A 57,671-nucleotide genomic window follows, 5' to 3' on the forward strand; every position below is an offset into this window, starting at 1 on the left:
GTGGAACATGATTTTGAACCAAAGTATATAACGATCCGAGGAAAGGGCGAGCTGCTGGCAGGACTGAGAAAGTCATCCAAAAAGGCAGACAAAGTATACCTGGCAACTGACCCGGACCGTGAAGGAGAGGCGATCTCCTGGCATCTCTCTAAGGCGTTGAACCTTCAAGACGACAAGATGCGCCGGATTACATTTAACGAGATTACAAAAACAGCAGTAAAAGCTTCTATAAAAGAGGCGAGAGATATTGATATGAATCTGGTGGATGCCCAGCAGACCAGAAGGATTCTGGACCGTATGGTAGGCTATAACATCAGTCCAGTCCTTTGGGCAAAAGTCAAGAGAGGCTTAAGTGCAGGCCGTGTACAGTCTGTCGCCCTTCGCATCATCGGTGACAGGGAAGAAGAAATTAACGCTTTTATACCGGAGGAATACTGGTCTCTGGAAGCTTCCTTCAAAGTCAAAGGTGAGAAAAAGCCCCTGGTGGCCAAATTTTACGGCAGTGAAAAGAAAAAGATGGAGATCCATTCCCAGGAGGAGCTGGATAAGATCTTAAAAGCTCTGGAAGGGGCAAAATACCAGGTGGCCGAAGTGAAAAAGGGAGAGCGCACCAAGAAAGCACCTCTGCCGTTTACCACCAGTACTCTTCAGCAGGAGGCTTCAAAGGCGCTCAATTTTTCTACTCAGAAAACGATGCGGCTGGCCCAGCAGCTATACGAGGGAATTGATATAAAAGGTAACGGCACCGTAGGTATTATTACTTATCTGCGTACAGATTCGACCCGTATCTCTGAGGAGGCCGATCAGCTGGCAAGAGAGTATATCACAGAGCAGTATGGGGAAACGTATGCAGCCAACAAGGAAGAGAACAGCAATAAGGGAAAAAAGATTCAGGATGCCCACGAGGCAATCCGCCCCACAGATATTACCAGAACGCCAGCTGCTATGAAAGAGTCTCTGTCCAGGGATCAATTCCGGCTGTATCAGTTAATCTGGAAACGATTTACTGCCAGCAGAATGCAGCCGGCCAAATACGAGACAACGTCTGTAAAAATAAAAGGGGGAGACTACTACTTTACAGTAGCCGCCTCAAAACTTAAATTTGACGGTTTTATGGCAGTCTATGTGCAGAGCGATGAGGAGAAGCCGGAAAATAATCTGATGATGAAAAGTCTGGATGAGAACACGGAGCTTTCTCTTGAGAACTTTGACGGACAGCAGCATTTTACGCAGCCCCCTGCCCATTATACGGAGGCTTCTCTGGTTAAGACGCTGGAAGAACTTGGAATCGGGCGTCCCAGTACTTATGCCCCCACGATAACCACAATTATAGCCCGCCGCTATGTGGCAAAAGAGAATAAAAATCTTTATATTACAGAACTGGGAGAAGTAGTGAATAATATCATGAAACAGGCTTTCCCCAGCATTGTGGATGTGAATTTTACCGCTACTTTTGAAGAACTCCTGGATAAAGTGGAAGACGGCAGTGTATACTGGAAAACCGTAATCCGCAATTTTTATCCTGATTTGGACGAGGCAGTAAAGGCAGCGGAACAGGAATTAGAACAGGTAAAAATAGAAGACGAGGTGACGGATGTTATCTGTGAAGAATGCGGCCGCAACATGGTAATTAAGTACGGTCCTCACGGAAGATTCCTGGCGTGTCCGGGCTTTCCCGACTGCCGGAATACAAAACCGTACCTGGAGAAGATTGGAGTATCCTGCCCCAAGTGCGGGAAGGATATTGTTCTCAAAAAGACGAAAAAAGGTCGTAAGTATTATGGCTGTGAAGATAACCCGGAGTGCGATTTTATGTCCTGGCAGAAGCCGTCCAAAGAGAAATGTCCCAACTGTGGGGGCTATATGCTGGAAAAAGGAAACAAACTTTTGTGTGCAGATGAGCACTGCGGCTATGTAACGGAGAAGCCAAAAGAGGAAAAGGAATAGATGGCTAAGCTGCTGTAATGGGTTTAAAATACCATACAGCAGCTGATTTTTGGATAAAATTCCTTTTTTGATTTGCATGATTATCCATAAATTTTGTGTTATTGGCTTCACCAGCTTTTGAAACTGAGGAATTATCAGAAAAAAAGTTAAAAAAGTATAAATCCGTTAGCGACGACATTGATTTGCCGCCAATTGTATGATAGAATAAAGCAAATGGGAGAATTTTATTTTATTACTCATATTTAGGACAAAAGAAAGGAGGTTCAGCATGAGCGTACAACTATTGGATAAGACGAGAAAGATAAACAAATTGCTGCACAACAATAATTCCTCAAAGGTTTTATTTAACGACATCTGTGAAGTTATGGTAGAAACACTGGAGTCGAATATTCTGGTACTCAGTAAAAAAGGTAAGGTGCTGGGCGTAGGACTGTGCGAAGGAGTAGAAGAGATTACAGAGCTGATTGAAGACGAGGTGGGAGGCTTTATCGATACTCTCCTGAATGAGAGATTTCTGGGAGTGCTTTCTACGAAAGAAAATGTAAATCTTCAGACTCTGGGATTTGAGGGGGAGCATGTAAAACAATACATGGCTATCATTAACCCAATTGACATTGCCGGGGAACGCTTGGGGACTGTTTTTATGTACAGAAGCGGTAAGCAGTACGATATTGAAGATATAATTGTGAGTGAATACAGCACCACTGTGGTAGGACTTGAGATGATGCGTTCCGTACATGAAGAGAATGCTGAGGAAAATCGTAAGATACAGGTTGTCAAATCTGCTTTCAGCACGTTGTCATTCTCAGAACTAGAAGCTATTATTCATATTTTTGATGAGCTGGACGGAGATGAGGGAATTCTGGTTGCCAGCAAGATTGCGGACAGGGTAGGCATCACACGGTCTGTAATTGTAAATGCGCTCAGGAAGTTTGAGAGCGCGGGCGTTATCGAATCCAGATCCTCAGGAATGAAGGGAACCTATATCAAGGTGCTCAACGAAGTTATATTCGATGAGCTGGAAGAAATTAAAAAACGGAAAATAGTTAAAAAATAATGCTTGTTTTGAACTATAAAAGGAGCTGTTAGGTATCTGCAGTTCCTTTTTTATGTTATTTTGCTGCTGCCTTTGCCGCGGAAAATAAAAAATGTTTAATTTCTTCTTAAATGGCATAGGATAAAGATGGAATTATAAAATAAATATAAAATCAGGTAAAAATTAAGAAAGTGAGAAAATAAGAGAAAACAAGAGATAAAAAGAGATAACAAGAGAATGGATGCTATAGAATCTCTTTCAGAAACTTGCAGATTTTTTCAAGATTAACTAATATATGACTAACGGTTAGCACTCGATGTAAATGAGTGCTAATAAAAGCAGAAAATATTTTAAGGAGGCAATAGATTATGAAATTAGTACCATTGGGAGACAGAGTCGTTTTAAAACAGTTAGAAGCTGAAGAAAAGACAAAATCAGGAATCGTATTACCGGGTCAGGCACAGGAAAAACCCCAGCAGGCTGAGGTTGTTGCAGTAGGACCGGGCGGAGTTGTTGACGGCAAAGAAGTAAAGATGGAAGTTAAAGTGGGAGATCAGGTAATCTATTCCAAATACGCCGGTACAGAAGTAAAATTAGATGATGAAGAATTTATCATTGTAAAACAGAACGATATCTTAGCAGTAGTAGAATAAATCATAGAATTCAGGAGGAATGACAGATATGGCAAAAGAGATTAAATACGGAGCAGAAGCAAGAGAGGCACTGCAGAATGGTGCCGATAAATTAGCGAATACAGTACGCGTGACATTAGGACCAAAAGGAAGAAACGTAGTTCTGGACAAATCCTTTGGCGCACCTCTTATCACCAACGATGGTGTCACCATTGCAAAGGAAATTGAGCTGGAAGACGGATTTGAAAACATGGGCGCTCAGCTAATCAAGGAAGTAGCTTCCAAGACAAATGATGTGGCTGGTGATGGTACTACAACAGCTACTGTACTTGCTCAGGCCATGATTCATGAAGGAATCAAGAACCTTGCAGCTGGTGCAAATCCAATTATCCTGAGAAAGGGTATGAAAAAAGCAACAGATGTGGCAGTAGAGGCAATTGCTTCCATGAGCAGAAAAGTAGAAGGAAAAGATCAGATCGCAAGAGTTGCAGCAATTTCTGCCGGCGATGATGAAGTGGGAGAATTAGTTGCAGACGCTATGGAAAAAGTATCCGGCGACGGTGTTATAACCATTGAAGAGTCTAAGACAATGAAGACAGAGCTGGATTTAGTAGAGGGTATGCAGTTTGACCGCGGATACATTTCCGCTTACATGGCAACTGACATGGACAAAATGGTAGCTAATCTGGATGATCCATATATCTTAATCACTGATAAGAAGATCTCTAACATTCAGGAACTGCTTCCTCTGTTAGAGCAGATTGTAAAAACAGGCGCCAAACTGTTAATTATTGCTGAAGACGTAGAGGGCGAAGCTCTTACTACACTCATTGTAAATAAATTAAGAGGAACCTTTAATGTTGCAGCTGTTAAGGCTCCGGGCTACGGTGACAGAAGAAAGGCCATGTTAGAAGATATTGCTATCTTAACAGGCGGTCAGGTAATCTCCGATGAATTGGGTCTGGACTTAAAAGAAGTTACCATGGATCAGCTGGGACGTGCAAAATCTGTTAAGGTTGAGAAGGAAAATACAGTTATTGTTGACGGTGCAGGCGATAAAGCAGCCATTGATGCTAGAATCAGCCAGATTAAGGGACAGATTACAGAGACAACATCCGAGTTTGACAAAGAAAAATTACAGGAAAGACTTGCTAAACTGGCAGGCGGCGTAGCTGTTATCCGTGTTGGTGCCGCTACTGAAACTGAGATGAAAGAGGCTAAGCTTCGTATGGAAGATGCTCTTGCAGCAACACGTGCAGCAGCAGAGGAAGGTGTAATCGCAGGAGGCGGATCCGCTTACATCCATGCTTCCAAGAAGGTTGAAGAGCTGGCAGAGACATTAAGCGGCGATGAGAAGACAGGTGCGGTAGTTGTATTAAAAGCTCTGGAATCTCCTCTGTACCACATTGCAGCCAATGCTGGTCTGGAAGGCTCTGTCATTGTCAATAAAGTAAAAGAATCTGAGACAGGCGTTGGATTTAATGCTCTGAAAGAAGAGTATGTAGATATGATTAAAGAAGGAATTCTGGATCCTGCAAAAGTAACAAGAAGTGCATTGCAGAATGCTACCAGTGTGGCATCAACGCTGTTAACAACAGAATCTGTTGTATCTAATATTAAGGAAGATACTCCGGTAGCTCCAGCAGCTCCTGGAATGATGTAAGCTTCACAGAATTTTAAGACTTTCTAAGGGCTGGCGTCGTAGACGTCAGCCCTGCTTTGTGCTAGAATGAAGACAGTTTCTAAGAATGTACAAGGAGAGAAACCATGAGTGATTTGTATTCAGAATTTTTGGTAAAAAAGCAGAGTACCGGCAAAGATATGGCAGTCAAAATTGGAATGCTGGCCCTCACCGTTGTAGCGGTATTTGCAGGAGTCATGATACACCCTCTTTTATTTATTGCGGCTATTGGGCTGGGAGCTGCGGATTACTTTGTATTCCTTAATCTGGATCTGGAATATGAGTATCTTTATGTGAATGGCGAACTTGATATCGACAGAATCGCAGCAAAGACCAAGAGAAAGAAAGTGAAAAGCCTGGATACGGGTAAGATGGAGATCCTGGCGCCGGTAAAGTCCCATAGAATGGATTATTATAATAATAACAGCAGATTAAAAGTACTGGATTATTCGTCGCAGGATCCATCCCACAAAATTTACGCCATGATTATTCCCGATGGTCAGGAATTGTGTAAGGTTTTGTTGGAATTCGACGAAAAGATGCTCAGCAACATACAAAAATCAAATCCCAGAAAAGTTTTTACGGATTGACACCTTTGTCGAATTTTGTTACACTAGGGAACAAAACCAAAATAAATAGAAACGAAAGGGAGAGAGTAAATGGGTACAATAATTGGTGAAGGCATTACTTTTGACGACGTACTTCTAGTTCCGGCATACTCAAAGGTAACTCCGAATCAGGTAGATTTAAGCACTTATCTGACCAAAAAAGTTAAATTAAACATTCCTATGATGAGCGCAGGAATGGATACTGTAACAGAACATCGCATGGCAATTGCTATGGCAAGACAGGGCGGTATAGGAATTATTCATAAGAACATGTCTGTGGAGCAGCAGGCAGAGGAAGTAGACAAGGTAAAACGTTCTGAAAACGGTGTTATTACAGACCCATTTTTCTTATCACCAGAGCATACATTGGAAGATGCCAACAACTTAATGGCCAAATTCCGTATCTCCGGTGTTCCTATCACAGAGGGAAGAAAACTGGTAGGTATTATTACCAACCGTGATCTTAAGTTCGAAGAGGACTTTTCTAAAAAAATCAAGGAATCTATGACATCTGAAGGCCTGATAACAGCAAAAGAGGGAATCACACTGGAGGAGGCGAAGCGAATCCTGGCAAAAGCCAGAAAGGAGAAGCTTCCTATTGTAGATGATGATTTCAATCTGAAAGGGCTTATAACCATCAAAGATATTGAAAAACAGATTAAATATCCGCTGTCTGCAAAGGACGCCCAGGGAAGACTGCTGTGCGGAGCTGCTGTGGGAATTACTAAGAATGTGATGGAGCGGGTGGACGCCCTTGTGAAGGTGCGGGTAGATGTCATTGTCATAGATTCTGCTCATGGCCATTCGGAGAATATACTATCCACACTTCGCATGATTAAAGACGCATATCCTGAGCTTCAGGTTATCGCGGGAAACGTAGCCACAGCGGAGGCAACCAGAGACCTGATAGCAGCAGGTGCGGATGCTGTAAAGGTAGGAATCGGTCCGGGATCTATCTGTACCACAAGAGTGGTGGCAGGGATTGGTGTTCCTCAGATTACAGCAGTTATGGACTGTTATGGAGAGGCAAAGAAGACCGGAACTCCGGTAATCGCTGACGGAGGAATCAAGTACTCCGGAGATATGACTAAAGCCATTGCAGCAGGGGCTAATGTGTGCATGATGGGAAGTATCTTTGCCGGGTGTGATGAAAGTCCAGGTACCTTTGAATTATACCAGGGCAGAAAGTATAAAGTTTATCGAGGGATGGGCTCCATAGGAGCCATGGAAAATGGAAGCAAAGATCGCTATTTCCAGACAGACGCGAAGAAACTGGTACCGGAAGGTGTGGAAGGCCGTGTGGCATACAAGGGACATGTGGAAGACACGGTATTCCAGCTGATTGGAGGAATTCGTTCTGGTATGGGCTACTGCGGTGCACCGGACATTGAAACTTTAAAGGAAACAGGAAAATTCATTAAGATTTCCGCCGCTTCACTGAAAGAATCTCATCCGCATGATATTCATATAACAAAAGAAGCACCGAACTACAGTGTAGACGAGTAAAATAAGAGGAGGAGGCAAAGGGGTGCCTCCTCCCTCTTTTTGGCAGAGGATAAGCATATGGTAAGGGGTAAAAGACGAAGGAAAAGACGCCGCAGTGCCGGGTATCGGAAGAGGCAGCTGGAGGTAAGACGTAATATAATACTATTTGGAATTGTTCTATTGGGAGTGATTCTGCTCTGTCTTACAATAAAGACAGTAAAGAATAAAAGAGAGGAAGCCAGGACGGCTGCTATGGATGACAAAAAGGTATCTTTTGTGGGAGCACCGCCTCTGGACGTGCAGCTGCTGGATGTGAATCCGTATTCAAGGCCAGGGACGGCGCTGGAGCGGATTAAGGGGATTGTAATACACTATACAGCCAATCCAGGGACCTCTGCGCAGAATAACAGAGACTACTTTGAAGGGCTGAAAGACAGCCAGGAGACAAAAGCCAGCAGTCATTTTGTCATTGGCCTGGACGGAGAAGTGGTGCAGTGCATACCCAGCAATGAGATATCCTATGCGTCCAATGAGCGCAACAGCGATACCCTCTCTATAGAGTGCTGTCATCCGGACGAGAGCGGCCATTTCAATGACGCCACCTATCAGTCACTGGTGGAACTCACGGGATGGCTCTGTGAACGGTTTTCTCTGAAGTCAGACGATGTCATCCGACATTATGATGTTACCGGGAAGATATGTCCCAAGTATTATGTTGAGCACGAAGACGCATGGAAGCAATTCAAGAAAGATGTGGACAAGCAGATAAAGATAGTAGAAAAAGAGCAGAAAGAAGCAGGGGAATAGGAGGCAGAAAATGAATCTATTCAAACATTCGCTCACCATTCAAAAACCTCAGACTATGGTGAAGATTACGGGTCAGATAAGGGAAGACATTAAAAACAGCGGCATCCGATCAGGGATAGTTGCAGTGTACTGTCCTCATACAACCGCAGGAATAACAATAAATGAAAATGCAGATCCGGATGTAGTAACAGATGTGATCTATGGCTATGAAAAAGTATTTCCCACAAATGACAGGGTTTACCGCCACTGCGAGGGGAATTCTCATGCCCATATGAAATCCTCTGCAATGGGGGCGTCAGCCACCTTGATTCTCGAAGAAGGAAAAATAATTCTGGGGATCTGGCAGGATGTTTACTTTTGTGAATTCGACGGACCCAGGAATCGGAACTATTATGTGAAGATTATAGAAGGGTAAGCAATTGGGGACAGGTCATGTTGAATTTGGGACACCCAGGATCTATTTGGGGACGTGTTCTTTGTAGAAAGAACACGTCCCCCTTTTTTACTTTTTATTCCAGATTCAGCCTCTTGGACAATATATAGTGGATTCCAAAATAAAATCCTACAGTGAGCAGTAAGTCGAATATTATAGAAAATCCCATATACACTGGTGACATCCCAACGGTGGATGTGGTTGTTATTAATGCATTGTTTGAATTGACGGAGTAAGGACTCCATCCCAGAGTGAGCATCATGATGACTCCTACAATCTGCAGTACCAGATAGATTCCTGCCAGGGAACCGATGGCTCCCAGGATCTTATGGGTCTTGCAGAGACTTCCCAGACAAATGGCAAAGTATACCATAAAAATGCTAAAGAAAACACTGATGAGCATGGTTAATAGCATATAGATGGTACTAAAGAACTCAGAGGTTCCAAAGGCTGTCAGCATTGCTTTCCAGAATTCCTGGAAGAATTCAGGCAGGTATTGCATGGTATAAGAGTTGATAAAAATGATTGCCAGAGAGGCGCATATGATTATCATGTCAATCAACCCCCAGATGATAAATACAAAGCAGCGGGACCATATATGCTGGGCGGGGGTTACTGGCAGCGTGTGCATTAGGTAGCCTTCATTGGAAAACATGCCTTTCTGGAAGTCCCTGGCCAGAAATATATAAGTCATAACTGCGATACAGAAGATTCCCAGTACATACAGCAGAATATAGACTGCAGTCACAAGACTAGTGGCTGGGGATGCGGTATTGAAGTTGCCTTCCCCGTTTAATGCCATTGAGAAAATAATTCTTCCTATTACAGAGAATGCAAGCAGTGCCCCATGAATTAGTATCAGCAGCTTGGATACCTGTTTTAAATTATGTTTAAACAATTTTCCTAACATCTGAATACCTCCCGGAATAAACCATCTACAGATTTGCCCCTCTCATACCGGATTTCGTCTACAGAGGAAATTAGCTTAATCTGACCGTACTGAATAAATATGACATCGTCCAGTACGTTCTCTACATCTGAAATCAAATGGGTGGAGATGATGATGGTGGCATCTTCTGCATAGTTATTAATAATTGTAGAAAGGATGTAATCTCTGGCAGCAGGATCTACGCCCGCGATAGGTTCATCCAGGCAGTAGAGCTTAGCCCTGCGGCTCATGACCAGGATGAGCTGTACTTTTTCTTTGGTGCCTTTGGACATAGTTCTGAGGCGATCGCTGGGATTAATATTCAGCTTCTCCAGCATATCATAGGCGCGGCTCCGATCAAAGTCTTCATAAAAATCCACAAAAAAGCTGATGGCATCATTCACACTCATCCAGTCTCCAAGATATGTGCGTTCCGGAAGGTAGGAAACAATTTTTTTTGTATCTACACCCGGGGCCATACCATCGATTAGGACTTCCCCGTTGGTGGGGACTAAAAGACCGTTAATCAGCTTAATCAGCGTGGTCTTTCCGCTTCCGTTTGGGCCAAGCAGCCCGATGATTTTTCCTTTATCCAAGGATAGGTTAATATTGGCAAGTGCTGTCTTAGTACCATAAGACTTGGTAAGATTCTTGCACTCTAATATCTGGCTCATTCTTTCTCCTCCTTGTCAATTTTCTCCAGCTGCGTAATCAGATCAATAATCTCCTGCTTTTTAAATCCCAGCTGCGCCATCTTATCCAGAAATTCTTTGATATGAGCTGACGCAATTTCTTCTTTCATTTTTTGAATCATAATAATGTCCTCCGTGATATATCGTCCGCTGGTTCTCTGGGCAAATACCAGACCGGTTCTCTCAAGTTCTGTCAAAGCTTTCTGCATGGTATTAGGATTGACGGCAGCTTCTGATGCCAAATCCCTCACTGACGGGAGCCTGTCTCCCGGAGCATAATTCCCGGATATAATATCTTGTTGTATCTTTTCGATAATCTGAGCATATATCGGGCGTTCGGAACTAAGATTCCAAGCCATTAATGAACACCTCCTGTACTATTGTATTAATGATTTAATACAATCATAATCGATTTTTTCTTTCTTGTCAAGGATAATGACAAAGAAAATGGTTTATAGTATACTGAAAGAAGAAAATTAACGGAGGAATCATCATGGCAGAAAGCAAGAATGTATGGAAGAGAGAGGAAGTAAAGGAAGAAGACCGTTGGGCCATAGAAGATTTATATCCCTGCAGGGAAGCTTGGGAAAAGGATGCAGAGATACTCAGACATAAGATAGATAAGCTGGAGCAGTATCAGGGAACACTTGGAGAGAGCAGCCGTGTTCTTTCCGGTATGCTGGAAGAATACAGCAGTACGAGCCAACTCTTTGAAAGGCTGTATGTATACGCCAATCAGAGGCTTCATGAGAATACTGCCGACAGTACCAGCCAGAAGCTCACCGGGGAAGCCCAGGTTCTTATGACCCTGCTGAACAGTAAAACCGCATATATTGTACCGGAGATATTAAACATACCCCAGGAGAAGCTGAATATATTTATAGAGGAGGATGAGGGACTGAAACCGTTCAGAATCTTCCTGACTCAAATCATCCGTCAGAAGGAGCATACGCTCACAAAAGAGATGGAAGAACTCATGGCTAAAATAGACGAGCTTGCCCAGGGCCCGGGAAATATTTTCAGTATGTTTAATAATGCGGACATTACCTTTCCCCCAATTACCAATGAGGAAGGAAATGAAGTTCCCCTGACTCACGGCCGCTATGCCGGATACCTGGAGAGCAGCAGCCGGCAGGTGCGCAGGGATGCGTTCATGAGCTTGTATCATACCTACAGGCAGTTTGAAAACACACTGGCTGCCACGTTTGATTCCAATGTACGGCATGCAGTATTCGAAGCAAGAGAAAGAAAGTATGGGTCATCTCTGGAAGCCGCTCTGGACGGCAGCAAAATTCCCACGGAAGTGTATGATAATCTCATTCAGACGGTGCACGGCCATATGGATTTGATGTACCGGTATCTAAAGCTGCGGAAGAGGGCGTTGGGAGTGGAAGAGCTTCATATGTATGACGTATATGTATCTCTGGTAGATGATGTAGATATGAAGATACCCTTTGACAAAGCAAAAGAGATAGTTCTGGATGGTCTGGCCCCTCTGGGGGAGGAATATGCCGGCCGGCTGAGAGAGGGCTTTGAGAACCGTTGGATCGATGTATATGAGAATCAGGGAAAAAGAACAGGTGCGTATTCCTGGGGGGCTTATGGGGTGCATCCTTATGTGCTGCTGAATTATCAGGAGAATTTGAACCAGGTATTTACCCTTGCCCATGAGATGGGGCACGCCCTGCATTCCAGCTATTCGGATGAGAAGCAGCCATATCTCTATGCCGGTTACAAAATATTTGTAGCGGAAGTGGCCTCTACCTGCAACGAAGCGCTGCTCATACACCATTTGTTGGAACAAACAAGTGATAAAAAGGAAAAAGCATATCTCATCAATTATTTCCTGAATCAGTTTAAAGGCACCCTGTACCGTCAGACAATGTTTGCCGAGTTTGAGAAGAAGGCGCATAAAGAAGTAGAAAATGGGGGTACCCTGAATGCCGCATGGCTGAATGAAACCTACTATAATCTGAACAGAGAGTATTTCGGAGATGGGGTAGTGCTGGATGAGGAGATTGCCCTGGAGTGGGCCAGAATTCCCCATTTTTATACTCCCTTCTACGTTTACCAGTATGCCACCGGGTTTTCTGCAGCCATCGCTATCAGCAGCAAGATTCTGAAAAAGGAGCCGGGAATCGTTGAGAAATATAAAGAATTTCTGAGTGGAGGCAGTTCTATGGACTGTATAGACCTTTTGAAATTATGCGGGGTGGATATGACAAAACCGGAGCCGGTGAAGGACGCACTGAAGGTATTCCGGGAATATTTGGAGGAATTAGAGCAGCTGCTATAGATAAAAACAGAGTTTGAGCATATTGCATAGAAACATTAATAAAATAATAATAAATTTGGCATTGCATTTGAGGAAAAGTATGTTACAATATTGTTACAGAATGATTAAAAAGGTGAGAGTATGAACTTGTATGAGGCAATATTCGTCAGGAAATCCATCCGGAATTACGAGATGGAACCCATCAGTCCTCAGCTTTTAAAGGAAATATGCGACTATCATAAAGAAATAGAGGGGCTGAACGCGGGAATCCAGACAGAAATTACAGTAATAGATAATACCAAGAAGCATCAGATATCACTGAATCCTTTTGGGGTAAAAGCACCTTATTATATGGCGATTTATACGGAAGAAAAGGATAAAGCGCTGATGAACGCAGGCTATATTATGGAGCAGATGAGTCTGTTTATCTGCTCTAAGGGACTAGGCAGCTGTTTTGTGGGCAGCGCGAAGCCCAAGCCTGGTATGGGAAAACTGGGTGACAAGAAATTTGTCATTATGCTGGCATTTGGCAAATGCAAAGGCAGCCCCTACCGGAAGGCGGCAGAGGCCAAGCGTATGGATCTGAAGGAGCTCAGCGTTTACAAAGAAGTGCCCCGTCAGTGGATGAACCAGCTTCTGGAAGGTGCACGCCTTGCTCCCTCAAGCATGAATAGTCAGCCCTGGCGGTTTGTGGTCTATGACAGCAGGATTCACATCTTTGCAAAAAAGCATAATATGAACCATCTGGGAAAATGGGAAGAATTTAATTTTGGTGTCATGTTTTCTCACCTGATGCTGGTTGCGGAAGAACTGTGGCTGGAGGTGGACCTTATCCGCCTGGAGGATATCAGCCATAAAAACTTTCCCAATAACCAGTATATGTTAAGCGCTATTTTAAAGCCATAAAAGCCCTTGAGAACGAAAAGTTCTTACGGGCTTTTTGCGTGCTATAAAACTGTAGATTTGGCTTTTTTAAAATCCTCACGGGCATTTTGGAGTAGTTCTGGGTTTTCCAGAAGCTCTGCAGCGGCGGACGATATGATACGTGAGGCAGTGAGCATTCCTTTGTGTGCAATGGAAGCCTTGCCCTGGGCAGTTACGGTCCAGTGGTGCAGGGGAGACCCGTTGGCATAACAGTTAACCATAAAGCTTCCGCTGGGGACTTCCCAGCTTACATTTCCTGCATCAGTAGAGATGCCGCTCTTTCGGTCCAGAGTCAAATCCGGATAGGGATCTATGGAAAGCTTGGCATGGGGAAGACTTCCTTCCAGCTGAAAAGCTCTGGCATAGCGGATTTCCTCCTCGGTATAGCAGATCGGCGTGCTGGCTTTCAGGTGCTTTATCAGAAGCTGATCCAGTGTGGAGTTCGGGAGAAAGCTGCGGTATACAGCGTTTTGTTTGATGGTTACCTGCGTACCGGTCATCAGCGCAGCACCCTGTGCAATATTGTCTACTCTATCTTTCAGCTCTCCGGTGTCTCTGTCCCTTGGTGCGCGGATCGCATAAAAAACCTGTGCTTCGGCAGGGATAATATTGGGTGCGGTTCCTCCGGTGTTTAGATAGGCGTAGTGAACTCTGGCATCTGGTATCATATGCTCCCTGAGGTAATTAACGCCGATGTTCATAAGTTCACAGGCATCTAGTGCACTACGCCCAAGATGAGGCGCCAGCGAAGCGTGGGCACTTTTGCCGTGAAAGGTGTAGGTCACCCGTACATTGGCAAGAGAATTGTTAAAAAGTCCGCTTTTATAATGGGGATGCCAGGACAGCATAATGTCTGCCTCATCAAAAAAATGCTCTTCAATCATGAGGGCCTTGCCTGCTCCATTTTCTTCCCCGGGACAGCCATAATAAACCACAGAACCGCATATTCCGGTATCCTCTATATAATGCCTGACGGCCAAAGCGGCAGCCATTCCCGCTGTCCCCAGAAGATTATGCCCGCATCCGTGGCCGCTGCCCTGAGGAATCAGGGGCTGCTGAACGGGACAGTCTGCCTTCTGGCTAAGCCCGGGAAGCGCGTCATATTCTCCCAGTATCCCGATAACAGGCCCGGAGGTGCCGTATCTTGCGCGAAAGGCGGTGGGAAGAGAACTGCTGGGGAAGCAAACCTCAAATCCAAGGCGTTTCATAACGTCGGCCTGAAGTTTGCTGGATTTGTGTTCTTCGAATCTGGTTTCTGCGTACTCCCATATGGTATTGCTTGTATGTATAAAAAGATCTTTGGACTGCTCCAGATAGAATGCTATTCTTGTCATATCCATGATAGTACCTCCAAGATTATCTGTTTTTCTCATTATAATAAACAAGTAAAATATTTACTATAGGGACAGGAAAAAAATCGAAAAAAATCATTGACAATTCTTTCTAGTTATAGTATATTAACTATTGTCGTTGATGACATGCGCGAGTGGCTCAGTTGGTGGAGCGCGACCTTGCCAAGGTCGAGGCCGCGGGTTCGAGTCCCGTCTCGCGCTTTTTTTATTTTCGGAATTTTGCAGAGTGCAAAGTTCCTTTTTTATTTTTACCTCTGCAAAGGAAGCTGGAAGCATTACACAAGGGAGTCTATACCAGTACAGAGACTGTGCTTGCGTAATTCTGTTTTTTTACGTATACTGGACATATGGAAATTGAAGATTACAGGAGGTACCAAAGATGGTAAGAAAAGCGACAATCGCCACAAAAGAGAATGCAAGGGGAGGAGATGGAAGTGTTACCTTTCATCACATTGTATCGGAGGATGAACTGCTGGGACACGGGAAGCTGCTGGCAAAAGTAGTTATCCATCCCCACAGCTCTATCGGAATGCATCAGCATATAGGAGAAACCGAACCCTATTACATACTTAGCGGAAAAGGTATTTTTACAGACAATGACGGCAGCAGAACAGAGGTGGTTCCGGGGGATGTCTGTGTGATCGAAGTGGGACAGAGCCACAGCCTGGAAAACCCCAATGATGAGCCTTTAGAAATCATCGCTATGGTATACTATGACAAGACAAAATAGGACATAAAACCCCCAAATTCTACTTGAGAAATTCCATCATTAATGATACACTACAGGTATGATTAAAGTTTAACAATAATTTATGTGAAGGTGGAGGAATTTTTAATGAAAAAACTAACGGTGAAAAAAGGGTCAACCTGTATGGCATGTCTGGAGTGTGTGAGAGCCTGCTCCAATGCGTTCTACAAAGAGTTTGATCCCGGCAAATCCTGCATCGAAATCGTAGAGAAGAAAGGTGCACCGAAGCCTATGGTATGTCCACAGTGCGGCAAATGCGCTGAAGTCTGCGAAGCAGGAGCTATCACACAGAATGCGAAAGGGGTATATACAGTGAATAAAAAACTCTGTACAGGCTGCGGCAAATGTGCGGAAGTCTGTCCATTCGGCGTGATGGTAAAAGCAGAGGATTCACCTGCAGCATCCAAATGTATTGCCTGCGGTATCTGTGCAAAGGCTTGTCCTATGGATGTTCTGGAAGTAGTAGAGAAATAAATGCGGCATATTACAAGAGCTTCTTTCCCTGTGGAGAGAGGCTCTTTTTAGGAAAAGGAAAAAGTGCCGGCCATTCCACGGTTGACAGTGCTTCCGGTGTCCATTATAATAAAGTTGTATAAAAGGAAAACGGATAAATGTATACTTATATAAGTTCGTAATTGGACGGACGTTTCTACCAACTACCGTAATAGTTGACTATAAGTTCCCGTGTGAGAGCGGGAACTTTTGTGCGTTTTGGAAGGAGGAAGAAACATGCAGGAGTTATTGATTTTGCGGGGCAACATTTGTTACAGCACGGGAAAAAAGCAGCTGGAGACGGCAGACAGGGGGTATCTGGTAAGCAGGCAGGGAACCATAGAGGGGGTATATTCCAGTCTACCCGCCGAATACGAGGATGCAGAGATCACAGACTGTGGAAACTGTCTGATTATCCCCGGCCTTACGGACCTCCATGTTCACGCGCCCCAGTATGCCTTCCGGGGTCTGGGGATGGATCTGGAGCTTTTGGATTGGCTGAACACACACACCTTTCCGGAGGAGGCCAAATACCGGGATCTGGAATATGCCAGGAAGGCTTATGAAATGTTTGTCCGGGATCTGAAGAATGGGGCCACCACCAGAGCGGTGGTATTCGGAACCATACATGAAGAGGCGACGGAGCTGCTTATGGATCTTTTGGAGGAGTCCGGGCTTATCACCATGGTGGGAAAGGTAAATATGGACCGGAATTCACCGGATGAGCTCCGGGAGAAAAGTGCCGGAGAATCCCTGCAGAGCACGAGGCAGTGGCTTGAAAAGATCAGGGATAAATACGAGAGAACACGTCCTATACTTACCCCCCGGTTCATTCCCAGCTGTACAGATGAGCTGATGAGCGGACTGAAGGAGATTCAAAGGGAATACGGCCTTCCCGTACAGTCTCATTTATCGGAGAATCAGGGAGAAGTGGAATGGGTCAGAGAGCTCTGTCCGTGGTCAGACTTCTATGGAGATGCCTACGATCATTTTGGGCTGTTCGGAGGGGAATATCCTGCGGTAATGGCCCACTGTGTACATTCCGGAGAGGAAGAGATACGGCGGATGAAACAGCGTGGTGTCTACATTGCACACTGTCCCCAGTCTAATACAAACCTGTCTTCCGGTGTGGCGCCGGTAAGAACCTATCTGGAGCGGGATATGAATGTTGGGCTGGGAAGCGATGTGGCAGGTGGATTTGCTACCTCTATTCTGTGGGCAATGGCAGATGCCATACAGACTTCAAAGCTTCGCTGGAGGCTTTCTGACAGTTCCTTAAAGCCGCTTTCTTTTGAGGAAGCATTTTACCTGGGGACGAAGGGGGGGGGATCCTTCTTCGGAAAAGTGGGGAGCTTTGAGCCCGGCTATGAGATGGATGCAGTGGTTTTGGATGATTCCCAATGTCCTTATCCCCAGGAACTGACAGTTAAAGAGAGAATGGAACGCCTGATATACCTGGCAGATGACAGCCAGATAGCAGGCAAATATGTGGCAGGGAAAAAGATAAAATAATTGTGGTCTCCTTTGGCTGTGTGCAAAGGGGCTGCAGGAATCGATGGAGGGAGCACATATGCTGGAGAGGCAGATTAGAGTTGCAAAAGGATTGGAAGACGCCGATTTGGTGCTGAAACATGGAAAGATTGTAAATGTGTTTACAGAGGATATTCAGGAAGGGGATGTAGCTGTCTGTGAAGGAATGATCGTTGGAATCGGCTCGTACAGAGGCCGCAAGGAGGTAGACTGCACCGGTAAATATATTGCCCCCGGCTTTATGGACGGACACATCCATCTGGAAAGCTCTATGATGCAGCCTGCAGAATTCGCCAGAACGGTACTTCCCCACGGCACAACAGCAGTTTTTACAGACCCACATGAGATTGCCAATGTATGCGGCACACAGGGGATCGATTATATGATGAGGGCCACAGAAGGGCTTCCCCTGGAGGTATATTTTGTCCTTCCCTCCTGTGTGCCGGCCGCTTTGCTGGATGAAAGCGGTGCCTGCCTTGAGGCGGAGGAGCTGAAACCCTACTACCAGTCAAAGAGGGTGGTGGGCCTGGCAGAAGTCATGAACTATGTCGGCACTGTCGCCGGGGATATGAATGTGTTAAAAAAGATTCAGGAGGCTGTTTCCCAGGGAAAGGTAGTTGACGGGCATGCGCCTGGGCTGGGAGGCAAAGAACTCTGTGCATATCTCACGGCGGGAGTAATGTCTGACCACGAATGTGCAACCGCAGAGGAGGGACTGGAGAGAATCCGTCAGGGACAGTGGATGATGATTCGGGAGGGGACGGCCGCAAAGAATCTGGAGGCTCTTATGCCCCTCTTTGAACGCCCTTACTGTGAGCACGCCATGCTGGTTACAGATGACAAACATCCGGGAGATTTGGAAAAACTGGGCCACATTGACTATATCATACGCAAAGCGGTCTCTCTCGGGGCAGATCCGTGCATAGCGGTAAAGATGGCAACTTATAATACGGCCCGCTATTTTGGCCTGAAGCATCTGGGGGCGGTAGCGCCTTCTTATCAGGCAGATCTGGTGGTGCTCAGTGACCTGAAACAGGTTCAGGTGGAACAAGTGTATAAAAAAGGGCTTCTGGCCGCTGACCGGCATAACGGCTGCGCTGTTCAGGAACCTGTGGTGAACAGTAAGCTGAAGGAAAGTGTTACCCACACCTTCCGTATGAAGCGGTTTACCGTGGAGGACTTTTATCTCCCGGTATCCCGGGACCGGCAGCCGGAGAAGATGCGCGTGATAGAACTGCACCCGGGTCAGATTCTCACAGGTGAGTATATCACAGAGTATTCTTCTGCCAGCAACGGCATTGATGTGCAGCAGGATATCATCAAACTGGCTGTTATGGAACGCCACCTCTGTACCGGGCATATAGGACTGGGCTATGTAAAGAATTACGGCCTGAAAAAAGGGGCTATTGCATCCTCTGTGGCACATGACTCCCACAACCTGATTGTGGCAGGAGCCAGTGAGCAGGATATGTACACCGCGGCAGAGGCGGTAAGAAAGATGCAGGGAGGATGGGCAATTGCCCTGGACGGAAAGGTTTTGGAGGTACTTCCCCTGCCGATTGCCGGTATTATGAGTGACCGGCCGCTCAGAGAGGTAGAGGGGCAGATCCTGAAAATGAAACAGATAGCCAGAGAGCTGGGTGTACCGGAGGGAATTGATCCATTTATGACACTGGCCTTTATCAGTCTGCCGGTTATCCCCCGTCTGAAGCTGACTACCTTCGGACTTGTGGATACGGATTCCCAGGAAATTGTGGACGCAGTCTTTTAAAAAGGACCCGGAGCGCTTCTCCGGGTCCTTTCTATGTGTTTTATTACGTCACTAGGTTGTTTTTGTATTGGAAACAGAACTATAAAGTGCTGACAATTCTCAGCAGGAAGAGAATGCCGATTACATACATAATGGGATGGATATCTTTTGCTTTTTTTGTAAAAAGCTTAACTATAATCCAGGTCAGAATACCGAACATAATGCCATTGGCAATGGAATAGGTCAAAGGCATCATCAGAAATGCCAGGTAGCCCCCCAGCGCATCTGCCATATCTACAGAGAAGTCCATCTTAAGTACAGCGGAAGCCATATTCAGTCCTACGATAATAAGGGCCGGAGCTGTGGCAAAGGACGGGATGGCAAGGAAAATAGGTGACAGGAACAGCGCTACCAGGAAGAGAATTCCGGTGGTCAGTGCTGTAAGGCCTGTCTTGCCTCCCTCTGCAACACCGGCGCTGGATTCTACGAAGCTTGTGATGGTAGAGGTACCCAGCACTGCGCCTGCGGTGGTACCGATGGCATCTGCCATAAGAACACGGCCCACACGGGGTAACTTGCCGTCTTTGTCCAGTAGATTGCCCTGATCGGCAATACCGATAACGGTACCTACTGTGTCAAATAAATCTACAAATAAGAAAGAGAAAACAATGACAATAAATTCAAATATATGTCCGCCTACCCAGCTGAAATCAAATTGGAAAAAGGTAGGGGCAATGGACGGAGGAATAAAGCTGGAGGCTGACAGGGAAGGAATCAGAGAGTAAACTCCGTTTTCCGGATCCACTGCATACCAGCCGATTCCCTGTGCGATCATACCCAGAACCCAGGTTCCAAGGATTCCCCAGAGGATAGATCCCTTTACCTTGTAATGGTTCATTACCGCAATGGCAATCACGCCGATGACACATAAGGTTACACCGGGGGAAGCAAAGCTTCCCAGGCCTACCAGTGTGGAATCATTGCTGATAGTCACCCCGGCACCCTGAAGGCCAATAAAGGCAATGAAGAGCCCGATGCCTGCTGTGATCCCAAGTTTCAGGTTTTTAGGAATAGAATTCACAATGGTTTCTCTGAATTTGAAGAAGGATAACAGGATAAAGATAATACCTTCTACAAAGACAGCGGCCAGAGCTATTTTCCAGGGATCCTGAATGTCCTTTAAGTCAACGAGACAAACGCTGAAGGCAAAGTAGGCATTCAGTCCCATGCCTGCGGATAAGGCGATGGGATAGTTTGCCCAGAATGCCATGATGAAGGTGGCCAGGGCGGAGGCCAGAGCGGTTGCCGTAAATACTGCGCCGCTGTCCATCCCTGAAGCACTTAGCAGATCAGGATTGACAGCCAGGATGTAGGCCATCGTCAGGAATGTCGTAATTCCGGCCATGATTTCGGTTCTGACATCCGTATTGTGTTCTTTGAGTTTAAATAATTTCTCCATACAATATCTCCTTTTCCCCTTGAATTTAGTGACAATAAAACACATTTGTACTATACTGTAATCATACCGTCGTGTCAATTGTTTGTCAATCGTTTCGGAAATATTGGGCAAAATGTATAATCAATAAATAAAAAAGGTGAGGAAGTGGTAATAATGATAGAAAATAAACTTATGATACCATCGAATTACGACCAATTAGATCTGGATGTAAGGTCTGTAGAGCCAGAGGGGGAGATACGCGGCATTGTTCAGATCTCCCATGGAATGTCGGAATATAAAGAGCGGTATCTCCCGCTGATGAGATATCTGGCTTCCCATGGCTACGCCTGTGTAATTCATGATCACAGAGGGCATGGCAAAAGTATTCGCAGCCAGGAGGACCTGGGTTATTTCTATGGAGGGGGATCCGGTGCCCTGGTGGAGGATCTCTTTCAGGTGACCTGTCTGGCGAAGGAGCAGTGGCCCGGTGTGCCGGTGATTCTTGTGGGGCACAGTATGGGATCCCTGATAGCCAGAAACTATATAAAGAAATATGATGACCAGTTACAGACGCTGATCTTAACGGGCTCCCCCAGCAAGAATCCGGCGGTAAAGCTGGGGATTCTTATCGCTTGGACAGAGGGAAAGCTTTTTGGGCGCAGACACAGAAGCAAACTGCTGGAGGCTCTTTCCTTTGGAAGCTATATGGCCAGGTTTCCCGGTGAAAAAAGCCGTTTTGGGTGGACATGCTCAGACCCTGAGGTTGTGGAGGAATATGACAGGTCCAGGCTCTGCGGATTCACGTTTTCCTGCGATGCATATCTGGGGCTGCTGAAACTGATGGAGGAGACGTACAATCAGAAGAACTGGAAATGCTATAATCCGCAGCTTCCCATCCTTTTTCTGGGAGGGACAGAGGATCCCTGCATCGGAAGCGGCAGGAAATTTTATCATGCTATCCGCTGTCTGTACAGCGTTGGCTACCATAACATCACCCAAAAACGTTATCCGGGTATGCGGCACGAAATATTAAACGAGAAAGGGAAAGAAAAGGTCTATCAAAATATCCTGACGTTCATAGAAAAGAACAGGGAAGTATGCTATACTTTTAACCGTGCGCAAAAGGGAAAAACCGATGTATAAAGGAAACTAATCCATGAGAGAACTGATTCGATATCTAAAAGATTATAAAAAAGAGAGTATTTTGGGCCCCCTGTTTAAGATGCTGGAGGCCTGCTTTGAGCTGATTGTGCCCCTTGTTATGGCTGCTATCATTGATACGGGTATCAGAAACCATGACAGGCCCTATATCTGGCACATGGGGCTTCTTCTTGTATTCTTTGGTGGCCTGGGACTGGTCTGTTCCCTGACTGCCCAATATTTTGCGGCAAAAGCAGCTATGGGATTCGGCACAGCGCTGAGAAGGGACTTATTCGCACATATAAACAATATGTCATACACTGAACTGGATATCCTGGGAACCCCGACCCTGGTAACCCGGATGACCAGTGACATCAACCAGACCCAGGCAGGGGTGAATCTGGTGCTCCGGCTGTTTCTGAGGTCCCCCTTTATTGTTGTGGGGGCAGTACTTATGGCATTCACTATAAGTGTAAAGATGACGGTGATATTTTTGATTGCTGTGCCCGTAATTTCTCTGATTATCTATTTTATAGTAAAAAGTACGATCCCCATCTACAAGAGTGCCCAGGCGGCACTGGACAGAGTTTCCCTGCTTACCAGAGAAAACCATATAGGATCCAGAGTCGTGCGTGCATTTTCGAAACAGCAGGAAGAAATCAGCCGTTTTGAGGAAACCACAGGAGCACTTACCAGGATACAGCTGCATGCGGGAAGAATCTCCGCGCTGCTCAACCCGGCCACCTATGTAGTGGTGAATCTGGCAATAATGGCAATTCTCTGGTCCGGAGGCTATGTGGTAGACAGCGGGGAGATTACCCAGGGCGAGCTGATTGCCCTTATAAACTACATGTCTCAGATTCTTCTGGCACTGATTGCCCTGGCCAATCTGATTATCACATTTACAAAAGCAACAGCGTCAGCCATACGGATCAATGAAGTCTTTCATACGCAGCCGTCTATGCATGAGGGAGAAAAGACAGGAAGCGGGGGAGAGGGGGAGGTGCCGGCCGTGGAATTCAGACAGGTATCCTTTTCATATGCAAATGCCAAGGAGAATGCACTGGAGGAGATATCTTTTTCGGCCGCTCAGGGTGAGACCATCGGAATTATCGGAGGAACCGGAGCTGGCAAATCAACATTGGTTCATCTGATTCCCAGGTTTTATGATACCTCCAAAGGAGAGGTGCTTTTTAGAGGCCGGCCCATACAGGAATACCGATTGGAGTATATACGCAGCCGGATTGGCATAGTGCCTCAGAAGGCAGTACTTTTTCAGGGGACACTACGTGACAACATGAAATGGGGAAAAGAAGAGGCCTCAGACAGTGAAATCCGTGAATCCCTGGACATTGCCCAGGCAACAGCTTTTGTGGAAGGGAAAAAAGAGGGACTGGACCTTAAGATTCACCAGGGGGGCAGGAATCTTTCGGGCGGCCAGCGCCAGCGCTTGACGATAGCCAGAGCCCTTGTGGGGAAGCCAGATATCCTGATTCTGGATGACAGTGCCTCAGCTCTTGACTTTGCTACGGACGCGGCGCTGAGAAAAGCCATAAAAGAGAAGACAAAAGGAATGACCGTTTTTATTGTATCCCAAAGGGCTTCCTCTATCAAGCATGCGGATAAGATACTGGTATTGGATGACGGCAGAATGGCAGGTATGGGAACCCACCGGGAGCTTTTGGAGAACTGCCGGGTATACGAAGAAATCTGTACCTCCCAGTTATCCAGAGAGGAGGTGCAGAGGAGATGAAACAGAAGGATACACTGAAAAGAGTACTGGATTTTATACGGCCTTACAGGGGATACGTAGCTGTGATACTTGTATTTTCCCTTATAAGTGTGACATTCACCCTGTATGCGCCTATCTTAATCGGAGAAGGGGTAGACCTTATTCTGGGAAAAGGTCAGGTTCTCTTTGACGGAGTACTGAAAATTATTGCAAAACTGGGGATAATAGTAGCTGTTACGGCAGTGGCCCAGTGGTTTATGAATCTGGCAACAAACCATGTTACCTTTTGTGTGGTGCGGGACATCCGCAGAAAGGCATTTGCACACCTGGAAGAGGTCCCGGTTAAATATATTGACAGCAATCAGCCCGGGGAGATTATGAGCCGGATTGTGACAGATGTGGATCAGTTTTCAGACGGGCTTCTCATGGGATTTACCCAGCTGTTTACCGGGGTAGTCACAATTGTGGGTACACTGGGATTTATGCTCTCCATTCATGTCAAAATTACACTTATTGTAGTCCTGATCACCCCTGTGTCTCTTTTTGTTGCCAGCTTTATAGCCAAGCGCACATTTTCCATGTTTAAGCTTCAGTCAGAAACCAGAGGGGATATGACATCTCTGGTGGAGGAACTGGTGGGAAATCAAAAGCTGGTACAGGCCTTTTGTTATGAGAAGAAAGCAGAAGAAAGGTTTCAGGAGGTTAACGAGAAGCTGCGTGTGTGTGGGATCCGTGCGCTGTTCTTCTCTTCGATCACAAATCCGGCAACTCGGTTTGTAAATGGTCTGGTATATACAGGAGTTGGTATTTTCGGGGCCTTTACTGTATTAAACGGCGGAATTACCGTAGGACAGCTTTCCAGCTTTTTGAATTATGCCAACCAGTATACGAAGCCATTTAATGAAATATCAGGGGTAGTGACAGAACTGCAGAATGCACTTGCCTGTGCACGGCGCATTTTTGACTTTATGGATACCCCTTCTGTAGAGCCGGATTCGGAGGATGCGGCGGAGCTTAAGGAGTGCGACGGGAGTCTTGAACTGTCTCATGTGTATTTTTCCTATTTTCCAGGAACCTCTCTTCTGGAGAATATTAACCTGAACGTGAAACCCGGGCAGAGAATTGCAATTGTGGGTCCCACAGGCTGTGGAAAAACCACCCTTATCAATCTGCTGATGCGATTTTACGATATTGACCGCGGGAACATAAAGGTGAGCGGATATGAGGCGGGACATGTGAAGCGTGACAGTCTCAGGCGGCAGTTCGGTATGGTGCTTCAGGACACCTGGCTTCGGTCAGGTACCATAGCGGAAAATATAGCATACGGAAGACCGGAGGCATCCCGGGAGGAGATTCTTGAGGCAGCAAAAGCAGCCTATGCCCATAGCTTTATTAAGCGTATGAAAAATGGGTATGATACCGTTATAACAGAGGACGGGGGCAACCTGTCCCAGGGGCAAAAGCAGCTTTTGTGTATTGCAAGAGTAATGCTGTTAAAACCTCCCATGCTGATCCTGGATGAGGCTACCTCATCTATTGATACCCGTACGGAGATAAAGATCCAGCAGGCATTTGAAAAGCTTATGGAGGGCAGAACCAGCTTTATTGTGGCCCACCGTCTTTCTACCATTAAAAGTGCGGATGTAATCCTGGTTATGAAGGATGGCAATATTATAGAACAGGGGAATCATGAGGAACTTCTGGAAGAAAATGGATTCTATGCCAAACTGTATGAGAGCCAGTTTGCAGTCTCTTAGCGGGCGGATTATAAAACAGCAGTTGCCTTTTACGACCAGATTTGCTATTCTAGAGGATAGAAAACCACAGGAAACGAGGAAAAATTATGGATTCAAACAGAATGAAAAGCACCTATATGCTGCGGATTCTGGCAGGGGCATATCTGATTTATATTGCGTATTCTCTTGTGGGGGGATATGTGAAAGGGGAGAGTCCCTCTTTTTGGATAGCGCTGGCAGGGGTAGCCTTTGGGATAATAGGGGCAGGACTGCTGTATTTCTCTATTAAGGGGTGGATTCGATGCACCAAAGCAGCCAATGATCCGGATCCTGAACCAGAGGATGATAAAAAAGAAGAGGATGAAAAAAGAGCGGAGTAAGCCGGGGCTTACCTCGCTCTTTTTTTTCGGAGTCTGGCTTTTCTCATCCTGGACGGGGCGAGAAATACCCAGCACACGATTCTTACAAGAATAATTCCAAAGAATACGCCCACACTGTCTATCATGACATCTCGTTTGGAGGGCCCTCTTCCTTCTACAAATGACTGGTGATACTCATCTCCGCAGGCAAAGGCCACACAGATGGCACCGGCTACAATCATGAGGGGGATACCTCTCAGATTATATACATAGAGAGGAAAGGAAACGGCAACTGCCAGGATAAAATACTCTGTCATATGTGCCAGCTTGCGGACCGGTCCATGGATCTTCTCAACATAAGAATCGATCTGATCCTCTGAAAAATCTTTTCCCAGAAGATCGCTGCCGACGGTTACAATTTTATGGCTTACTTTGTAGCTGATATTGGACGAGACCGCGCCGGTCTGTCCGGAAAAAGAGAAGATCATGTACATGATTGCAAGGGCAGGAAGAAAAGACAGTGGCTTTAAAAGTAAAATCAAAAATTTTTTCATTTGTTCACACTCCTATGACGAGAATATATCATGTTTTAGGAGAGGCGTCAAATTGCTTGCACCTGGTATTTGTATATATTATAATGGAAAAATCGGGACATCCCGTTACGGAGACTGGCAACTGATTACAGATAAAGGAGAAAAAACATGAGTTTAGCAGATAATATATTTATCACCATGTGCCGGGATATTATAGACAACGGAACCAGCACAGAGGGAGAGAAAGTCCGTCCGGTATGGGAGGACGGCACCTCAGCCTACACAATCAAACGATTTGGACTAGTGAACCGTTATGATCTCTCAAAGGAATTCCCGGCCCTGACACTGCGGCGCACTGCCTTAAAGAGCGCTATGGATGAGATTTTGTGGATCTGGCAGAAGAAATCCAATAACATTAAAGAGCTGAACAGCCATGTATGGGACAGCTGGGCAGATGAGACGGGATCCATCGGTAAGGCCTACGGCTACCAGATGAGCGTGAAGCACCAGTACAGAGAAGGAATGATGGATCAGGTAGACAGGGTACTCTTTGATCTGAGAGAGAACCCCTACAGCCGCAGAATCATGACCAATATCTATGTTCACCAGGATCTTCATGAAATGCACCTGTATCCCTGTGCGTACTCAATGACGTTTAATGTGACGAAGGAGAAGGACAGCGATCAGCTGATTCTGAATGGGATTCTCAATCAAAGATCCCAGGATGTTCTTGCTGCCAACAACTGGAATGTGTGTCAGTATTCACTGCTTCTTATGATGTTTGCCCAAGTGTCTGGGATGAAGGCAGGGGAGTTGGTGCACGTGATTGCGGACGCTCATATCTATGATCGGCATATTCCTCTGGTGCAGGAGCTTATCTCCCGTCCGGTGTATCCGGCGCCCAAGGTGACACTGAACCCGGAGATTCGGGATTTCTATCAATTTACAGTGAATGATCTGACCGTGGAAAATTACCAGACGGGTCCCCAGATCAAAAATATTCCCATAGCTGTGTAGAAAGAAAGGAGAACTCTATGAATTTAATTGTAGCTGCTGATAAAAACTGGGGGATCGGAAAAGACAATAAACTTCTGGTCAGCATTCCCTCTGATATGAAGTTCTTCCGAACACAGACTACCGGCAAGGTTGTCGTTATGGGGAGAAAAACTCTGGAAAGCTTCCCCAATCAGATGCCGTTAAAAAACAGGACGAACATAATACTGACCAGGAATCCTGGGTATAGCGTTAAGGGGGGGACAGTGGTTCATTCCCTGGACGAACTTACGGAGGCACTAAAGCCCTATGAGGAGAAGGAGATCTATGTCATCGGAGGAGACAGCATTTATAAACTTCTTCTGCCATACTGCTCAACAGCTCATGTGACGAGAATAGACTTTGCCTTTGAAGCCGACAGCTTCTTTCCGAACCTGGATGAGGACGGGGAGTGGGAAATTACCGGTAAAAGTGAGGAGCAGACATATTTTGACCTGGAATATGAATTTGTCAAATATGAGAGGAAAAAGGCCTGATTTTCTCAGGTCTGTCTCTTGACAGTGTCTGAAAAAAGTATAATAATAAAAAAAGATTCATGATATTGCAATGTAACACGTCGTAGCGATAAAGTGGATTGTAGATAGAGGAGGAAAATCACATGTTAGAGATTAAGATTGAGAAAACTACAAATCCAAAACCAATTCCGGACAAGGATAATCCATTAGTATTCGGTACTATTTTTACAGACCACATGTTTGAGATGGATTATACGGAAGGAAAGGGATGGCACGATCCACGAATTGTACCATATCATAACCTGGAACTGGAACCCTCCGCCATGGTGTTCCACTATGGACAGGAAATGTTTGAAGGCTTAAAAGCATACAAGACAGAGGACGGAAGGATTCTGTTATTCCGCCCGGATAAGAATATAGAAAGGGCAAACCATTCTAACCGCCGCCTGATGATCCCCGAGATCCCTGAGGATATATTTATGGAGGCGATTAAGCAGGTTGTGAAAATTGACGAGGCATGGATCCCTACAAAAGAGGGGACATCTCTTTACATACGTCCCTTTGTAATTGCGACAGATCCATTTCTGGGAGTTAGACCTTCTTATACCTATAAATTTATGATTATTTTATCTCCTGTGGGAGCTTATTACCCGGAGGGCCTGGATCCTGTTAAAATCTGGATCGAGGATGAATATGTGAGAGCTGTCCGCGGCGGTATTGGAGAGGCTAAGACCGGAGGTAATTACGTGGCATCCATGGCATCTCAGATGAAGGCTCATGAGGATGGGTATTCCCAGGTGCTCTGGCTGGACGGCGTGGAAAGAAAGTACATTGAAGAAGTAGGTGCCATGAATATTTTCTTTAAAATAGATGGGACAGTAGTGACGCCTATGCTGAACGGCTCTATTCTTTCCGGCGTTACCAGAAGAACCTGCATAGAACTTTGCAAATCCTGGGGAATTCCTGTGGAAGAAAGAAAAGTATCTGTAGATGAGCTGGAAGAGGCAGCCAGAACAGGCACTCTGGAAGAGGTCTGGGGAAGCGGTACGGCGGCTGTTATATCACCGGTTGGACATCTCCGCTATGAGAATGACGTATTCCAGATAGGAGACGGAGGTATCGGAGAACTGAGTCAGAGACTATACGATACAGTGACAGGAATCCAGCTTGGAAAGATAGAAGACAAGTTTGGATGGACCGTTGAGGTTTAAGAAAAAAGTATGAAAAGTTCCGGAAGTTAGCCTCCGGAACTTTTTTAACTTTTAAGACCTTTCCGGAAGCATTGATTTTTCTTATTATATCATATATAATTCACTGTAGGACGAAACATGATAGAATACAATACAGATACAGGGAGGGCAAGATGGCCAATCAGGATTGGATCAATCTGGGGGATGAGATTCGTGACATAGTGGAGAATGCTATAGATTCCCAGAATTTTCATAAATTAAATCAGTCGATCAGCGACACGGTTACCAGCGCAATGGAGAATGTAAACCGTACGATCCGAAACGCAGGTTCTGCCGCCGGACAGGCCGGGCAGCGCATTCAGGAGGAAGTCAGAGAACAGCAGGGAAGATACCGTTACCAAAACAGAAATAGCTATATAAGGCCAAGGGAGATTGTAAATAGCTCTCCTTCGCTCTTTGCAAAAACCGGTCCGTCCTCCTGTGCGGGATATGCACTGACGATCACTGGGGGGATTCTCACCGGCGGTTTGGGGATTGCTGTGTTAATTCTCCTGATTGTGGCAATCGCGACCGGAAGTATGGGGGCAGCTTTTAGCATCCCTATATTTATTATGCTTCCTCTGCTTATCGGAAGTGTGATTATGACCTGGAAGGGAAGCACCATTTTGGGGCGGTTAAAAAGATTTAAAAACTATATTCGTGGCTTACGGGGCCGGAATTACTGCGGCATAAAGGAATTGGCCCGGCTGGTGGGAAAATCAGAAAATTATGTGATTAAGGACCTGAGAAATATGATAGAGAGAGGTTTGTTTCTGCAGGGACATCTGGATCAGCAGAATACCTGCCTGATTGCATCTGATGATGTGTACGAACAGTACCAGCTGGCCCAAAAGCAGCTGGAGATCCGACAAAAGGAATTGCAGCAGGAGGCAGCAAAGCCCAAAAGCGGTTTGTCGGAGGAGGCCAGAAAGGTAATTAAGGAAGGAAATGATTATCTGGAAGCAATCAAAGGGAGCAATGACGCTATTCCAGGGGTTGAGATATCGAAAAAGATTTCCCGTCTGGAAGTGGTGATACAAAAGATTTTCCAGCGGGTGGAGCAGCATCCGGAGTTGATTTCGGATCTGAGAAAATTTATGGATTACTATCTGCCCACTACGATGAAACTGCTGAAGGCCTATGAGGAACTGGATGCCCAGCCGGTGCAGGGGGAGAATATAGCAACTGCAAAAAGAGAGATAGAAGAGACTTTGGACACTATCAGCACGGCATTTGAGAATCTGCTGGACAGTTTCTTTAAGGACACGGCATGGGATATCTCTACGGACATCTCTGTGCTTCAGACTATGCTGGCACAAGAGGGCCTGACAAAAAAGGACTTTTAAGAAAAGAGGATAACATATGAGCGAAGAATTTAAGGATTTCACTGCAACCCCTACACTGACCTTTGATCCCCTTCCCACAAAGGAAGAGATCATAGAGCCTAAGCCTCAGGAGCCTGAGAAGACCTGGAATGATGATATTCTCTCCGCGGAGGAGATTAAAATGGTGGACGAGTTCGCCCAGCAGATAGATCTGAACAATTCCAATGCTATCCTTCAGTACGGAGCGGGAACCCAGAAAAAAATGGCTGATTTCTCTGAAGGGGCCCTGGAAAATGTAAAGACAAAGGATCTGGGAGAAATTGGAGATCTCCTTTCCAATGTGGTGTCCGAGTTGAAAAGCTTTGATGTGGAAGAAGAAGAAAAGGGTTTCCTGGGATTTTTCAAAAAGACTTCCAACAAGATTACTGCCATGAAGACAAAGTTTGACAAAACTGAGGTAAATATAGACAAGATTTGTCAGGTGCTGGAGAAACATCAGATTCAGCTTTTGAAGGACATAGCAGTGCTGGATAAGATGTATCAGTTGAATCTGACCTATTTTAAAGAGCTGTCCATGTACATTCTGGCAGGAAAGAAGAAGCTTCAGGAGGTCAGGGGGAAGGAACTCAGCAGCCTTATGGCAAAGGCGCAGTCCAGCGGTCTTCCAGAGGACGCCCAGGCTGCCAAGGATCTGGACTCCCTTTGTAATCGATTTGAGAAAAAGATTCATGATCTGGAGTTAACCAGGATGATCTCTATCCAGACGGCACCACAGATTCGTCTGGTTCAGGGCAATGATACCCTGATGGCAGAGAAGATTCAGTCCACTTTGGTAAACACAATCCCTCTGTGGAAAAGTCAGATGGTGCTGGCACTGGGTGTGGCTCATTCCACCCAGGCAGCAGAGGCTCAGCGCCAGGTGACAGATATGACAAATGATCTGCTGAGAAAGAATGCAGAGACACTGAAACTGGCTACCATAGAGACTGCAAAAGAATCAGAGCGGGGCATAGTAGATATGGAGACGCTGAAGATGACCAACGAATCTCTTATCTCTACGCTGGATGAGGTGATGAAGATTCAGCAGGAAGGAAAGCAGAAGCGAAGGGAAGCTGAGGTGGAAATGAACCGCCTGGAAAATGAACTGAAAACGAAATTATTGCAGATTAACGGTTGAGAATCGTAAGGAACAATATATGGCTGGGAAGAGACCGGTACAGAACAGGTAATACATACCTGTTCTGTACCGGTTTTGTGCTGCAATGGAATACGGAGGTTCAAAAAATGAACAAAAGTACTTGACAATCCCTTCAAACAGAAGTAAAATGATGGAAGTTCAAAAAATGAACAAAGATGGAGGGAGCACAGAATGTACAAGTGGAGAAGGCGGGGAGAGGCATTGTTTTTTATATTGCCGATTCTGATACCCCTAATCGTATTTTGGATTTACCCTATTATTCGTTCCGGATGGATCAGTTTTACAAATTGGGATTATATGACCCCGGAATATGATTTTGTAGGGTTGAAAAATTATAAAGATCTATTGAGCACAGGAGGATTTTTCCCTGCTCTTAAAAATACACTGGTCTTCGGACTGGGGACAGCGATACCGGTGATTGCCGGGGGATTTTTGCTTGCCGTTCTGGTGAGAAGTCTGAAGAAAGGGAGCAAAGTTTACCAGTTTATCTTATTTTCACCCTGGATTACCCCTACGGTGGCTATCTCTATCGTCTGGACTTGGATCTTCGAACCGGATACCGGGATTGCCAATCTCGTGCTTCGTTTTTTACATATGCCGGCTCTGCAGTGGCTGCACAGTTCTCAAACGGCAATGCTTTCCGTGATTCTGGTTACCCTCTGGAAGACCTTGGGGTATGCCATGATATTCTATCTGACGGCATTGGCAAAGGTTCCGGAAGAGCTGTACGATGCGGGCAAGGTAGACGGGGCATCCAGACTGGCACTCATGAGACATATAACTGTACCTATGGTTTCCCCCACCACCTTGTTTCTGGTTGTTCTGAATACAGTCAATGCCCTCCAGGCCTACGACCAGATTCAGGTTCTGACCCAGGGAGGCCCCTCTGGAAGTACCCGAACACTGCTGTATCTTTATTACCAGCTGGGTTTTGAACAGTTTCATATGGGGCAGGCTGCAGCATCTGGTGTGCTTCTGGTGATCATTGCGTCAGCGCTGGCGGGAATACAGTTTGCGGTTTCAAAAAAATCGGTACATTATTAGAAAGGGAGTGTTCCAGTTATGGAAAATTTACAGGCACTGAAGCTTCCCTCAGGGAAGACAGCCCAGGAGCGATGTATAAGAAGGACTGCAAAGGTGGGAAAGCTGGCGTGGATAACCGGAGAGGCAGTAAAGCACGTATTTCTTGCTGGAATCAGCCTTGTTATGGCATTCCCGTTTTTATGGATGGTCATCAGCGCGCTTAAGACAAAAGCAGAGGTTATGAATACAGAAATTTTTTTGCCTCAGGAGGCACAGTGGGGGAACTTTGCGGAAGTGATTTTTCATTCTCCCATCCTCCGGTATATGGGAAACAGCCTTCTGGTGTCGGCGGCCATTGTCCTTCTTCAGGTGGTTACCGGGGGTATGATGGCATATGCGCTCTCATTTATGAGGTTCCGGGGCCGTAAAGCCTTGTTTCTGGTGGTGGTGGGAACCTATATGCTTCCTCCCGCAGCCACATACATCCCGGGCTATATTATATTATCCCAACTGAACCTGCTGGACAGCCTGACAGGACTTACCATATCCTGTACGGTAAATATTTTTGGGATCTTTCTGCTCCGGCAGGCATTTATGCAGCTGCCCTACGGATTGGTTGAAGCGGCCAAGGTAGACGGAGCCAGGCCGTGGTATATTCTGTGGAATATTGTGTTCCCGCTTACCCGCCCAACTTTTATTACATTTATTCTTATGAGCTTTATCACAAGCTATAACAGCTATATGTGGCCCTCTCTTATCACGGAGACACCGGATAAGGCGCTCATCTCTCAGGGGCTGCGGATGTTTTTTATAGAAGGCGGTGCTTACGGCACAGAATGGCCTAAGGTAATGGCGGCCAGTGCGGTCATTGTCATTCCCCTTTTGCTGTTGTTTTTATTTACACAAAAATGGTTTATTAAAGGGATCAGCGATACAGGGATGAAAGGGTAACAGAAAGAAAGGATTCAGAGAGGAGATAAGAATTATGAAAACAAAGAAGGCAGCAGCAGCGGTACTTGTTCTGAGTTTGTGTACCGGACTTATGGGAGGATGTCAAAAGACGGCGCAGGCTGACAGCAAAGAAGATGCTGGAGACAGGGTACAAGTGAAAGTATGGTATTCCGGAGGCAAGACGGCCACCAAGGTGCTGGATGAAATTATTCAGCAGTTTAACAGCAGCCAGGACACCTATGAAGCAAAAGGGGTAGTCCAGGCGGATTACGATGAGACCTACGAGAAACTCCAGGCAGCCATTGCGGGGAAAAAGCAGCCGGATGTGGTGCTTCTGGATGCAGACAAAGCAGTAAACCTGGCAGAAAAGGGGCTTCTGGAAGATCTGAAGGCTTTTGTGGAAAAGGATGCGTCCATGAATACAGAAGATTTTATCCCAGTATTTTACAATCAGGGATTTACAGAGAATGGAGAGCTATTCGCTATTCCGGCCTACGGAACTACGCAGGTGATGTACTATAACATGGAAGCTTTTGAGAAGGCAGGCATTCAGGCGGACAACATAAAGACCTGGCAGGATCTTGCCCAGGCAGCCGAGGGTATGACGGTCAGGGATGGAGAGGAAACCACCTTCTACGGATGGGAGCCTATGTACAATGAGGATAATCTTATGGATGCGGTATTCAGCAATGGAGGCTCTGTATTCAGTGACGACGGCAAATCCGTTTTGATCAATTCCAAGGAATGGGTGGAGGTTTGGGAAGCCTTCCGCCAGTGGATTCACGAGGATAAGACTATGAGGATACATTACGGCGGACAGGGCTGGCAGTACTGGTATGACACCATGGATGATGTTCTCCAGAACCGGGCAGGAGGGTATACCGGCTCATCAGGAGATCAGGCGGATCTTGACTTTTCGGTGGTGGCAGCCATGCCTCAGCCGGGATTCCATGATAATCCTCCGGCACCAGTTGCCAGGGCTCTGCAGTTTACCATGGTGAAGGGCGGCAGCGACGAGGCAAAGCAGGGGGCCTATGAATTTATGAAATACTTTACAGAGGCTGAGCAGCAGGCAAAATGGTCGATGGAAACCGGCTATGTGGCAGTCCGTCAGTCTGTCAAAGAAAATGAGGCATTCCAGGCATTTGCCGAGGAGAATCCGCAGATTCTAGTTCCGCTGGAACAGTCTATGCACGCATCCATTCTTCCTATTGATCCCACAGGGGGAAAGGTATATGATGCTCTGAAGATAGCTGCGGACAAAGTTGAAATTGAGAATATACCGGCACAGGAAGCGCTGGACGAGGCACAGAAGACAGCGCAGGAAGCGCTGGACGCTCTGTAATCATCTGCAGGGGCGGGGGAATATGGAAATTCCTTCGCTCCTGATGGGATCTTGAAGCAAAATGAGTTATAATGACAGATAGGAAGCTCCCAACTTGTACCCGAGGTTATATCTTAATGCTGCTCTTTTGGCTGGCAAATGGGTACACCGTTCATTAAAATATAATTTGGGAGCCCAACTGCAAACACTTTGTATAAATTTTTTTCAGGTGCGAACCATAAGTGAACATAGAATTACCGGGGGATTCGCACTTGAAATAGGGGAATACTTGTTTGGAAAAAGGAAAAGAAAAGTACGGGATATTGTATTTTTGTATGGAATTAACAAAAATGAAGTGGTAAAATAGAGTTAAATTATGTATAATTGCTGTCACTGCCTGCGAGGGCAGTGTGGATTGAAATTATATTGCAAATGAGGGATTGAGCCTACTGGAGAGTCACTGCCTGCGAGGCAGTGTGGTTTGAGAGCATTGTCAAATCACACAATACGTAGTAAAATATAGTCACTGTCTGCGAGGACAGCATGGATTGAAATATTAAATTTAACGTTTTTATATAAAATCAGGAAAGAAATGGAGAATATGCAATGTACAGAGAGCGTACAAAAGTTGTTTCTATAGGGGACAGGGTTATCGGCGGCGGTAATCCTGTTCTTATCCAGTCTATGACAAATACAAAAACAGAGGATATTAAGGGGACAGTTGCTCAGATTCGGGCCCTCACGGCGGCGGGGTGCGAGATCGTCAGGTGTACAGTACCTACTATGGAGGCGGCTCTGGCCCTAAGAGAGATTAAACAGCAGATTTCTGTCCCCCTAGTGGCAGATATACATTTTGACTACCGCATGGCTATAGCTGCTATTGAGAACGGGGCGGATAAGATTAGGATTAACCCGGGGAACATTGGCAGCAGAGAGCGTATCAAGGCCGTGGTGGATGCGGCAAAGGAGAGAAGCGTTCCTATCCGTGTGGGGGTAAACAGCGGTTCCCTGGAAAAGGAACTGGTGGAGCGGTATCACGGGGTGACAGCAGAGGGACTTGTGGAAAGCGCACTGGACAAAGTGAAGATCATTGAGGAGCTGGGTTATGACAATCTGGTGATCAGCATTAAGTCCTCAGATGTAATGATGTGTGTGAAAGCCCATGAGTTAATTGCCAGCAGAACACAGTACCCTCTGCATGTGGGAATTACCGAGGCGGGAACTCTGTATTCCGGGAATATTAAGTCTGCCGTGGGGCTGGGAATTATTTTGTATCAGGGAATCGGCGATACTATTCGGGTGTCACTGACAGGAGATCCGGTGGAAGAAATTAAATCTGCAAAAGGGATTTTGAAAACCCTGGGGCTCCGAAAGGGAGGGATAGAAGTGGTCTCCTGTCCTACCTGCGGACGCACGGAGATTGATCTTATTGGACTGGCCAATCAGGTGGAGACTATGGTGCAGGAATTTCCTCTGGACATTAAGGTGGCTGTGATGGGATGTGTGGTCAATGGACCGGGAGAGGCTAAGGAAGCCGATATCGGAATCGCCGGAGGCAAAGGCGTGGGGCTACTGATTAAAAAGGGGGAGATAATCCGCAAGGTACCTGAGGATGAACTCCTTTCCTGTCTGCGCAAGGAGCTGGAACATTGGGAACAATAGGAGTTTTGTAATATGGAAAAAGATTTTTTTGAGGTTTTTCCCAATCTTAAAGTAGAAGATAAACTTCAGGAACTGCTGGATGGAGTTCAGGTGACTAAGGTAGCCGCCAATTCTGCCAAAGACCGGCTGAGGGTATATCTCCTCAGCCGTCAGTGGATACATAAAAAATATATTTATGATTTGGAAGAGGCCATCTCCTCCCAGTTTTTCCCGGGGGTGTCCATGGAAGTGAAAATCATAGAAAAATTCAGCCTTTCCTCCCAGTACACGCCGGAAAACCTCTATGAAGTCTATCGGAACAGTATGCTGACAGAACTGAAGGAATACAGTATCCTCGTCTATAATCTGCTGGCCACAGCAAAGGTGGAGTTTCCGGAGCCGGAACGTATGGTTCTTCAGATTCCCCAATCGGTGCTTGCTGCCACGAAGGAGAAAGAGCTGACGGAGTATCTGGAAAAGGTGTTCTGCGAGCGGTGCGGATTATCTCTGAAGGTAGAGCCCTTGTATATGGAGGCCAAGGAGAGCAAATCCAGAAAGAACAGTGAACTGAGGATCCAGCAGGAAGCTGCCCATATCATTGCCCAGTCGTCCTTTGGAAACAAAGCCGGGGAAAGCTACCCTGAGGAGGAACTCCATGAGGAGGCATTGCCGCAGAAGTCCATGGAAAAAGAAAAGCCGGCGCCTGAGAAGAAAAAAGATGTTCCTGCACAGGGAAAAAACACGTCCAAGACTTCCGGGAGGGCCGGGGCGGCAGATAAGAGAAATGGTAAGGGAAGCTTTGGGAAGAATACTGGGGGCGGAGACTTCCGCCGTTCTGTGAAGCGTTCTGACAATCCGGAGGTGTTGTATGGACGTGATTTTGATGATGAGGCTCTGCCTCTGGAGCATATTACGGGAGAAATGGGAGAAGTCTGTATTCGCGGGAAAATCATGTCTCTGGAGACCAGAGAAATCAGAAATGAAAAGACAATTATCATATTCTCCATGACGGATTTTACAGACTCTATCACTGTGAAAATGTTTGCCAGAAATGATCAGGTGGAGGAGATTCTGGCCGGGATAAAAGTGAAATCATTTATTAAGCTGAAAGGTGTCACTACCATTGACCGTTTCGACAGTGAATTAACAATAGGCTCAGTTGTGGGAATAAAAAAGATTGCTGACTTTACCAGCAGCCGGGCAGACACCAGTCCGGAAAAGCGTGTGGAGCTTCACTGTCACACGAAGATGAGTGAAATGGACGGTGTCTCAGATGCCAAAGCTCTGATTATGAGGGCATTTGAGTGGGGACATAAGGCCATAGCGATCACAGACCACGGGGTCGTTCAGGGATTCCCGGATGCTCTTCACGCTACCTGGGATATGCCTAAGGATGCGGATTTCAAAATTATCTATGGGGTGGAGGCATATCTGGTAGATGATCTCAAGGGCATTGTATCCAACAGCAAAGGACAGAATCTGGATGGCGCTTTTGTGGTGTTTGACATCGAGACTACCGGTTTCAGCCCTCTGGCGAATAAAATTATTGAAATAGGGGCAGTGAGAGTGGAAGGGGGAAAGATTACAGATCGATTCTCCACGTTCGTGAATCCTAAGGTGCCCATTCCTTTCCGGATTGAGACTCTTACGGGGATAAATGATAATATGGTTTCCCAGGCAGAGGAGATTACAGATATTCTGCCCCGGTTCATGGAGTTCTGCCGGGGGGCAGTCATGGTGGCTCACAATGCAGAGTTTGATATGAGCTTTATTCAGAAAAACTGTGAAGATCTGGGCATTGAGACGGATTTTACCTATGCAGACACCGTAGGAATGGCAAGATTTCTTTTGCCTGCCCTGAATCGGTTTAAGCTGGATACTGTGGCCAAAGCAGTGGGGGTTTCTCTGCAGAACCATCACCGGGCGGTGGATGACGCGGCCTGTACGGCAGAAATCTTTGTGAAATTTATTGAAATGCTAAAGGAGAGGGAAATAGAGAATCTGGATCAGCTGAATGAAGCAGGGGCAGTTACCCCTGAGGTGGTAATGAAGATGCCCACCTACCATGCGATTATTCTGGCCACCAGCGATCAGGGAAGGGTGAATCTCTATAAAATTATATCCCAGTCCCATCTCACATACTATAACCGGAGGCCAAGGGTGCCAAAGAGTCTGTATCTGAAGCTTCAGGAGGGGCTGCTCATTGGCTCTGCCTGTGAGGCAGGGGAGCTGTACCAGGCGATTCTAAACGGCAGACCAGAGACGGAGATTGCAAGGCTGGCTGATTTCTATGATTATCTGGAAATCCAGCCCCTGGGGAATAATGGATTTATGCTGAGAAGCGATAAGATAGAGGTTTCCACCCAGGAGGACCTGATGGACATTAACCGCAGGATTGTGAAACTGGGAGAACAGTTCAATAAACCAGTGGTTGCCACTTGTGACGTCCACTTTCTGGATCCCGAGGACGAAGTCTACCGGAGAATTATAATGGCAGGAAAAGGATTTGACGACGCGGATGATCAGGCGCCCCTGTACCTGCGCACCACAGAAGAAATGCTGGCCGAATTCTCCTATCTGGGAAGGGAAAAAGCAGAGGAAGTAGTGATTACGAATACCAATAGAATTGCGGATATGTGTGAAAAAATATCACCGGTTCATAAGGGGAAATGCCCTCCGGTGATTCCCAATTCCGACGAGATGCTCCGGGAACTCTGTTATCAGAAAGCCCACGAGATCTATGGAGAGGAGCTTCCCTCTCCCGTTACCGAGCGGCTGGAAAGAGAATTAAATTCTATTATATCCAACGGCTATGCGGTTATGTATATGATTGCACAGAAGCTGGTGTGGAAATCTAACAGTGACGGCTATCTGGTAGGCTCCCGTGGATCTGTAGGTTCTTCTTTCGCCGCAACCATGTCCGGGATTACAGAGGTGAATCCCCTGAGCCCTCATTATTACTGCGCAGAGTGTCACTACTGCGACTTTGACTCGGAAGATGTAAAAAAGTACGCCGGAGGCGCTGGCTGTGACATGCCGGATAAAGTCTGCCCGGTGTGCGGGGCCAATCTCCAGAAAGAAGGGTTTGATATCCCGTTTGAAACATTTCTGGGATTTAAAGGGGATAAGGAGCCTGATATTGACCTCAACTTCTCCGGGGACTACCAGGGAAAGGCTCACCGTTATGTGGAAGTTATCTTTGGCTACGGCCAGACCTTTAAAGCGGGAACCATTGGCACACTGGCAGAAAAGACGGCTTTCGGCTATGTGAAAAATTATTATGAGGAGAGGGGATCCAGAAAAAGGAACTGTGAGATTAACCGGATTGTCCAGGGCTGTACCGGTGTACGCAGGACCACTGGCCAGCATCCGGGAGGGATCATTGTACTACCCATCGGATGGGATATTGAAGAGTTTACCCCGGTGCAGCACCCTGCCAATGATATGGGCAGTGATATTATAACCACACATTTTGATTATCATTCCATTGATTCCAACTTGCTGAAGCTGGATATTCTGGGACACGATGATCCTACCATGATCCGTATGCTGGAAGACCTGACAGGGATTAATGCCAGGGAAATTCCTCTGGACAGCCAGGAGGTAATGTCCCTGTTCCAGGGGACAGAGGCTCTGGGTATTACTCCGGAGGATATAAGGGGATGTCCTTTGGGATGCCTGGGGGTTCCGGAGTTCGGTACAGAGTTTGCTATGCAGATGCTGATTGATACCCAGCCCAAGTCTTTCTCTGATTTGGTGCGTATCGCCGGGCTGGCTCATGGTACGGATGTTTGGCTGGGCAATGCCCAGACGCTGATACAGGAGGGAAAGGCCACCATCTCCACCGCTATCTGCACCAGGGATGATATTATGATCTATCTGATACAGAAAGGACTGGAGAGCGGCCTCTCCTTTACCATCATGGAGTCTGTGCGGAAGGGCAAGGGACTGAAGCCGGAGTGGGAAGAAGAGATGACGAAGCATGGGGTGCCGGACTGGTATATCTGGTCCTGTAAAAAGATTAAGTACATGTTCCCCAAAGCACATGCCGCGGCGTATGTTATGATGGCTTTCCGGATTGCCTATTGTAAGATTTTTTATCCTCTGGCATACTATGCTGCTTTCTTCAGCATCAGGGCCACGGCGTTTTCCTATGAACTTATGTGTCAGGGAAAAGAGAAACTGGAATATTTTATGGATGATTATCAAAAGCGTATGGATACCCTGAGTAAAAAAGAGCAGGATACCTACAAGGATATGAAGGTAGTGCAGGAGATGTATGCACGGGGGTTTGAATTTGTTCCCATTGATCTTTACCGGGCGGAGGCTCATACCTTCCGGATTGTAGATGGGAAGCTGATGCCGGCGTTAGATACCATCGAAGGACTTGGAGACCGTGCGGCCGATGCTGTGGTGGAAGCGGCCGCCGGCGGGGAATTTTTGTCAAAGGATGATTTCCGGATACGTACCAAGGTGAGTAAGACGGTCATTGATCTGATGAGCGATCTGAACCTGTTCGGGGATATTCCGGATTCCAATCAGATGTCTCTCTTTGATTTCCAGTAGAATTTTTATAGATGGTATAGTATAATAGTTGTAAATGACGGGAGGCAAAAGGATGAAACGATTTCTGGAAAAAGGTGCACCTATACTGATAATAATTATCCTGTGTATCCTGGTCCTTGTTTGGGCTCTGGGAGGCTTTCTTGCAGGTACGTTTGCAGGGGGAAGTGTTCTGATAGGGGGAGTGTTTTTTCTGATCGGTCTTGCCGTTATAGCTGCTCTGATTGTCACACTGGTGAAGCGAATCAAAGAGATCGACGATGAGGATGATTTGAGCAAATATTAACAGTACTCACAGAGGGAGGTAATGAAATATGCTTATTATGACTGCGGATGCAATACCCGGCAGAAAATATGAGATGCTTGGGATTGCCAAGGGTTCTACTATTCAGACGGTTCACGCCGGCAAGGATATTATGAACAGCTTTAAAACACTGGTAGGAGGAGAATTGACCTCTTACAATGAGATGATGAATAAAGCGAGAGCGCTGGCCACCAAGAGACTGGAGGAGGATGCACAGAGCATGGGAGCAGATGCCGTAGTGGCTATGAGGTATTCGTCCAGCTCAGTGATGCAGGGAGCATCTGAGATTATGGCCTATGGGACAGCAATACGCTTCACTGATTAGACAAAAAAGAGACTGTAATCAGCCGTGACAAAGGCTTAGATTACAGTCTTTTTTATTACATAGGAAACTTCGTTCCATATGAAATAAAAAACCCTCCGGGGGATCCCACTGGGGCGGAAAGGAAGATGCTGTCTGCGACAGCCCGCCGCAGGCGGAGATTGCGCTTTCGCGCAATCTTTTATGGAAAAAAGATTACGGGCACAGCAGTTCCCGGAAGGCACCCAGGAGTCTATCGTTTTGTTCATGATTCATAATGCAGAACCGGACATAGCTCTCATCTAAAAATGGAAATGTGGAACAATTCCGTATCATAAGACCTTTTCTTATACAGTGTTCAAAAAGTTCCTCTGCGGTTACCCCCTCCTTTAATAGTCTGACCAGTATAAAGTTCCCCTTTGGCTCATAGATTTTGACACTGTCCCAGGTACGAAGCTCCCTGCAGATTCTGTCGCGTTCAGAAAAGATGAGGTCTTTGGTTGCCTGTATATACTCTGTATCCCGGAACATAATCTGCCCTCCAATTTCGGCCAGAGAGTTGATGGTCCAGGGGTTTTTTCGTGTATTGATTTGCTTCACCATATCCTGGTTACCGGTGATCGCATACCCCAGGCGCAGGCCGGGTGCCGCAAAGAACTTTGAGATTCCGCGCAGGATAATTAGATTATTATAGTAATTTGTCAGGGGGACAGAAGTGATCTCCTGTTCCTGGGGGGCGAATTCCACGTAGGTTTCGTCCACCATAACAAAGATACCGTGCTCCAGGCAGGTATCCAGGATCTGACGCATCTGTGTACTGGTAAGGGCTGTTGAGGTAGGGTTATTGGGATTGCAGAGTACCAGAAGATCTATCCCCTCTGTGAGATGGCTGCAAAAATCATCGGTATCCATCTGAAAGTCATTCTCTTCTTTCAGAGGATAATAGAGGGTGGTACCTCCGCCCAGAGTGATTTCCCTTTCATATTCGGAATATGTGGGTCCCAGTATTAAGGCCTTTTTGGGGTGCTCTGTCTGAATAAACAGGGAGATCAGTTCTGTGGATCCATTTCCCACAATGATATTCTCCAGCTGGGCTCCTGTATAGGCGGCGATGCACTGGCGGAGTTTTTTATAATCCCGATCCGGATAACTGGTAACGGCATCAATATGATCCGACAATGTTTTCCTCAATTGGTAGGAAACTCCTAATGGATTAACATTGGCGCTGAAGCTTGTGATCTCTTCCTTCTTTATTCCGTAGATTTCCTCAATTTTCTCTAAATCACTGCCATGAAAATGGTCCTTGTGTTTTAACATGTGCTCTCCCTCTTTCTGAAATTCACCTGTAAATTGTACGATATAGTTCCCGCACCTCTGCTGCGCCAGGTGTTCTGCGCAGCAAAATCCCGCCGTGGCAAGCACCTGAATGCATCGTGAAGCGTGATACCGGACACGGAGTAAACAATAGCGATAGGCCCGGGGGAATGGGGTGCGTGAAATATTGGTTGGTTGCAACGTTGCCCCGGGTAGTGTATAATCCATTATAGCGAGATATGATAAATAGTTCAAGAGATAACGGGGTATAGGTGAATACTTTGAAGAGAAGAATAGAACAGCTAATTAACGGTAGATATGAATATGAAGTACCTAAGCTTTTGTTATCCCAGGATAGTATTGTACTGCAGACCAGGGCGGGGGAGAATTGCCGTGGAGAGCTGCATCTGGGAGCAGAAGATCAGAGAAAGATAAAAGGAATTGCAGCTTCTTCCCACAGAAGATTTCTTCTGGGAAAGGAACGCTTTTCCGGAACCACGGCAGCTTTGCCCTATGTGGTAGATGTGAAGGGACTGAAGGCGGGGGATATGTGTGAAGGGACATTAACCCTCAGTACAGATATCGGAGAGTACCAGGTTCCATTTACGGTAGCCATACTGAGAAACCAGGTGCGCACTTCTGTAGGAGAGATTCGGACTCTTGACCAGTTTGTGACACTGGCAAAGGCTGATTTCAGAGAGGCCTTCCATCTTTTTGTAGATGAGGCGTTTGCCGGGCTGCTCAGACATGAGGATGAGAAGCTTTGGCTGGCGTACCGGGGAATGTCTGTGAATCCTGTGACCTACCAGCATCTTGAGGAATTTCTCATCGGCATCGGGAAAAAAGAACCGATTAAACTTTCCCTGGGAAGGGAATCCGTGGAGCTTTACGAGGTGGAAGGCTCTATAAAGGATACCCTGATGCTCCACAGGAACGGCTGGGGCTATGTGAGGGCAGAGGTGTCTGTCCAGGGAGATTTTCTCGAGGTGGAAAAGAAAGTAATCACCACAGAGGATTTTATCGGCAGTGTCTATGGTTTAGAATATATTGTCCGCAGGGAGTATCTGGGCAGAGGGAAAAATTACGGCCGAATCATTGTAAAGACCGTTTATGAGACTCAGGTTTTTCAAGTGGTGGCTTCCAGGCACAATAAGATACAGGTGAATGTATCTGCCTATGAAAAGAAAAAGAAATATGAGCTGGCCAGGCATTATCTGGAGATGTCTGTGAACCGTATCCCCTTTAAGGAATGGTATGATAAAAGTCTATCTCTTCTGGAAGAATTGAAGGACACAGGTTATGTGGATACAGGCTATGAGCTTCTGGAGGCGTATCTGTATTACCGCGCCGGACTCTTTGACAAGGCGGCTGAGGTACTGGAAAAGCTGGAGAATTCAACGGCACTGGAGGAGCTTCCGGAGATGGAAGGCTGCTATCTGTATCTGAATGCCTGCACTGGGCGCCTGAAGCTGGAGCGCAGGGATTATCTGAAGCGTCTTCACACCTTATCTCAGATGCAGGAGGACAGCTTTATTCTGCTCTGGATTCTGCTGCAGGAGGACAGCGAAGCTTACCGCACCCCATCCAAAAAATTATATGAACTGGAGACACAGTACGAGATCGGGTGCCGCAGTCCATTCCTCTATCTGGAAGCCTTTCGGCTGATAAAGGAGAATGTTCTGCTTTTTCGAAAAATCAACAGATTTTATATTCAGGTATTATTCTTCGCAAAGAAATACGGCCTGCTCACAGAGGAAATCGTTGGCAGAACGGCATACCTCTCAGGATACCTGAAATCATTTCACCAGGTGATTTATGAACTTATGGCGGAGGCATATGAGCAGTACCCCTCCAGGGATCTTCTGGACGCAGTCTGCAAGCTTCTGATGAAGGGCAATCCGAGAAAAAAAGAGTATTTTAAGTGGTATGAGCTGGCAGTGGAAGAGGAACTGCGTATTACCCGTCTGTATGAATATTATATAGAAACAATGAGCCGCAATTACCAGGGTACCCTACCCCAGGTGATCCGCATGTATTTTGCTTACAATAATACACTTAGTGACGGTAAGAAGGCATTTGTGTACAGCAATGTAATCCGAAACAAAAGTACGGATAAGAATACTTATCTGAGTTATAAAAGTGCTATGAAGGCATTTGCCTGGAACAAGCTGTCAGAAAGCCGAATGAATGAAGACTATGCGGTATTGTACCAGGAGTTCTGCATGCACCCCGGGGAAGAAAAGGAAAGGGCAGCTCTGGCAAAGGTACTTTTTATTCATCGCCTTTATCTGGAGGATACAAAAATCCGAAAAGTAATCGTATGCCACGATGCCCTGAAAAAGGAAGAGGCATACCCATGTGTGGACGGTGTGGCGTATATCTCCGTATATACCCCGGATGCCAGAATTCTGTTCGAAGATGAAAAGCGCAGACGCTATATGGGGACAGTAGATTATAACCTTCAAAAGCTGTTGGATGAAAAAGAAGCAGTTTCTCTGCTTGCCGCCTCAGAGGTGAATCATTCCGGATTCCTGCTCCATGTGTGCGGGGAACTGGATCATTCCGAAAAGATTACTAAAGACAATGTAGGCTGCTTTCATAAAATTGTGGAGGACCCCTCATTTCAAACAGAATACAGGGAGTGCATCCGTCAGCGCATTCTGGAATATTTCCAGGAGAATGTAGAGAATGATAATCTAAAGGATTATCTGCGGCAAATGGACTTTAAAGGATTTGCAAAAGTGAATAAATCCCTTCTGGTTAAAATACTGGTGAATCAGGGCATGTATGTAGGGGCCTTTGATCTCCTCTGCGAATTCGGATATGAGGGTGTGGACACAGAGGTTCTGCTGAAGCTCTGCAGCAGGATGATTCTAAATATGGAGTTTGAATACGAGGAGGAACTGGTTCTTCTGGGGTGGTATGTATACGTCCAGGGCAAATACGATGATATTATTCTGCATTACCTCTCAATGTTCTATGAGGGACCCGCTGAGGAGATGGCACGTCTGTGGCAGAGTACGCAGGGCTTCCAGATAGAAGCCTATGAGCTGGAGGAGAAGATACTCACATACAGCATGTTTGCAAGAACGTACCTTCCTCTGGGTTCTAAGGTGCTGGAAAGCTACCTGAAACAGGCCGGGAAGGAACAGGTGATTCTGGCCTATCTGACCTTTGAAGCATTCGGCTATTTTCTGGGAGGAAAGGAAACAGATATCTTTATCTTCCAGTGTCTGGAGAAAATCACAGAAAGAGAGTGGGAGTCTGATATGATCTGCAAGCTTGCACTTTTGAAATGGCTCTCTGTGACACAGGACTGGAATCCGGAAGAGGAGAAGCTGGTTCGAAGGCTGCTCTGGGAATGCAGCAGAATGGGGCTTCGGTTTGCTTTTTTCCAGGCATTCCCCAAAGAATATCTCCGCTCCTACCAGCTGGAGGACAAGGTCTTTGCCGAGTACCGGGCAGGACTTCATTCCAGAGTTACCCTGTACTATTGCCTGGAGGAAGAGGGAAAAGCAGGGGATTATAAAAGTGAGCCGCTCAAAGAGATGTACCAGGGAATCTACAGCAAAGAGTTTGTACTTTTCTACGGCGAAATGTTAACTTATTATTTCCAGGCAGAAAAAGACGGGAAGACCTATACCACAGAACCCAGAACGATTACTGTCACAGAGGTAGATGCCTCAGGTGATACAAAGTATCAGATGCTGAACCAGATGCTGGCAGTTAAAAAGCTTGGAAAAGAGGATGAGCTTAGAAATATATTAAAGAAATATCTGGAGAGAGAAGCGGTCATACAGCAATTATTCAGGATTACGGAATAGGGAGGCCTAAAAGAACATGAATGAGACAAAGAATATAATTGTGGGACTGGAACTGGGGTCTAAGACTTCTCAGCTTTGCTATTATGACAGAAAAGAGAAGGAACCCATCTCCCTGTCACCTAAGGTGGGAAGCAACCAGTATCCATTTCCCACCAGCCTCTCCAAAAAGCCGGGAGAAGATGTATGGCACCTGGGGCTGGAGGCCGAATATTTTGCCTCCCAGCAGGGGGAGATTATGATAGATGATTTCTTCGGGATACTGAATCAGGAGGAAGAGGTGCTGGTGGACGGACAGCTGACAGAGCCCTATAAGGTTGCCGGCGCATATTTGAAGGAGACAATGAAGCTTCTCGGAGTGTCGGATCTGGTGCGACAGGTAAGTGCTCTGATGATAACCACAGAACAACTTACCCAGGCAATGGTGCATAATCTTCAGAGAGCCTGTGAGGAAATTGGATTCTCCAGGAAAAGGTGTTTTCTGCAGGACTTTGAGGAGAGCTTCTTCTGCTATGTACTGAATCAGAAAGCTGAGTACTGGAGCAGAAAGGTGGCCTGGTTTACCTTTGACAGGGATCAGGTATCTTTTGCGCAGCTGGTAATTGATCAGAAAACAAAGCCCATGATTGTGAGAATATTGAGGGGGAAGACCATCCAACTGTCTGAGGATCCTGCGGAGAGGGACTTGGAATTTTATCAGCTGATTCATGAGTCGTTCGGCACTGACAATTATTCCAGCATCTACATTGTGGGGGAAGGCTTTGACAAGGAATGGGCCGTCCGGTCAGTTCCCCTCCTCTGCAAAAACAGAAGACACGTGTTCTATGGAAACAACCTGTTTGTGAAAGGGGCCTGCTATGGCGCCAGGGAAAAGGTAGAGGAGAGAAATCTGAAAAACTACCTGTTCAGCGGGCAGGGACTTATTAAGAGCAATATAGGCATGGAGATGGCTGTGCAGGGTTCCCAGGCATATTATCCTATTATAGAGGCAGGGAATAACTGGTACGAATGTATCAGAGAATTTGAAATTATATTAGATAATACAGAGGAGCTTACCTTTCTTGTCAATCCCATGGAAGGGAAGATCCGTACCCGGTACAGTATGAAGCTTCCGGGGCTGCCCAAGCGGCCAAACAAAACCACAAGACTTCAGATCCGGGTAGAATATGAATCCGCATCTGTGTGTGTGATTACAGTGACGGATATGGGATTCGGGGAAATGTTCCCCGCCAGCGGTCAGGTATGGACCGAGAAGGTATCATGGTAGAGGAGGAAGCAGATGGGCGGTTACATATTATGCCAGGTAAGAAAGGCGCAGATGCCGTATTATATAGAGAGTATCAGCACAAATATCTACACCATAGAAGAATTATGTTATTATCTGTATCACAATATCTATTTGCTGGACGATACAATCATCAACGAGCAGCTGTGCGACTGGATACGGAAGGAACTGGGCTTGGAAAAGCTCTACCACAAGCTGTACCGGACGCTGGAAAATAATGAGAGCATCGGGAATTTCATCCTCTCTGTCTTTAAGGAGATTAATTATCTGAATCACAGTGAATTCAAAGAGATGAATCAGCAGCTGGAAGCTCTGGAAGCGCAGCCTCCGGCGATCCGGCAGAAGAAAAAAGGGGATTATCTGGTGGAAAACCATATGTATGTGAATGCCATCAAGGTATATGAAGATGCCGTGACTCTGGTGGAGGATACCAATCTTGGGGAACAGTTTGTGGGTGAGATACATCACAATATGGGGTGCGCCTATCTGAATCTTTTTCAGTTGGAGGAAGCTGTACTCTGCTTTGCCAGGGCATATGAAGAACTTCACACAAAGGCATCTCTGAAACATTATCTGATTGCCTGCTATCTGTGCAGTTCGCCCGGGGAGTGGGAGCAGGAATGCGCCAGGATGGGAGTGGACACCCAGACGAAAAAGGAATTGGTAAGAGAGATTGAAGAGGCTGCCAACAGCATCGGACAGGCAGCTGCGTCTAAGGATACAGACGGTATCTTAAAAAGTCTGACAAGGGACTATCACAGAAGCACTGGCTTTTGAGGAAACGGCGTATTTTCTTGACAAGAAGCAGTGCTTCGTGTTAGTATTTTCTTACACTTTAGTATGGTAGAGTTGTCTCATGCTAAAAGAGTAACAGATAAAAATTTGGGAGGAAGTATTAAAATGAAAAAGAAATTACTTGGAACTTTACTGGCTGCTGTTATGACTGCCGCTATGCTGGCAGGCTGCGGCAATACAGGGGACTCATCTGATTCTGCAGACGGGGAAAAAGATGCAAAAACAGAGGATACTGAAAAGAAGGCAGATTCCTCTGAGGATGCAAAAGACGAAGCCGCACCGGATGACAATACCTTTACCGTTGGTTTCGACCAGGAATTCCCTCCGATGGGATTTGTGGATGAGAACGGAGAGTTCACAGGATTTGACCTGGAACTTGCGGAGGAAGTGGCAACCCGCCTGGGAATGAAATTCGTACCCCAGCCAATCTCCTGGGATGCCAAGGATATGGAGCTTGATTCCGGTACCATAGACTGTATCTGGAACGGCTTTACCATGACCGGAAGAGAAGATCAGTATACATGGTCAGAACCGTATCTAAAAAATGCCCAGGTATTTGTTGTGGCAGATTCTTCCATTAAAACAAGAGAGGATCTTGCAGGGAAGATTGTAGAAGTTCAGGCAGATTCTTCTGCGGAGGCAGCTTTAAAGGAAGATCCGGATCTTACAGGCACCTTCGCTCAGCTTCAGACTGTACCGGATTATAACACAGCTGTTATGGATCTGCAGCAGGGGGCAGTGGACGCCATTGCCATGGACAAAGTAGTCGCCGCTTACCAGATTGAGGGCAGAGGGGAAGAGCTTACCATTCTGGACGATGAACTGCAGGCCGAAGAATACGGAATTGGATTCAAATTAGGAAATACGGACTTGAGAGACAAGGTTCAGTCCACCCTGGAAGAGATGGCGTCAGATGGAAAACTGGCTGAAATTTCAACTAAATGGTTTGGAGAAGATATCACTACAGTGGGTAAATAAAGGTAAAATTAAAGTGTGCGGCCTCTCACCAGCAGATGCCGCATACTGTACGTATCCGGCAGGATTACAAACGATAAACAATTAGGAGGAAGCGCTGCTATGAATCTACTGGAGATTTTTGGTCAGCTGTCAGCAGGAATGCTGGCATCAATACAGATTTTTGTTCTTACTCTGATCTTTTCACTGCCCCTGGGGCTTTTGGTGGCATTCGGAAGAATGTCAAAGAATGTGATAATCAGAACCATCATCAAGGTTTATATATCCATAATGAGAGGAACACCGCTGATGCTCCAGTTGATGGTGCTGTACTTTGGACCGTATTTTCTGCTGGGAATAAGAGTTACAAATGAATACCGGTTTTACGCGGTTATCATAGGATTTGCACTGAATTATGCGGCATATTTTGCGGAAATATACCGGGGCGGCATTGAATCCATGGAACCGGGGCAGTACGAAGCCGCGCAGCTACTTGGGTATAACAAAAGCCAGACGTTTTTTAAGATTATCATGCCCCAGGTGTTTAAGAGGATCCTTCCCTCTGTTACCAATGAGGTTATCACTCTTGTGAAGGATACTTCCCTTGCGTTTGCCATCGCTTATCTGGAAATGTTCACTATGGCAAAAGCGCTGGCTTCTTCTCAGAAGAGCATGCTGCCTTTTGTGGCAGCGGCAATTTTCTACTATGTATTTAATCTGATTGTAGCATTGATAATGGAAAAACTGGAGAAGAAGATGGATTACTACCATTAGGAGGATGTACGATGTATCTGTTGGAAATGAACCATATAGAAAAAGGTTTTGACGGGCTGGGTGTCTTAAAAGATATCTCCCTGTCCGTAAAGGAAGGAGAGATTCTTTCTATTATAGGTCCTTCTGGATCCGGTAAATCCACCCTGCTCCGCTGTGCCACCATGCTGGAAAAGATTGACGGAGGAGAGATCCTCTATCTGGGGGAACGGGCTGCCTATATAGGGGAGAATCACAAACCGGTATATAAGAAGGGGGAGGAGAGACGGAAGCTCCAGAGCTACTTTGGACTGGTATTCCAGAATTTCAATCTATTTCCCCACTATTCCGTTATGAAGAACATTACAGATGCTCCCATACATATTCAAAAAAGGAACAGGGAAGAGGTATACCAGGAGGCCAGGAGCCTTCTGAAAAAGATGGGGCTGGAGGAAAAAGAGAACGCATATCCCTGCCAGCTGTCGGGAGGCCAGTGCCAGCGGGTGGCTATTGCCAGAGCACTTGCCCTGAATCCGAAGATTTTATTTTTCGACGAGCCGACGTCGGCCCTGGATCCGGAACTTACAGGGGAAGTGCTGAAGGTGATAAAATCTTTAGCAGATATGGATATTACTATGGTAATTGTTACCCATGAGATGAACTTTGCGAGAGATATCTCGGACAGAATTATCTTTATGGACCAGGGAGTCATAGCGGTGGAAGGAACGCCTGAGGAGGTGTTCTCTACGGAACACGTCAGAATGAAAGAATTTCTTGGAAAGTTTCATCAGGCATAGCAGTATAAAGCAGCAGCGGTCAAAGACGGTCTTTTAACATGCCGGAATCCGGGCTGCTTTTCTTTTGGTAAAATTCTGGTAAAACAAAAATATATTTTTAAAGACGAAAAAATATTGGTGTCATAAAGGCCCGGAAATTGCCGAAGTTAGGCTTGTTTTTTACATAGGTATGGTATATAATCCTTGTGTAAATTTAAACTATTATTATGGAAAAAGGATAGGTGTACGAAGGTGAAAAAATTAGAACAATTATACGAAGGCAAAGCTAAAAAAGTATTTGCAACAGAGGACAAAGATGTGGTAATCGTTGATTACAAGGACGACGCAACTGCATTTAACGGAGAGAAAAAGGGAACCATCGTGGGAAAGGGCGTTATCAACAACCGCATGTCCAACCGTGTGTTCCAATTGATTGAAAAAGCCGGAGTACCGACTCATTTTATAGAAGAATTAAGTGACAGAGAGACTGCTGTGAAGCATGTGGAGATTGTTCCCCTGGAGGTTATTGTGCGGAATGTGGCAGCGGGAAGTTTTTCCAAAAAGCTGGGCATTGAAGAAGGAAGAGAGCTCCTCTGTCCTACCTTTGAATTCAGTTATAAAAATGATGACCTTGGGGATCCATTTATCAATGATTCCTATGCGCTTGCTCTGGGACTTGCCACCCAGGAAGAGATTGACCAGATCAGAGAATATACAATGAAAATCAATGAGGTATTAAAGGAGTATTTCTTGCAGGCCGGTATTAAATTGATTGACTTTAAAATTGAATTCGGCCGTTATCACGGAGAGATTATTCTGGCAGACGAGATTTCCCCGGATACCTGCAGACTCTGGGATGTGAATACCAATGAAAAACTGGATAAGGACCGTTTCAGACGTGACATGGGTAATGTAGAGGAAGCATACAACGAAGTATTCAGCCGTTTAGGACTTTAATTGACTGACTGGAAAGGTTGCGTCCATGAATAAAGATATGATACACGAACAAGGAGAAGTGACTGATAAGTTAAGGGAAGAGTGCGGTGTCTTTGGCATCTATGACCTGGATGGACAGGACGTGGCATCAACCATTTATTATGGACTGTTTGCCCTTCAGCACCGTGGACAGGAAAGCTGCGGCATTGCCGTAAGCGATACGCATGGTCCAAAGGGAAAGGTCAGTTCCTTTAAAGGAATGGGGCTGGCCAATGAAGTATTTAATGAAAAAACACTGGAATCCCTTCACGGCGATATAGGGGTAGGGCATGTCCGCTATTCCACGGCAGGGGCAAGTACCAGAGAAAATGCCCAGCCGTTAGTTTTGAATTATATTAAGGGCACGCTGGGACTTGCCCACAATGGGAATCTGATCAATGCCCTGGAGCTCAGAAAAGAGCTGGAGTACGGAGGGGCAATTTTCCAGACAACCATTGATTCCGAGGTGATTGCTTACCACATTGCCAGAGAGCGGGTAAAGACAAAATCTGTGGAGGAAGCGGTAAGGAATGCCATGAAGAAGATGGAGGGAGCCTATTCGCTGATCGTAATGTCCCCCAGAAAACTCATTGGGGCCAGAGATCCGTACGGATTTAAGCCTCTCTGTATCGGCAGAAGAGATAATTCCTATATTCTGGCGTCTGAAACCTGCGCTTTGGATACCGTGGGGGCAGAATTTGTCAGAGATGTAGAGCCCGGAGAGCTGGTGGTGATTACCAGAGACGGCATAGTTTCTGATAAAAGTATGTGCCTGCCAGGGGAGAAGCATGCGCGCTGTATCTTTGAGTATATTTATTTTGCCCGTCCGGACAGCCATATTGACGGTGTCAGTGTCTATGCGTCCAGAATCAAGGCGGGAAGAGCTCTGGCAAAGGATTCTCCGGTGGAGGCGGATCTGGTTGTGGGAGTGCCCGAATCGGGAAATGCCGCAGCTCTGGGGTACTCTCTGGAATCAGGGATACCCTATGGTACAGCCTTTGTTAAGAACAGCTATGTGGGCCGGACATTTATCAAACCAAAGCAGAGCAGCCGGATATCCAGTGTCCGTGTGAAATTGAATGCATTAAAAGAGGTAGTAGCCGGCAAGCGTGTCATAATGATAGATGACTCTATTGTCCGGGGAACTACCAGCGGCAGAATTGTGAAGATGCTCAGGGATGCGGGTGCTACAGAAGTGCATATGAGAGTCAGCTCTCCCCCGTTTTTATGGCCCTGTTATTTTGGAACAGATGTGCCTGCGCGGGAACAATTGCTGGCCTATAACCGCACCGTAGAAGAAATATGTGAGAAAATCGGAGCTGACAGTCTGGGATATCTTGAAATTGACAGGCTGCAGGAACTCACAGACGGACTTGAAATCTGCAGGGGATGCTTTACGGGAATCTATCCCATGGATCCCCCAACAGAAGACATCCGCGGCGATTTTGAACTATAGAGGAGAGAATACATGAATACAGACAGATATCAAAGCCCATTGTCACAGCGCTACGCCAGCAAAGAGATGCAGTATTTATTTTCCCCGGACAAGAAGTTCCGTACCTGGAGGAAGCTCTGGATCGCACTGGCTGAGACAGAAAAGGAGCTGGGACTTAATATTACCCAGGAGCAGATCGATGAAATGAAGGCAAATGCGGAGGACATCAACTACTTTGTGGCCCAGGAGAGAGAAAAGCAGGTGCGCCATGACGTAATGTCACACGTTTATGCTTATGGGGTACAGTGCCCGAAGGCAAAAGGGATTATCCACCTGGGGGCAACCTCCTGCTATGTGGGAGATAATACAGATATCATTGTGATGACAGAAGCCTTACAACTGGTAAAGAAGAAACTGGTTAATGTCATCGCGGAGCTGGCAAAGTTTGCAGAGGAATACAAAGAGCTTCCTACCCTGGCATTCACACATTTCCAGCCTGCACAGCCTACAACAGTAGGAAAGAGGGCGACTCTGTGGATGCAGGAATTTACACTGGATCTGGAGGACGTGGACTATGTTTTAAATAATATGAAGCTTCTTGGATCTAAGGGAACTACAGGGACCCAGGCAAGCTTCCTGGAATTATTTGACGGGGATCAGGAAAAAATAGAAAAGATAGATCCTATGATAGCGGAAAAAATGGGATTTAAGGAGTGCTATCCTGTATCAGGACAGACCTATTCCCGTAAGATAGATACCAGAGTTTTAAACGTACTGGCCGGAATTGCTGCCAGTGCGCATAAATTTTCCAATGATATCCGACTCCTGCAGCACTTAAAAGAGGTGGAGGAACCCTTTGAAAAAAGTCAGATTGGATCCTCCGCTATGGCATACAAGAGGAATCCCATGAGAAGCGAGCGCATTGCTTCCCTGTCCAGATTCGTGATGGTAGATGCCATGAATCCGGCAATTACATCCGCAACCCAGTGGTTTGAAAGAACCCTGGACGACTCAGCCAACAAAAGGCTGAGCGTACCGGAAGGCTTTCTGGCCATTGACGGGATTCTGGATCTGTGTCTGAATGTAGTAGACGGCCTGGTAGTGTATCCCAAGGTGATTGAAAAGCGTCTTATGGCGGAGCTGCCCTTTATGGCTACAGAAAACATCATGATGGATGCGGTAAAAGCCGGGGGCGACAGACAGGAGCTTCACGAACGCATCCGCGAGCTTTCCATGGAAGCCGGAAGGAATGTGAAGGCAGAGGGAAGAGATAATAATCTTCTGGAACTCATCGCAGCAGATCCTGCCTTCAACCTTACACTGGAGGAGCTTCAGAAGACAATGGATCCCTCCAAATACACAGGACGGGCAAAAGAACAGGTAGACACATTCCTGTCTAAGGTGATCCGTCCGATTCTGGAGGAGAATAAGGAATTACTGGGCATGACTGCCGAGATTACGGTATAGGACAGACGGAGAGAGGGAAAAAGGGGACGTGTTCCTCCTGGTAGGAACACGTCCCCTTTTGCACCCCGGCCTGTCCCCGATTGAAAAGGAGAAGGAATATGAGTTGGAATAAAGAAAAAGGAAATCCGAGAGCACTTTTACCTATCGGTGTGTTTCTTGTTATCTTTTTGGGAGCAGGCTGTATTACCGGGGATTTTTACAGTATGCCTGCCATTGTAGGATTTCTTATAGCACTTTTTGTGGCATTCCTGCAAAATAAAGAACTGGACTTTTCCCAGAAAATTACTGCCATCTCTGCAGGGGTAGGAGAGGAGAACATTGTTACCATGAGCCTTATCTTTCTGTCCGCAGGTGCTTTTTCCGGTGCGGTGAAGGCAGCCGGCGGGGTAGAGAGTACGGTAAACCTGGGGCTTACGATTATGCCCTCCAGCGTTGCGGTGGTAGGCCTCTTTCTGATTGGATGTTTTATCTCTATCTCTATGGGAACTTCTATGGGAACCATTGCGGCCATGGCACCTATCGGTGTGGGAATCAGCGAGAAGACAGGGGTTTCCCTGGCCATCTGTATTGGTGCCGTTGTCTGCGGTGCTATGTTCGGTGATAATCTGTCTATGATATCTGACACTACGATTGCTGCCGTGAGGACCCAGGGCTGCGAGATGAAAGACAAATTTAAGGAGAACTTTCTGATTGTACTGCCTGCGGCGGTTGTCACTGCGGTGCTCTTCTTTGTTATTTCCGGTGCGGGAAAGGCTCAGAAATTCACCAATCTGGATTATGATTTTATTAAAGTTGTCCCTTACCTGCTGGTTCTCATCGGTGCCCTGATTGGAATTAACGTTTTTTTAGTCCTCATAGGAGGAACTGTACTGTCCCTGATTGTGGGGGTAGCAGCCGGGACGATCCCTCTGGGGCAGATTTTCCAGGTTGTGGGAGAGGGCGTTACAGGGATGTATGATATCACAGTCATTTCTATTGTTGTAGCCTGCATTGTCTCCCTGGTAAAGGCCTACGGGGGCATTCAGTATATTTTATACCTTATTAAACGGAGAATCCGGGGGAAAAGAGGAGGAGAGCTGGGCATTGCCCTTTTAGCTCTTCTGGTGGATGCATGTACTGCAAATAATACGGTAGCCATCGTTATGGCTGGACCTATCGCAAAGGAAATAAGCGGAGAATTCGAGATCTCTCCCCGAAGAAGCGCCTCCCTGCTGGATATTTTTGCCTCTGTGGGGCAGGGGCTCATTCCATACGGAGCACAGCTGCTGTCCGCGGCGTCTTTGAGCGGGCTGACGCCTTTTGGCATTATGCCGTATCTGTTCTACCCTATTTTGATGGGAATCAGCGCCCTGCTTTTTATTGCGTTTCGGCGGCGGTGATTTCTAGTAGCTTCTGTGCCGCTGTTGACAGCGGCACCTTTTTTTCTGTGACGATACAGAAATGTCTTTGGGGTAGCTTTTCGTGAAAGGCCAAGGGAAAGAGCTCTCCACTTTTTAATTGAGATTGGGCGAATTCTTTCATTACATAGCCGATGCCCAGATTACGTATGGCAAACTGTACAATCATATCACTGGTAGCCAGTTCGAACTCGGGTTGGAGTACTACGTTATGGGAGGCAAGTTCCTGATCAATAAAAGAACGGGTGCTTGTGCTTTTTTCCAGGCAGATGATAGGCAGATCTTCCAATGCTTTATAGTGAAGGATGCGGCCTTTCAGATGTGAAAATCTGGGACCCGCCACAAAAAGGTCCTGAATTTCTTTAACGGCAGTGATTTGAATTTCTTTTGGGGCGGATAAAGGGGTACTGACTACCCCGAAATCTATCTTGCCCTCCCGGAGGTAGCGAAGCGTCTCAGGGGTGGGAGCGTTTGTGACACTTACCTTTATTTTGGGGAATCGTTCATGAAATTGTTCCAGATAGGGGAGAAGATAAAATTGCAGAGTCATATCACTGGCCCCAATACGGATTTCTCCCATATTCATATTCAGCATCTGCCTTACTTTGGCTTCTCCGGCAAGGATAGATTCATAGCCCCTGGAGACATAGCTGTACAGAACCTCTCCTTCTGCAGTAAGTCTGACTCCTTTTGGAGTGCGGACAAAGAGTCGGGTTCCTAAAATAGTCTCCAGCTGCCGGACGCCCTGACTCACTGCCGGCTGGGAGATGGAAAGCTTCTGGGCGGCCAGAGTTATACTTTTGCATTGGGCAACATGGTAAAAGATCTTATAGTATTCCAGGCTGATATTCACAGTCTCTGCTCTCCTTTCGGTAATGTGCTCACATAATTCATAGTTATATTATCTATAATAAACATTGATTTTACTTATGTCAAATCTTATAGTATACTTGATTCGTAAAAAGGCAAAATAAGAGTACAATGGATTTTATCAGGAGGATCTGACATGGTAAAAGCAGTAGTGGGAGCAAACTGGGGAGACGAGGGAAAAGGTAAAATTACGGATATGCTGGCCAA

Annotated in this window: 49 protein-coding genes, 1 tRNA gene and 1 riboswitch (2 of these 51 cut by a window edge); of the genes, 42 read left to right on the forward strand and 8 right to left on the reverse strand. The window is 46.2% G+C overall.

All coding sequences use genetic code 11. The features are described 5' to 3' along the window. The 8 genes from topA to GKG41_RS04310 all read left to right on the forward strand — a co-directional run. Positions 1 to 1,947: the 3' portion of a type I DNA topoisomerase gene (gene topA, locus GKG41_RS04275; protein WP_154257328.1), read on the forward strand. Its footprint begins 135 nt before the window's first position; only the last 1,947 of its 2,082 coding nucleotides appear in the window; its start codon lies off the left edge, out of view; the stop codon is at positions 1,945 to 1,947. Between the two features lie 268 nt (positions 1,948 to 2,215). After that, the gene (gene codY, locus GKG41_RS04280; protein WP_072849116.1) at positions 2,216 to 3,004 is read left to right on the forward strand and encodes a GTP-sensing pleiotropic transcriptional regulator CodY; all 789 of its coding nucleotides are present in this window, start codon (positions 2,216 to 2,218) and stop codon (positions 3,002 to 3,004) included. A gap of 347 nt (positions 3,005 to 3,351) precedes the next feature. Further along, positions 3,352 to 3,636, forward strand: a complete 285-nt coding sequence (gene groES, locus GKG41_RS04285; protein WP_154257329.1) for a co-chaperone GroES — start codon at positions 3,352 to 3,354, stop codon at positions 3,634 to 3,636. A 28-nt stretch (positions 3,637 to 3,664) separates the two neighbouring features. After that, a complete protein-coding gene (groL, locus tag GKG41_RS04290; RefSeq protein WP_154257331.1) occupies positions 3,665 to 5,278 on the forward strand; it encodes a chaperonin GroEL in 1,614 nt (537 codons plus the stop codon). A gap of 104 nt (positions 5,279 to 5,382) precedes the next feature. Further along, positions 5,383 to 5,886, forward strand: a complete 504-nt coding sequence (locus GKG41_RS04295) for a DUF6106 family protein (RefSeq protein ID WP_154257333.1) — start codon at positions 5,383 to 5,385, stop codon at positions 5,884 to 5,886. A 69-nt stretch (positions 5,887 to 5,955) separates the two neighbouring features. After that, positions 5,956 to 7,410: an IMP dehydrogenase gene (gene guaB, locus GKG41_RS04300; RefSeq protein ID WP_154257335.1), complete on the forward strand. Its 1,455-nt coding sequence runs from the start codon at positions 5,956 to 5,958 to the stop codon at positions 7,408 to 7,410. A 57-nt stretch (positions 7,411 to 7,467) separates the two neighbouring features. Continuing rightward, positions 7,468 to 8,196 carry a peptidoglycan recognition family protein gene (locus tag GKG41_RS04305; protein ID WP_154257337.1) on the forward strand — a complete coding sequence of 243 codons (729 nt, stop codon included), beginning with the start codon at positions 7,468 to 7,470 and terminating at the stop codon, positions 8,194 to 8,196. A gap of 10 nt (positions 8,197 to 8,206) precedes the next feature. Next, on the forward strand, positions 8,207 to 8,611 hold the full coding sequence (locus GKG41_RS04310) for a secondary thiamine-phosphate synthase enzyme YjbQ (RefSeq protein WP_154257339.1): 405 nt from the start codon (positions 8,207 to 8,209) through the stop codon (positions 8,609 to 8,611). Positions 8,612 to 8,705: 94 nt separating this feature from the next. Here the strand turns inward: GKG41_RS04310 and GKG41_RS04315 are convergent, their stop codons facing one another. From GKG41_RS04315 to GKG41_RS04325, 3 genes are read right to left on the reverse strand one after another with little or no spacing between them, the layout of a single operon-like run. Further along, complete coding sequence (locus GKG41_RS04315; protein WP_154257340.1) at positions 8,706 to 9,539, reverse strand: hypothetical protein; 834 nt, start codon at positions 9,537 to 9,539, stop codon at positions 8,706 to 8,708. Further along, positions 9,533 to 10,231 carry an ABC transporter ATP-binding protein gene (locus GKG41_RS04320; RefSeq protein ID WP_072849102.1) on the reverse strand — a complete coding sequence of 233 codons (699 nt, stop codon included), beginning with the start codon at positions 10,229 to 10,231 and terminating at the stop codon, positions 9,533 to 9,535. The genes GKG41_RS04315 and GKG41_RS04320 overlap by 7 nt, the downstream gene beginning before the upstream one ends. Beyond that, positions 10,228 to 10,608, reverse strand: a complete 381-nt coding sequence (locus GKG41_RS04325; RefSeq protein WP_154257342.1) for a GntR family transcriptional regulator — start codon at positions 10,606 to 10,608, stop codon at positions 10,228 to 10,230. Before GKG41_RS04325 ends, GKG41_RS04320 begins: the two co-directional genes overlap by 4 nt. Positions 10,609 to 10,742: 134 nt before the next feature. Here GKG41_RS04325 and pepF point away from each other — a divergent pair, with 134 nt between their 5' ends. Beyond that, positions 10,743 to 12,545, forward strand: a complete 1,803-nt coding sequence (gene pepF, locus GKG41_RS04330) for an oligoendopeptidase F (protein ID WP_154257344.1) — start codon at positions 10,743 to 10,745, stop codon at positions 12,543 to 12,545. A gap of 120 nt (positions 12,546 to 12,665) precedes the next feature. After that, positions 12,666 to 13,430 carry a nitroreductase family protein gene (locus GKG41_RS04335; protein ID WP_072849096.1) on the forward strand — a complete coding sequence of 255 codons (765 nt, stop codon included), beginning with the start codon at positions 12,666 to 12,668 and terminating at the stop codon, positions 13,428 to 13,430. A gap of 41 nt (positions 13,431 to 13,471) precedes the next feature. Here GKG41_RS04335 and GKG41_RS04340 read toward each other — a convergent pair whose 3' ends face one another. Then, complete coding sequence (locus GKG41_RS04340; RefSeq protein ID WP_173015495.1) at positions 13,472 to 14,788, reverse strand: amidohydrolase; 1,317 nt, start codon at positions 14,786 to 14,788, stop codon at positions 13,472 to 13,474. Between the two features lie 140 nt (positions 14,789 to 14,928). Here GKG41_RS04340 and GKG41_RS04345 point away from each other — a divergent pair. From GKG41_RS04345 to ade, 5 genes are all read left to right on the forward strand, one after another. Continuing rightward, positions 14,929 to 15,001: transfer RNA gene (locus GKG41_RS04345), tRNA-Gly, on the forward strand. 178 nt (positions 15,002 to 15,179) lie between these two features. After that, positions 15,180 to 15,530 carry a cupin domain-containing protein gene (locus GKG41_RS04350; RefSeq protein WP_154257348.1) on the forward strand — a complete coding sequence of 117 codons (351 nt, stop codon included), beginning with the start codon at positions 15,180 to 15,182 and terminating at the stop codon, positions 15,528 to 15,530. A 105-nt stretch (positions 15,531 to 15,635) separates the two neighbouring features. After that, positions 15,636 to 16,022, forward strand: a complete 387-nt coding sequence (locus GKG41_RS04355) for a 4Fe-4S binding protein (RefSeq protein ID WP_072849090.1) — start codon at positions 15,636 to 15,638, stop codon at positions 16,020 to 16,022. A 125-nt stretch (positions 16,023 to 16,147) separates the two neighbouring features. After that, a riboswitch (purine riboswitch) is annotated at positions 16,148 to 16,243 on the forward strand. Between the two features lie 34 nt (positions 16,244 to 16,277). Further along, positions 16,278 to 17,552, forward strand: coding sequence for an amidohydrolase family protein (locus tag GKG41_RS04360; protein ID WP_154257350.1), 1,275 nt, complete (start codon positions 16,278 to 16,280; stop codon positions 17,550 to 17,552). A 58-nt stretch (positions 17,553 to 17,610) separates the two neighbouring features. Next, positions 17,611 to 19,341 carry an adenine deaminase gene (gene ade / locus GKG41_RS04365; RefSeq protein ID WP_347563260.1) on the forward strand — a complete coding sequence of 577 codons (1,731 nt, stop codon included), beginning with the start codon at positions 17,611 to 17,613 and terminating at the stop codon, positions 19,339 to 19,341. 79 nt (positions 19,342 to 19,420) lie between these two features. Here ade and GKG41_RS04370 read toward each other — a convergent pair whose 3' ends face one another. Continuing rightward, complete coding sequence (locus GKG41_RS04370; protein WP_154257354.1) at positions 19,421 to 20,779, reverse strand: NCS2 family permease; 1,359 nt, start codon at positions 20,777 to 20,779, stop codon at positions 19,421 to 19,423. Between the two features lie 153 nt (positions 20,780 to 20,932). On the opposite strand from GKG41_RS04370, the gene GKG41_RS04375 reads away from it, so the two are divergent. From GKG41_RS04375 to GKG41_RS04390, 4 genes are all read left to right on the forward strand, one after another. Continuing rightward, positions 20,933 to 21,901 (forward strand): alpha/beta fold hydrolase, encoded by a 969-nt coding sequence (locus GKG41_RS04375; RefSeq protein ID WP_154257356.1) that lies wholly within the window; start codon positions 20,933 to 20,935, stop codon positions 21,899 to 21,901. A gap of 13 nt (positions 21,902 to 21,914) precedes the next feature. After that, positions 21,915 to 23,651, forward strand: coding sequence for an ABC transporter ATP-binding protein (locus GKG41_RS04380; protein ID WP_154257357.1), 1,737 nt, complete (start codon positions 21,915 to 21,917; stop codon positions 23,649 to 23,651). Continuing rightward, complete coding sequence (locus tag GKG41_RS04385) at positions 23,648 to 25,387, forward strand: ABC transporter ATP-binding protein (RefSeq protein WP_154257358.1); 1,740 nt, start codon at positions 23,648 to 23,650, stop codon at positions 25,385 to 25,387. The genes GKG41_RS04380 and GKG41_RS04385 overlap by 4 nt, the downstream gene beginning before the upstream one ends. An 86-nt stretch (positions 25,388 to 25,473) precedes the next feature. Further along, the gene (locus GKG41_RS04390) at positions 25,474 to 25,746 is read left to right on the forward strand and encodes a hypothetical protein (RefSeq protein WP_154257359.1); all 273 of its coding nucleotides are present in this window, start codon (positions 25,474 to 25,476) and stop codon (positions 25,744 to 25,746) included. An 8-nt stretch (positions 25,747 to 25,754) separates the two neighbouring features. Here the strand turns inward: GKG41_RS04390 and GKG41_RS04395 are convergent, their stop codons facing one another. Continuing rightward, complete coding sequence (locus GKG41_RS04395; RefSeq protein ID WP_154257360.1) at positions 25,755 to 26,279, reverse strand: VanZ family protein; 525 nt, start codon at positions 26,277 to 26,279, stop codon at positions 25,755 to 25,757. A 147-nt stretch (positions 26,280 to 26,426) separates the two neighbouring features. Here GKG41_RS04395 and thyA point away from each other — a divergent pair, with 147 nt between their 5' ends. From thyA to GKG41_RS04455, 12 genes are all read left to right on the forward strand, one after another. Further along, the gene (thyA, locus tag GKG41_RS04400) at positions 26,427 to 27,275 is read left to right on the forward strand and encodes a thymidylate synthase (RefSeq protein ID WP_154257361.1); all 849 of its coding nucleotides are present in this window, start codon (positions 26,427 to 26,429) and stop codon (positions 27,273 to 27,275) included. Positions 27,276 to 27,292: 17 nt separating this feature from the next. Continuing rightward, positions 27,293 to 27,787, forward strand: a complete 495-nt coding sequence (locus GKG41_RS04405; RefSeq protein ID WP_154257362.1) for a dihydrofolate reductase — start codon at positions 27,293 to 27,295, stop codon at positions 27,785 to 27,787. 122 nt (positions 27,788 to 27,909) lie between these two features. Further along, entirely contained in the window at positions 27,910 to 28,977 is a 1,068-nt protein-coding gene (locus GKG41_RS04410; RefSeq protein ID WP_154257363.1) for a branched-chain amino acid aminotransferase, read from the forward strand. 152 nt (positions 28,978 to 29,129) lie between these two features. Next, positions 29,130 to 30,341 (forward strand): 5-bromo-4-chloroindolyl phosphate hydrolysis family protein, encoded by a 1,212-nt coding sequence (locus GKG41_RS04415; protein ID WP_154257364.1) that lies wholly within the window; start codon positions 29,130 to 29,132, stop codon positions 30,339 to 30,341. A gap of 16 nt (positions 30,342 to 30,357) precedes the next feature. Continuing rightward, a complete protein-coding gene (locus GKG41_RS04420) occupies positions 30,358 to 31,497 on the forward strand; it encodes a toxic anion resistance protein (RefSeq protein WP_072849066.1) in 1,140 nt (379 codons plus the stop codon). Positions 31,498 to 31,689: 192 nt separating this feature from the next. After that, entirely contained in the window at positions 31,690 to 32,562 is an 873-nt protein-coding gene (locus tag GKG41_RS04425) for a sugar ABC transporter permease (protein ID WP_154257365.1), read from the forward strand. An 18-nt stretch (positions 32,563 to 32,580) separates the two neighbouring features. Beyond that, complete coding sequence (locus tag GKG41_RS04430) at positions 32,581 to 33,492, forward strand: carbohydrate ABC transporter permease (RefSeq protein ID WP_154257366.1); 912 nt, start codon at positions 32,581 to 32,583, stop codon at positions 33,490 to 33,492. 34 nt (positions 33,493 to 33,526) lie between these two features. Further along, complete coding sequence (locus tag GKG41_RS04435; protein ID WP_154257367.1) at positions 33,527 to 34,837, forward strand: ABC transporter substrate-binding protein; 1,311 nt, start codon at positions 33,527 to 33,529, stop codon at positions 34,835 to 34,837. 585 nt (positions 34,838 to 35,422) lie between these two features. Continuing rightward, positions 35,423 to 36,478, forward strand: a complete 1,056-nt coding sequence (gene ispG / locus GKG41_RS04440; protein ID WP_154257368.1) for a flavodoxin-dependent (E)-4-hydroxy-3-methylbut-2-enyl-diphosphate synthase — start codon at positions 35,423 to 35,425, stop codon at positions 36,476 to 36,478. Positions 36,479 to 36,490: 12 nt separating this feature from the next. Next, complete coding sequence (locus GKG41_RS04445) at positions 36,491 to 41,023, forward strand: PolC-type DNA polymerase III (RefSeq protein WP_154257369.1); 4,533 nt, start codon at positions 36,491 to 36,493, stop codon at positions 41,021 to 41,023. A 52-nt stretch (positions 41,024 to 41,075) separates the two neighbouring features. Next, positions 41,076 to 41,306: a hypothetical protein gene (locus GKG41_RS04450; protein WP_154257370.1), complete on the forward strand. Its 231-nt coding sequence runs from the start codon at positions 41,076 to 41,078 to the stop codon at positions 41,304 to 41,306. A 28-nt stretch (positions 41,307 to 41,334) separates the two neighbouring features. After that, positions 41,335 to 41,649 carry a YbjQ family protein gene (locus GKG41_RS04455; RefSeq protein WP_072849055.1) on the forward strand — a complete coding sequence of 105 codons (315 nt, stop codon included), beginning with the start codon at positions 41,335 to 41,337 and terminating at the stop codon, positions 41,647 to 41,649. 192 nt (positions 41,650 to 41,841) lie between these two features. On the opposite strand, the gene GKG41_RS04460 is transcribed toward GKG41_RS04455, so the two are convergent. Then, entirely contained in the window at positions 41,842 to 42,942 is a 1,101-nt protein-coding gene (locus GKG41_RS04460) for a histidinol-phosphate transaminase (RefSeq protein ID WP_154257371.1), read from the reverse strand. A 278-nt stretch (positions 42,943 to 43,220) separates the two neighbouring features. Here GKG41_RS04460 and GKG41_RS04465 point away from each other — a divergent pair, with 278 nt between their 5' ends. From GKG41_RS04465 to GKG41_RS04510, 10 genes are all read left to right on the forward strand, one after another. Next, a complete protein-coding gene (locus tag GKG41_RS04465; protein ID WP_154257372.1) occupies positions 43,221 to 46,763 on the forward strand; it encodes a DUF5717 family protein in 3,543 nt (1,180 codons plus the stop codon). 16 nt (positions 46,764 to 46,779) lie between these two features. Further along, positions 46,780 to 48,027: a DUF5716 family protein gene (locus GKG41_RS04470; protein ID WP_154257373.1), complete on the forward strand. Its 1,248-nt coding sequence runs from the start codon at positions 46,780 to 46,782 to the stop codon at positions 48,025 to 48,027. Between the two features lie 12 nt (positions 48,028 to 48,039). Further along, positions 48,040 to 48,822, forward strand: coding sequence for a hypothetical protein (locus GKG41_RS04475; protein ID WP_154257374.1), 783 nt, complete (start codon positions 48,040 to 48,042; stop codon positions 48,820 to 48,822). A gap of 123 nt (positions 48,823 to 48,945) precedes the next feature. Then, entirely contained in the window at positions 48,946 to 49,818 is an 873-nt protein-coding gene (locus tag GKG41_RS04480; RefSeq protein WP_154257375.1) for an amino acid ABC transporter substrate-binding protein, read from the forward strand. A gap of 99 nt (positions 49,819 to 49,917) precedes the next feature. Then, positions 49,918 to 50,568, forward strand: a complete 651-nt coding sequence (locus tag GKG41_RS04485; RefSeq protein WP_154257376.1) for an amino acid ABC transporter permease — start codon at positions 49,918 to 49,920, stop codon at positions 50,566 to 50,568. Positions 50,569 to 50,579: 11 nt separating this feature from the next. Continuing rightward, entirely contained in the window at positions 50,580 to 51,341 is a 762-nt protein-coding gene (locus GKG41_RS04490) for an amino acid ABC transporter ATP-binding protein (RefSeq protein WP_154257377.1), read from the forward strand. 231 nt (positions 51,342 to 51,572) lie between these two features. Next, complete coding sequence (purC, locus tag GKG41_RS04495) at positions 51,573 to 52,277, forward strand: phosphoribosylaminoimidazolesuccinocarboxamide synthase (protein WP_072849042.1); 705 nt, start codon at positions 51,573 to 51,575, stop codon at positions 52,275 to 52,277. Positions 52,278 to 52,302: 25 nt separating this feature from the next. Then, positions 52,303 to 53,751 carry an amidophosphoribosyltransferase gene (gene purF, locus GKG41_RS04500; RefSeq protein ID WP_154257379.1) on the forward strand — a complete coding sequence of 483 codons (1,449 nt, stop codon included), beginning with the start codon at positions 52,303 to 52,305 and terminating at the stop codon, positions 53,749 to 53,751. 12 nt (positions 53,752 to 53,763) lie between these two features. Beyond that, on the forward strand, positions 53,764 to 55,197 hold the full coding sequence (purB, locus tag GKG41_RS04505; protein WP_154257380.1) for an adenylosuccinate lyase: 1,434 nt from the start codon (positions 53,764 to 53,766) through the stop codon (positions 55,195 to 55,197). A gap of 98 nt (positions 55,198 to 55,295) precedes the next feature. Then, on the forward strand, positions 55,296 to 56,576 hold the full coding sequence (locus GKG41_RS04510) for a Na+/H+ antiporter NhaC family protein (RefSeq protein ID WP_154257381.1): 1,281 nt from the start codon (positions 55,296 to 55,298) through the stop codon (positions 56,574 to 56,576). On the opposite strand, the gene GKG41_RS04515 is transcribed toward GKG41_RS04510, so the two are convergent. Then, a complete protein-coding gene (locus GKG41_RS04515) occupies positions 56,554 to 57,447 on the reverse strand; it encodes a LysR family transcriptional regulator (protein WP_256281394.1) in 894 nt (297 codons plus the stop codon). The genes GKG41_RS04510 and GKG41_RS04515 overlap by 23 nt on opposite strands. A gap of 153 nt (positions 57,448 to 57,600) precedes the next feature. On the opposite strand from GKG41_RS04515, the gene GKG41_RS04520 reads away from it, so the two are divergent. Continuing rightward, positions 57,601 to 57,671, forward strand: partial view of an adenylosuccinate synthase gene (locus tag GKG41_RS04520; protein ID WP_154257382.1) — the 5' end (the start) only. The gene runs 1,210 nt beyond the window's last position; the window shows 71 of its 1,281 coding nt (coding positions 1–71); its start codon is at positions 57,601 to 57,603; its stop codon lies off the right edge, out of view.

It is taken from the genome of Lactonifactor sp. BIOML-A5, from assembly GCF_009677585.1.
Classification (GTDB): Bacteria; Bacillota; Clostridia; order Lachnospirales; family Lachnospiraceae; genus Lactonifactor.

What these genes read in the sequence shown, in the direction of transcription:
- GKG41_RS04355 (WP_072849090.1), top strand. Translation starts at nt 15,636, where the DNA reads ATGAAAAAACTAACGGTGAAAAAAGGGTCAACCTGTATGGCATGTCTG.
- GKG41_RS04360 (WP_154257350.1), top strand. Translation starts at nt 16,278, where the DNA reads ATGCAGGAGTTATTGATTTTGCGGGGCAACATTTGTTACAGCACGGGA.
- thyA (WP_154257361.1), top strand. Translation starts at nt 26,427, where the DNA reads ATGAGTTTAGCAGATAATATATTTATCACCATGTGCCGGGATATTATA.
- GKG41_RS04510 (WP_154257381.1), top strand. Translation starts at nt 55,296, where the DNA reads ATGAGTTGGAATAAAGAAAAAGGAAATCCGAGAGCACTTTTACCTATC.
- groES (WP_154257329.1), top strand. Translation starts at nt 3,352, where the DNA reads ATGAAATTAGTACCATTGGGAGACAGAGTCGTTTTAAAACAGTTAGAA.
- ade (WP_347563260.1), top strand. Translation starts at nt 17,611, where the DNA reads ATGCTGGAGAGGCAGATTAGAGTTGCAAAAGGATTGGAAGACGCCGAT.
- GKG41_RS04485 (WP_154257376.1), top strand. Translation starts at nt 49,918, where the DNA reads ATGAATCTACTGGAGATTTTTGGTCAGCTGTCAGCAGGAATGCTGGCA.
- GKG41_RS04320 (WP_072849102.1), bottom strand. Translation starts at nt 10,231, where the DNA reads ATGAGCCAGATATTAGAGTGCAAGAATCTTACCAAGTCTTATGGTACT.
- GKG41_RS04395 (WP_154257360.1), bottom strand. Translation starts at nt 26,279, where the DNA reads ATGAAAAAATTTTTGATTTTACTTTTAAAGCCACTGTCTTTTCTTCCT.
- GKG41_RS04350 (WP_154257348.1), top strand. Translation starts at nt 15,180, where the DNA reads ATGGTAAGAAAAGCGACAATCGCCACAAAAGAGAATGCAAGGGGAGGA.
- GKG41_RS04385 (WP_154257358.1), top strand. Translation starts at nt 23,648, where the DNA reads ATGAAACAGAAGGATACACTGAAAAGAGTACTGGATTTTATACGGCCT.
- GKG41_RS04425 (WP_154257365.1), top strand. Translation starts at nt 31,690, where the DNA reads ATGTACAAGTGGAGAAGGCGGGGAGAGGCATTGTTTTTTATATTGCCG.
- GKG41_RS04340 (WP_173015495.1), bottom strand. Translation starts at nt 14,788, where the DNA reads ATGGATATGACAAGAATAGCATTCTATCTGGAGCAGTCCAAAGATCTT.
- GKG41_RS04460 (WP_154257371.1), bottom strand. Translation starts at nt 42,942, where the DNA reads ATGTTAAAACACAAGGACCATTTTCATGGCAGTGATTTAGAGAAAATT.
- GKG41_RS04435 (WP_154257367.1), top strand. Translation starts at nt 33,527, where the DNA reads ATGAAAACAAAGAAGGCAGCAGCAGCGGTACTTGTTCTGAGTTTGTGT.
- GKG41_RS04490 (WP_154257377.1), top strand. Translation starts at nt 50,580, where the DNA reads ATGTATCTGTTGGAAATGAACCATATAGAAAAAGGTTTTGACGGGCTG.
- GKG41_RS04305 (WP_154257337.1), top strand. Translation starts at nt 7,468, where the DNA reads ATGGTAAGGGGTAAAAGACGAAGGAAAAGACGCCGCAGTGCCGGGTAT.
- ispG (WP_154257368.1), top strand. Translation starts at nt 35,423, where the DNA reads ATGTACAGAGAGCGTACAAAAGTTGTTTCTATAGGGGACAGGGTTATC.
- GKG41_RS04455 (WP_072849055.1), top strand. Translation starts at nt 41,335, where the DNA reads ATGCTTATTATGACTGCGGATGCAATACCCGGCAGAAAATATGAGATG.
- GKG41_RS04480 (WP_154257375.1), top strand. Translation starts at nt 48,946, where the DNA reads ATGAAAAAGAAATTACTTGGAACTTTACTGGCTGCTGTTATGACTGCC.
- GKG41_RS04470 (WP_154257373.1), top strand. Translation starts at nt 46,780, where the DNA reads ATGAATGAGACAAAGAATATAATTGTGGGACTGGAACTGGGGTCTAAG.
- GKG41_RS04420 (WP_072849066.1), top strand. Translation starts at nt 30,358, where the DNA reads ATGAGCGAAGAATTTAAGGATTTCACTGCAACCCCTACACTGACCTTT.
- GKG41_RS04380 (WP_154257357.1), top strand. Translation starts at nt 21,915, where the DNA reads ATGAGAGAACTGATTCGATATCTAAAAGATTATAAAAAAGAGAGTATT.
- GKG41_RS04450 (WP_154257370.1), top strand. Translation starts at nt 41,076, where the DNA reads ATGAAACGATTTCTGGAAAAAGGTGCACCTATACTGATAATAATTATC.
- pepF (WP_154257344.1), top strand. Translation starts at nt 10,743, where the DNA reads ATGGCAGAAAGCAAGAATGTATGGAAGAGAGAGGAAGTAAAGGAAGAA.
- GKG41_RS04390 (WP_154257359.1), top strand. Translation starts at nt 25,474, where the DNA reads ATGGATTCAAACAGAATGAAAAGCACCTATATGCTGCGGATTCTGGCA.
- groL (WP_154257331.1), top strand. Translation starts at nt 3,665, where the DNA reads ATGGCAAAAGAGATTAAATACGGAGCAGAAGCAAGAGAGGCACTGCAG.
- GKG41_RS04410 (WP_154257363.1), top strand. Translation starts at nt 27,910, where the DNA reads ATGTTAGAGATTAAGATTGAGAAAACTACAAATCCAAAACCAATTCCG.
- GKG41_RS04310 (WP_154257339.1), top strand. Translation starts at nt 8,207, where the DNA reads ATGAATCTATTCAAACATTCGCTCACCATTCAAAAACCTCAGACTATG.
- GKG41_RS04295 (WP_154257333.1), top strand. Translation starts at nt 5,383, where the DNA reads ATGAGTGATTTGTATTCAGAATTTTTGGTAAAAAAGCAGAGTACCGGC.
- GKG41_RS04375 (WP_154257356.1), top strand. Translation starts at nt 20,933, where the DNA reads ATGATAGAAAATAAACTTATGATACCATCGAATTACGACCAATTAGAT.
- codY (WP_072849116.1), top strand. Translation starts at nt 2,216, where the DNA reads ATGAGCGTACAACTATTGGATAAGACGAGAAAGATAAACAAATTGCTG.
- GKG41_RS04430 (WP_154257366.1), top strand. Translation starts at nt 32,581, where the DNA reads ATGGAAAATTTACAGGCACTGAAGCTTCCCTCAGGGAAGACAGCCCAG.
- GKG41_RS04405 (WP_154257362.1), top strand. Translation starts at nt 27,293, where the DNA reads ATGAATTTAATTGTAGCTGCTGATAAAAACTGGGGGATCGGAAAAGAC.
- GKG41_RS04370 (WP_154257354.1), bottom strand. Translation starts at nt 20,779, where the DNA reads ATGGAGAAATTATTTAAACTCAAAGAACACAATACGGATGTCAGAACC.
- GKG41_RS04475 (WP_154257374.1), top strand. Translation starts at nt 48,040, where the DNA reads ATGGGCGGTTACATATTATGCCAGGTAAGAAAGGCGCAGATGCCGTAT.
- GKG41_RS04445 (WP_154257369.1), top strand. Translation starts at nt 36,491, where the DNA reads ATGGAAAAAGATTTTTTTGAGGTTTTTCCCAATCTTAAAGTAGAAGAT.
- GKG41_RS04335 (WP_072849096.1), top strand. Translation starts at nt 12,666, where the DNA reads ATGAACTTGTATGAGGCAATATTCGTCAGGAAATCCATCCGGAATTAC.
- GKG41_RS04325 (WP_154257342.1), bottom strand. Translation starts at nt 10,608, where the DNA reads ATGGCTTGGAATCTTAGTTCCGAACGCCCGATATATGCTCAGATTATC.
- GKG41_RS04315 (WP_154257340.1), bottom strand. Translation starts at nt 9,539, where the DNA reads ATGTTAGGAAAATTGTTTAAACATAATTTAAAACAGGTATCCAAGCTG.
- guaB (WP_154257335.1), top strand. Translation starts at nt 5,956, where the DNA reads ATGGGTACAATAATTGGTGAAGGCATTACTTTTGACGACGTACTTCTA.
- GKG41_RS04415 (WP_154257364.1), top strand. Translation starts at nt 29,130, where the DNA reads ATGGCCAATCAGGATTGGATCAATCTGGGGGATGAGATTCGTGACATA.
- purB (WP_154257380.1), top strand. Translation starts at nt 53,764, where the DNA reads ATGAATACAGACAGATATCAAAGCCCATTGTCACAGCGCTACGCCAGC.
- purF (WP_154257379.1), top strand. Translation starts at nt 52,303, where the DNA reads ATGAATAAAGATATGATACACGAACAAGGAGAAGTGACTGATAAGTTA.